Consider the following 56,510-nt stretch of genomic DNA (forward strand, 5'->3'; position numbering starts at 1 on the left):
CGCCCACCCCCGCCATGCCGTAGAACGACAGCCAATGAGTGAGCGGTATGTTTTTATAGCCATTGACCATCAAGCGCTGGCTGTCCACTTCAAGACGGTTGACGTTGGCATTGAAAGGCGACCAGAAGGAGTCGAAGGTCGAGTTGCCGGAGCGGGTGTATTCCCCTTCTGCGCGCCAGCCATCGGTGAAGGCATAACCTACCGAGTAGGATCCGGTGAATGTTTTAGTGCTATCAGGCGCCTCCACTCGTTCGGTGACGCGCGGGCTGGTCAACAGTGCGCTGGATAGATTCTGGCGTGCACTGTTGAACTTTGCCGAGCCGTACCAGGCATCTGCCTGTGCATAAGGCGTTGCAATAGCGGTGAGGAACACAAAGGAAGAGAGTTTTCGCATGGTTATCGATTCATTCACTGAGGGAAGGTTGGAATCGATAGCTTGTCGTCGGTGGAGAGCAGTGAAGTAGAGGATTTCTCCTGTTCAATCGTCAACTCAACAGTCTTTGCTGTAGGAAGAAAAGTGGCACAAAAAAGCCGCTCCCAGGGAGCGGCTGTTTTAACCGGCGGTTTTACTCGGCGGCGATAGCGTTTTTCGCCAGGATAGCGTTGGCCAGCTCCATATCCGTGGCCTGCAGGCCAGGGTTGTCGGCGCGGACTTTCTGCATGGCGGCTTCCAGGTACGGGCCGCGGATACCGCCGTCGCTGGCAACGAAGCTGCCTGCGTCGTCTTGTGCGGCAACCACCAGCTTGTGGTCCTTGAAGGTCAGGTAGGTCGAGCCGGTAGTGGCGCCCGACGAGATGACATTGCGCCAGAAACTGTCGGCCATGGCTGAACCGACAGGGAGGGAAAGCACGGCGAGGGTAGCGACAGCATATTTAAGACGCATGATGGGTGACTCCGGGTGGGTGATCTGTACCGTTTGATTGTAGTTAGCCCAACCGAGTTCCATCACTGACTAAACAGTTTCTACCTTCAAGATCACGCCATCCAGGCCCACCACACGCACTTGAGCGCCTACAGGGCTGTCAGGACCGGACACCATCCAGACGCCATCACCGACTTTTACCTTGCCCCGACCCTCCACAATCGCCTGATGCACCACGAACACGCGACCGACCAGCTCCGAGCCACGCTCGTTGAGGCCCGGCTGGTCACTGGCTTTGGCGCTGCTGCGCTGGCGTTTCCACCAGTACACCGCAGTCAATATCGACAGCACAGCGAACAGCAACAGTTGCCACTCCAGCCCGAGCGGCGGCACCAGAAACTTGATCACGCCCACGGCTGCCGCAGCTATGCCCATCCACAGCAGGTAGCCACCGGCGCCGAAGACCTCAAGAATCAATAGCACCGTACCCAGTGCGAGCCAATCCCAGAACGAAAGATGCTGCAGGAAATCCCACATGGCGATCGCCTCAGGCTTTCTTGTTATCGAAGGTTGCCTTGACGATTTCGCCGATGCCGCCGACAGCGCCGATCACCTGGCTGGCTTCCAGTGGCATCAGGATCACTTTGCTGTTATTGGCCGACGCCAATTTGCCAAGGGCATCGATGTATTTCTGCGCGACGAAGTAGTTGATGGCCTGCACGTTACCGGTGGCGATTGCTTCGGACACGACCTGGGTCGCGCGGGCCTCTGCCTCTGCCTGACGCTCACGGGCTTCAGACTCCAGGAATGCGGCCTGGCGTCCACCTTCGGCTTCAAGAATCTGTGCCTGCTTCTTGCCTTCGGCCGTCAGGATCGCCGATGCCCGCAGGCCTTCGGCTTCCAGGATCTGTGCGCGCTTGATCCGTTCGGCTTTCATCTGCCCGGACATGGCGGCCATCAGGTCGGCGGGCGGGCTGATGTCCTTGATTTCGATCCGGGTGATCTTGATGCCCCACGGCGCCGTGGCTTCATCGACGGTGCGCAGCAGTTTTTCGTTGATGCCGTCGCGCTGGCTGAGCATGGCATCCAGCTCCATGGAGCCGAGCACGGTACGGATATTGGTTTGCAGCAGGTTGCGGATAGCGTGTTCGAGGTTGTTGACCTCGTAGGCGGCCTGGGCGGTATTGACCACCTGGAAGAAGCACACGGCGTCGATCTGCACGGTGGCGTTGTCGGCGGTGATGACTTCCTGGGGCGGGATATCCAGCACGCTTTCCATCACGTTGATCTTGCGGCCGATGCGGTCCATGACCGGGATGATGATGTTCAGGCCCGGCTTGAGGGTGTTGGTGTACCGGCCGAAGCGCTCGACGGTCCACTGATAGCCCTGGGGTACCACCTTGAAGCCCATGAACAGGATGGCGATAGCCAAACCCACGAAAAGAAGCAGTACGGTTCCGATCTGCATAGCGATTCCCTATCTGATGGTGTCAGTTAAACGACGTTCGGCCGATTGTAACGGTCTTGTCACCGATAAGAACGGTTTCAGCACGGTGTAATCAACGCATCTGTTACCGAATCCCCTGGCGTCACTCGCAATACCTCGGCCATCGTGGTCAGCCCCGCCTTGACTTTACCCACGCCGGCCATGCGCAGGCCGCACATGCCTTGCGCCACCGCCTCCCTGCGCAGGGACTGCGCGTCGGCGCCTGGCGTGATCAGCGCCTTGAGCGAATCATTCAGCACCATGAGCTCGTAGACCCCGGCGCGCCCGCGAAACCCGCTGTTTCGACATTCCGCACACCCTACCGCTTCGTGAGCATCGCCCGCCACCCGCTTGCAATGAGGGCACAGCAAGCGCACCAAGCGCTGCGCCATTACGCCCAATAACGTGGCCTTGATCAAATAATGAGCAATGCCCAGTTCCTGCAAGCGGCTGATGGCGCTGGGCGCATCATTGGTGTGCAGCGTCGAGAGCACCAAGTGCCCGGTCAATGCGGCCTGGATCGCCATCTCGGCGGTTTCCCGGTCGCGGATCTCGCCGATCATGATGATGTCCGGGTCCTGGCGGAGCAGGGCTCGGATGCCGCTGGCGAAGGTCAGGTCGATATTGGGCTGTACCTGCATTTGGTTAAACGCCGGCTCGACCATCTCGATAGGGTCTTCCACGGTGCAAAGATTGACCTCTCGGGTCGCCAAGTGTTTGAGCGTGGTGTAGAGGGTGCTGGTCTTGCCTGAACCGGTAGGCCCCGTGACCAGGATGATGCCGTTGGTGTGGCGCGTCATGTCGTGCCATCGCTGCTGGTCCTCGGCCGACAAGCCCAGCTCGTCAAAGTCCTTGAGCAGCACCTGCGGATCGAAAATCCGCATCACCAGCTTTTCGCCAAAGGCGGTGGGCAGGGTCGACAGCCGCAACTCGACTTCTGTGCCGGCAGGGCTTTTGGTCTTGACCCGACCGTCCTGGGGTTTGCGTTTTTCCGCCACGTTCATCCGCCCGAGGCTTTTCAGGCGGCTGACCACTGCCATCGTCACCTGGGGAGGAAATTGATAGACGTCGTGCAACAGGCCATCAATGCGAAAGCGCACGCGGCCTTGTTCACGGCACGGCTCGATATGAATATCACTGGCCCGCTGGGCGAACGCGTATTGCAACAGCCAGTCGACGATATTGACGATATGCGCGTCGTTGGCGTCCGGCTCCTGGTCGCTGGCGCCGAGGTTGAGCAACTCGACGTTGCCAGGCCCCGCCACCTTTTGATCCGCACCGCTGACGGACTTCGCCAGCCGGTAAAATTCGCTGATACAACGCTGAATGTCCTGGGGGTTGGCAACCACGCGCCTGATCGAGCGCTGGAGCACTTGTGCCAGTCCCGATTCCCAGCTGGTGACATGGGGCTGGGCGCTGGCAACGGTGACGGTCTGCGCGTCCACGGCTACCGCGAGGATGGCGTGGCGTTGGGCAAACGCGTGGGACATCAGCGGCACCACCGTTGCGACATCGATCTTCAGCGGGTCGATACGCCAATAAGGTTGCCCCACATGTTGGGCAAGCCACTGGGTCAGGGTTTCCAGGGAAGGCCCAAGGGCGGCGATGCACTCCAACGGGTGCTGGGCGTTGCCGGCGGGCAGCGCCGATAAGCGCTGCGCGATGTCGGGAGCAATCAGCCCTCCCTCGACCAGCGCCGGGAGCAACTGATGCAGTTCCAATCGGTGATCAGCAGGCATGAAGGTGTTCCTGGGTAGCCTCGGAAGAAATTTCAGGCTAGCCAGCCGCCGAATATCTTCCTCCCAACGTATGTTGCAGGCCTTTACCGAGCTGCTGCCGCCACGGCCGCAGGCCCCACGGAATCAGCGCGCCACACGTGCAGCGTGCACACGCTGATCAGGTTTCGAATCTTTTCGGCGATCACTTGGGCGCGATGCCAGCTCAGGCTATCCATCACGATATCGATGTTCAGCAGGTCTTCCTGGCGGCTCACGTTGACCTGGCTCGGTGTCAGGAACTGCAACGCAAAATAGTTGAGTACCCGACACAACACATCGGGCTCCGCCTCGGCGACGATCCGGTAATGCGCCTGGCAATGGGCGCTGCTGGCAGCCCACGCATCGACGCGGGTCATGGGGTGGGTGGTTTCGACGGCATGCATGCTGACTCTCCAGATTCGACTGGAGAAATTTTTACATTCGCTTCGGGAGATTTCTTATCTAAGATGAGCCTGATATGCGATTAATTGAATCGGTCAATTCAGAAAAGACAGCCTTCAAGGTATTTTTATGCACAGTGAATTGGACGCCTACGACCGCCGCATCCTGGCCCTGCTGCAAGAGGACGCCTCGCTGTCCAGCGCGCAGATCGCCGAACAGGTCGGCCTGTCTCAGTCGCCGTGCTGGCGACGCATCCAGCGGCTCAAGGAGGAAGGAGTGATTCGCGGCCAGGTCACTCTGCTGGATCGCAAGAAGATCGGCCTGAATACGCAGATCTTTGCCGAGGTCAAACTCAACGCCCACGGCCGATCCAACTTCACCGAGTTCACCGACGCGATTCGTGGGTTTCCGGAAGTGCTGGAGTGCTATGTGCTGATGGGGGCGGTGGATTTTCTGCTGCGCATCGTGACGTCGGACATTGAGGCGTACGAGCGGTTTTTCTTCGAGAAGTTATCGATGGTGCCGGGGATTCAGGAGGTCAACTCGATCGTGGCGCTGTCCGAGATCAAGTCGACCACCAGCCTGCCAGTATTGCGCTGACAGGATCGGCCTCATCGGGGGCTAGGCCCCCGATGGCGATATTACAGGCGCAGCAGGGTCTTCCAGGCACGGTTCTGATACACCGCAATCGCCTGATGCATGCGCGCATCCAGCGACTCGTCGGTGATCGGCTGGTTGGCCAGTTGCGCCAGCTTGTTCAACTCGCCGTACAAGCGATCCAGTTCCGCAATGTCCACCACGTTACGCCCGTGGTGCAGCCAGGCCTGGATGCGTTCGATGCGCGGCAGTTGCTCGGCCAGGTCTTCCGGTTGCTGCTGGTAGCGCGGCAGTTGCAGGGCGACGGCATCGTCGGCCAGCAGGCGCGGCAGCCAGTTGGTGATTTGCGCGGCGCCCTGGCGGTTGCCGCGCACGTTGCGGTCGGCAGTCCAGGTGCGGGCCATCAGCCAGCGTGACATGTTCAGCGAGAACAAGCCCCAGCGCACGTCGTCCAATTCTTCGGCAAACTGCTCGGGTGCGGCTTTGCGGATGTCTTCGTCGTCGTCACCGGCCTGGACCAGCGGGCGCCAGTCTTCCAGCAGTGCATCGAGTGCGCTGCGCAGTTCGCTGGTGGATTGACGCGGTGCGGCCTGGCCGAGGCTGCCGATCAGGGCGCGCAGTTCGCCGAGGTTGTCGACCCAGTCCTGCAGCAGACGCCAGTGGCCATTGAAGCGGTATTGTTCGGCCAGGCGCTGGCTGCTGCCGAGCAGGTGCCACATGATTGCGGCGAAGGCGTCGTCCAGCGGCATTTCGGCGTGGATCTGCGGCGCCGGCAGGCTCAGGGAGTAGCTGCTGGCGTCGTACAGGCGGTAGCCGCGCTCGGCCTTGCTGATGTCACACGGCATCAGCGCGAGGGTGGCGGCCAGTTCGGCGGCCAACTCCAGCAGGGCAGCCGGTTCGCCTTCGCGCAGTTCGAGTTCCAGCTCGCAAATTTCCTCTTTCTGCTTACCCACGACCACATGGCCCAGGTCCAGGGCGGCTTCGATCACCACCTTGGCCTTGCCACGGCCCCAGGCGATTTCGGCGCGCTCGCGCACGAAGTCGGTGGTGAAGATCGGCTTGAGGGTCTTTTTGTCCAGCTCGGCCAGTTGCTCGGGCCAGCAATCGCCGTCGAGTTTCTTCACGTCGAGCTTGGCCTTGGGCAGGTCCCAGTTGTACTCATTGCGTTCCGACAGGCCGGCGACGCTTTGGCCACGGGTCTTGAGGGTCTGGATAATCTCGTCACCGTCCTTGCGCAGGCGCAGGGCGACTTTGGCCTGGGCCAGGTCACGCTCGGGGGTGTCGAAGTACTGGTTCATCAACTCACGGCGTTCCCAGCCACTTTTGTTGCGTTTTTTCAGTAGCGGGTGCTCACGCAGCGCGGCGAGTGTTTCGCGGCTGACGCGGAGCTTGATTTCGGTTTCTTTCTGCATGGCCGGAAAATCCAGGATCGGGAGCGCAGCCGGGGAAACGAGTGGCTGCCAAGGTCGTGCAGTGTACAGGACTGAGCCCGGCAACGCGCCGCAACGGTTTATTGTCTCGTGCAGATGCCTCTATAGTGGGGCTCATCCGGGAAGTAGGGAGACCGCGTATGCCGTTACCGTCCATGAAAGAGCAGTTCGCCGCGCTGATTGCCGCGCCTTCGGTGAGTTGCACCCAGGCGTCTCTCGACCAGACCAACCGCCCGGTGATCGATTTGCTCGCCGGTTGGTTGGGTGACCTGGGGTTCTCCATCGACATCCAGCCGGTCAGCCCCGGCAAATTCAACCTGCTGGCCAGCTTTGGCACCGGCCCCGGTGGCCTGGTATTGGCCGGCCATAGCGACACCGTTCCTTATGACGCTGCGTTGTGGAAGACCGATCCGCTCAAGCTGACGGAAGTCGACGGCCGCTGGGTAGGATTGGGCAGTTGCGACATGAAGGGTTTTTTCGCTCTGGCGATTGAGGCGGTGTTGCCGCTGCTGGACCAACCGTTCAAGCAGCCGTTGCTGATCCTCGCCACCTGCGATGAAGAAAGCTCCATGTCCGGTGCCCGGGCATTGGCCGAAGCCGGGCGCCCGCTGGGCCGCGCGGCGGTGATCGGTGAACCGACCGGCCTCAAGCCGATCCGCCTGCACAAAGGCGTGATGATGGAGCGCATCGACATTCTCGGCCAAAGCGGCCATTCGTCGGACCCAAGCCTGGGCCACAGCGCCCTGGAAGCCATGCATGACGCCATCGGCGAGCTGCGCGGCCTGCGCCTGGCCTGGCAGCGCGAGTACCGCAACCCGCAATTCAGCGTGCCGCAACCGACCATGAACTTCGGCTGTATCCATGGTGGCGACAACCCCAACCGCATCTGCGGCCAGTGCTCCCTGGAATTCGACCTGCGGCCCTTGCCGGGCATGGATCCCGAAGTGTTGCGTGCGGCTATCCGGCAAAAGCTCGAACCGCTGGCCGAGCGCCATAAAGTCAAGATCGACTACGCGCCGTTATTCCCCGCAGTGCCGCCGTTCGAACAGGCCGAAGACGCCGAGTTGGTGCGGGTCGCGGAACGATTGACCGGGCATCGTGCTGAAGCAGTAGCGTTCGGCACCGAAGCGCCTTATCTTCAGCGCCTTGGTTGTGAAACCCTGGTGCTTGGCCCTGGCGACATCGCCTGTGCCCATCAACCGGGCGAGTACCTCGAAATGTCACGCTTGACGCCTACAGTGCGTCTATTGCGGGAACTGATCGAACATTACTGCCTGAAACCTGCGTAAATTAACCCCTGTCCATTCGTACATAAGGAGAGCGAGCGTGTCGCCAAGCCTGTTCCGACGATAACCATCAGCCCGCTGTGCGTTTTCACGACTCATCCTTTTTCGGCTGCTTCTTATTACAGGCCCAGGTTCCATGCCCGACTACGTTAATTGGCTTCGTCACGCTTCGCCCTACATCAATGCCCACCGCGACTGCACCTTTGTGGTCATGTTGCCCGGCGACGGTGTGGATCATCCGAACTTCGGCAATATCGTCCACGACCTGGTGCTGCTTCACAGCCTGGGCGTGCGTCTGGTGCTGGTGCACGGTTCGCGCCCACAGATCGAAGCGCGCCTTGAAGCGCGCGGCCTGGTCCCGACTTACCATGAAGGCATGCGCATCACCGATGCCGCGACGCTGGAGTGTGTGATCGACGCGGTCGGCCACCTGCGTATCGCCATCGAAGCGCGCCTGTCGATGGACATGGCCTCGTCGCCGATGCAGGGCTCGCGCCTGCGGGTGGCCAGCGGCAACCTGGTGACGGCGCGGCCTATCGGCGTGCTTGAAGGCGTGGATTACCACCACACCGGCGAAGTGCGTCGGGTCGACCGCAAGGGCATCAATCGCCTGCTGGATGAGCGCTCCATTGTGCTGCTGTCGCCCCTGGGCTATTCGCCGACGGGGGAGATCTTCAACCTGGCCTGCGAAGACGTCGCCACCCGCGCCGCCATCGACCTGGGGGCGGACAAGCTGCTGCTGTTCGGCGCTGATCTCGGCCTGATCGATGAAAATGGCCGCCTGGTCCGCGAATTGCGCCCGCAACAAGTACCGGCACACCTGCAACGCCTGGGCAGCAGCAACTACCAGTCCGAATTGCTTGATGCAGCGGCCGAGGCTTGCCGGGGCGGGGTAGGGCGCAGCCACATCGTCAGCTACGCCGAAGACGGTGCCTTGCTCACCGAACTGTTCACCCGCGATGGCGGCGGCACGCTGGTGGCCCAGGAGCAATTCGAACGGGTGCGCGAGGCGGCGATTGAAGACGTCGGCGGCTTGCTCGACCTGATCAGCCCCCTGGAAGAACAGGGCATCCTGGTGCGCCGTTCGCGGGAAGTGCTCGAACGTGAGATCGAGCAGTTCAGCGTGGTGGAGCGCGAAGGCATGATCATCGCCTGTGCGGCGTTGTATCAGATCGCCGATTCGGACGCGGGTGAGCTGGCATGCCTGGCGGTGAACCCGGAGTACCGCCACGGCGGGCGGGGTGACGAGCTGCTGGAGCGTATCGAAACCCGTGCCCGGGCCCAGGGGTTGAAGACGCTGTTCGTGCTTACCACGCGGACTGCCCACTGGTTCCGTGAGCGCGGCTTTGTGCCGAGCAGCGTGGATCGCCTGCCATCGGCACGGGCCTCGCTGTACAACTACCAGCGTAACTCGAAGATTTTCGAGAAGGCCTTGTAGAACCCTACCCCCAAGTCACCGGGCAGGCTCGTGCAAGAGCCTGCCGTCACGCACGACTAAAGTTTAAGCATTCTTGATCTGACGCCGATAACAGGTGGGCGGCTATGGATAGAGTGTGGAAGCTCGCTAATAGCTGAATCGTCGAATGGGCGGCTTGGACAGCAAAAGAAACGATTAGTGACACAAAAACTGTAACAAATTGACGGGAGGATGTGCCTTTGGCCATGATGGCGTCGCCTTTTTGATCGTGGGTGACGTATGCAACAGCGCGGCCACACTAATCGATCTAAAAAAGCGCTAACAAATACCCTTTAGGAATTAGCTTATGTGGCGGGTGGTCTATGCTGGCCTGTCCGCGTCACGGAAAGTCTTATTCCCGAATCGTATGAAAAAGAATGAAATAATTCTTTTTGGGTGTATGAAAAACTCATTACCCTGCAGGGACCAAATCAACGGTGGTTAGACGAAGGTAGTAGACACACAAGGTTACGATTGACTTGTCAGTCACTATCCGGTGCTAATCGCGCATCTGTGGATCGAGGGCGTCAGACCCGAGACCAAAGAAATACAAAAATTAGAAACGAGAGGAGCGGTACATGAAGAAGTCCACCTTGGCACTGTCTGTAGCTTTGGGCGTAATCGCTCAGCAAGCAGGCGCTGCCGGTTTCATCGAAGACAGCAAGGCCACACTGGGTCTGCGTAACTTCTACATCAATACTGATAACCGTGACGACGCTACTAAAGCGGCCGGCGCGCAGAACAAGTCGGAAGAGTGGGGCCAAGCTTTCGACCTGCGCTTCATCTCCGGTTACACCCAAGGCACCGTAGGCTTTGGTCTTGACGCTATCGGCCTGCTGGGCGTGCGTCTGGATTCGGGCGGTGGCACCAACGGCGCTACCGCTGCATCGGCTGGCAACGCCGGCTCTTACGGCGGCACGGTTTTCCCGAGCAAGTCCAATGGCGAAGCCGTTGATAACTTCTCCAGCCTGGGCCTGACGGCTAAAGCCAAAATCTCCCAGACCGAACTGAAGCTGGGTACTTTGCAGCCTAAGCTGCCGGTAATCATTACCAACGATGGTCGTCTGTTACCGCAGACTTTCCAGGGTGGTCAGATTACTACTAACGACATCAAGGACCTGACGCTGGTTGCCGGCCAGATCGAAAAGGCCAAGGGTCGTAACTCCAGCAACGTCGAGAACCTGTCTCTCGCGGGTGCCAACGGCCGTACCGCCGCTGGTCGCGACAGCAACAAGTTTATCTACGCCGGTGGCGACTACAAGATCACCAAAGACCTGACTGCCCAGTACTACTACGGCAATCTGGATCAGTTCTACAAACAGCACTTCCTGGGCTTGCTGCACAACTGGGCGATCGGTCCTGGTGTGTTGAAAACCGACCTGCGCTACTTCAACAGCCGCGCTGATGGTGCCAACAGCAACGACGCGAACTACTACACCAGTGGTGACTACGGTACTAACGCCGCTGGCGCGAATATCGTCAAAGGTAAAGTTGACAATAATCTGTACAGCGGCTTGTTCCTGTACACCGTTGCGGGTCACACCTTCGGTGGTGGTTACCAAGTCAGCAACGGCGACAGTGACTTCCCATGGTTGAACCAAGGCGACGGTTCGTCGGCCTACCTGACCACTGACTCGCAGATTGCCAAGTTTGCCCGCGCCGGCGAACGTACATGGCAAGCTCGCTACGCATATGACTTCGCCAAGATTGGCGTACCTGGCTTGACCGCTGGTGTGGTTTACCTGCGTGGCGACAATATCGATACCCGCGGCCGAGTTGGTGTTGCTCAGGTCCAAACAAACTCCAACGGCGCGAACGAGTGGGAACGTGACATCACTGTTGCCTACGTCGTACCAGAAGGCCCGCTGAAGAACGTTGGCGTGGCTTGGAAAAACGCCATGTGGCGCAACGACATCGCTGGCCAGCGTAATCAGGACGAAAACCGCCTGATCGTCAGCTACTCGCTGCCACTGTTCTAGTCGCGTGAAGCTGTTGTAAGACCGTAAAACCTTGCCCGGCGCACGCCGGGCAAGGTGTCTTGCCTTTCAAGTCGGGCTAAACCCCCGCAAGCCCTTCCTGAACTCCTCTTTGTACAGCGTCTCAAGGCCTTCTCGAACCTTGGAAACGATGTTGCGCTTCGCCCTTTCCCGCGTCCAATGAACAGATTTTTAATATTCCTTTATCGTCTAGATAAATCGATATTTATTCTTTTTAAATAATCCGTAATCCATGCACAGTGGGCTCCATAAGCACTCACCAGGAGCCACACCATGAGCCTAAGACTGGGCGATATCGCCCCCGACTTCGAACAGGATTCCAGCGCCGGCAAGATTCGTTTCCACGAATGGCTGGGCGACAGCTGGGGTGTGTTGTTTTCCCACCCGGCGGACTTCACCCCGGTGTGCACCACGGAGCTGGGCTTCACCGCCAAGCTCAAAAACGAGTTCGCCAAGCGCGGCGTCAAGGCCATTGCCCTGTCGGTGGACCCGGTGGACTCGCACCACAAGTGGATCGAAGACATCAACGAAACCCAGGCCACCGTCGTCAACTTCCCGATCCTGGCTGACGCCGACCGCAAGGTTTCGGACCTCTACGACCTGATCCACCCGAATGCCAGTGACACCCTCACCGTGCGTTCCTTGTTCGTGATCGACCCGAACAAGAAGATTCGCCTGACCATCACCTACCCGGCCAGCACCGGCCGTAACTTCCACGAAATCCTGCGGGTCATCGACTCGCTGCAACTGACCGACAACTACAAAGTCGCCACCCCCGCCAACTGGCAGGACGGTGATGAAGTGGTGATCGTGCCGTCGCTCAAGGATGAGGAAGAGATCAAGAAGCGCTTTCCGAAGGGTTATCGGGCGGTGAAGCCCTACCTGCGGCTTACTCCACAACCCAATCGTTGAAACTGAATCACAGCAGGGGTTTTCAGGCCGTTTCTACGGCCTTTTTTTTCGCCTGGCGACCTACAAACCTCATATGCATTTAAAGAATAAACAAATGAAAAAATAAGATTTATAGATATATGAATCTGCTGATAAGGTCTGTTCCATCTTGGCGCCATCGCCACACAGCGAACCGCCGGCACTTGCTCAAGGAATTCCTGCATGTTGGTCGTAACACTTGGAGGCAGTCCCAGCCAGCGTTCCCGCTCCGGGGTCTTGCTGGAAAAAACCCGTCAGTGGTTGCAAGACAAAGGCGTTGAAGTGGTGAGTTACCAGATACGGGACTTCCCGGCCGAAGACTTGCTGCATGCGCGCTTCGACAGCCCCAAGGTCATCGACCTGCTGCAACAGGTGGCTAACGCGGATGGCCTGGTGATCGCCACGCCGGTGTACAAGGCGTCGTTCTCCGGTGCGTTGAAAACCGTGCTCGACCTGCTCCCCGAGCGCGCCCTGGCCCACAAGGTTGTGTTGCCGATGGCGACCGGCGGCAGCATCGCCCACATGCTGGCGGTGGATTACGCCCTGAAGCCGGTATTGTCGGCCCTCAAAGCCCAGGAGCTGCTCCACGGCATTTTTGCCGAAGACAGCCAGATCGCCTACGGCGAAGGCAGTGCCCAGGCACAACTGGTACCGGTCCTCGAACACCGTTTGCACGAGGCCCTGGAGACGCTTTACGGCGCCATGGCCCGTCGTCCGAAACCGCTGGACCCGCATGTGTTGAATGAACGTTTGTTGAGTGCTCGCTGGAGCATTTAAGTCAGCCTCACCGTTATAGAGATGTACTCACCTTACTCAGCCGCCAACGGCCAAGCAGGTGCAGCCAACCCCCTCATCGCATTATTTGGAGAGAGCGCCATGCGCACTGTCATCTTGCGTCGTGGTCTGGTCGCACTGTTTGCTGCGGCTGTGTCCTTCGGCGCCATTGTTCAGGCCCAAGCCGCCGAGACCCTGCGGATCGGTTACCAGAAATACGGCACCCTGGTGCTGCTCAAGGCCAAGGGCACCCTGGAAAAACGCCTGGCGGCCCAAGGCGTCAACGTCCAATGGACCGAGTTTCCCGGCGGTCCGCAACTGCTCGAAGGCCTGAACGTGGGCTCCATCGACTTCGGTGTCACCGGCGAAACCCCGCCGGTCTTCGCCCAGGCCGCCGGTGCCGACCTGCTCTACGTGGCCTACGAGCCGCCAGCGCCCACCAGTGAAGCGATCCTGGTGCCGAAAGACTCGACGATCAAATCGGTGGCCGAGCTCAAGGGCAAGAAAGTCGTGCTCAACAAAGGCTCCAACGTGCACTACCTGCTGGTGCGTGCCCTGGAAGACGCCGGCCTGAAATACACCGACGTGCAGACCGTGTTCCTGCCGCCCGCCGATGCCCGTGCCGCCTTCGAGCGTGGCAGTGTGGATGCGTGGGTGATCTGGGATCCGTACCAGGCCGCCGCCGAGAAACAACTGCAAGCGCGCACCCTGCGTGACGGCACCGGCATTGCCGACAACCACCAGTTCTACCTGGCCACCAAGCCGTACGCCGAAAAGCATCCGGAAGTGGTCAAGGCGCTGATCGAAGAGGTGCGCGCGGTGGGCGAGTGGTCCAAGGCCAACCCCCAGGAAGTGACCGAACAAGTCGCGCCGCTGCTGGGCCTGCCGGCAGACATCACCCTGACCTCGGTGAAACGCCAGGGCTACGGCGCGCTGTTCCTGACCCCGGAAGTGGTGGCGGCCCAGCAGAAAATCGCCGACAGCTTCTACCAACTCAAATTGATCCCCAAGCCCTTGAGCATCAAGGACGTGATCTGGACGCCACCGGCTGCCGTGGCTAAAGCGCCGTAATCCGATTTCTTCAGGAGACAACTCCATGAGCCTCACTATTTTCTGGTTTCTGCCTACCCACGGCGACGGCCATTACCTTGGCACCGCCGAAGGCGCTCGCGCCGTTGATCACGGTTATCTGCAGCAAGTGGCCCAGGCCGCTGACCGCCTGGGATTCGGCGGGGTGCTGATCCCCACCGGTCGCTCCTGCGAAGACTCGTGGCTGGTGGCCGCCTCGCTGATCCCGGTGACCCAGCGTTTGAAATTCCTTGTCGCGCTGCGTCCCGGGATCATTTCCCCGACGGTGGCGGCGCGCCAGGCCGCGACCCTGGACCGCCTGTCCGGCGGCCGTGCGTTGTTCAACCTGGTAACCGGTGGTGACCCGGAAGAGCTGGCAGGCGATGGCTTGTTCCTCAGTCACGAAGAGCGCTACCAGGCTTCGGTGGAGTTCACCCGCATCTGGCGCCGCGTGCTGGAAGGCGAAACCGTGGATTACGACGGCGAGCACATCAGCGTCAAAGGCGCCAAGTTGCTCTACCCGCCGATCCAGCAACCGCGCCCGCCGCTGTACTTCGGCGGATCCTCCGAAGCGGCCCAGGACCTCGCCGCCGAACAGGTGGAGATGGTGCTGACCTGGGGCGAGCCACCGGCCGCCGTCGCCGAGAAGATCGAGCAGGTGCGGGCCAAGGCGGCGAAACTCGGGCGCACCGTGCGCTTCGGCATTCGTCTGCATGTGATCGTGCGCGAAACCAACGAGGAGGCCTGGAAAGCCGCCGACAAACTGATCTCCCATCTCGACGACGACACCATCGCCCGTGCCCAGGCTTCCCTGGCGCGCTTCGATTCTGTCGGCCAGCAGCGCATGGCGGCCTTGCATGGCGGCAACCGCGACAACCTGGAAGTCAGCCCCAACCTGTGGGCCGGCGTCGGCCTGGTGCGTGGCGGTGCGGGCACCGCGCTGGTGGGCGATGGCCCGACGGTTGCGGAGCGGGTCAAGGAGTACGCAGCGCTGGGCATCGACACCTTTATCTTCTCCGGTTATCCACACCTGGAAGAATCGTATCGGGTCGCCGAGCTGCTGTTCCCGCACCTGGATATCGAACGTCCCGAGCTGCCGAAAAGCGCCGGTTACGTAAGCCCGTTCGGCGAAATGGTCGCCAACGACATCCTTCCCAAAGCTGCGTCACAGAGCTGAGGCGGCGCCATGAACCTGGAAAAATTGAGCCATCGCGTGGCGCCCTGGGTGCTGCCGATTCTATTGCTGGCGGTGTGGCAGTTGTCAGTGTCGGCGGGTTGGTTGTCGACACGCATCCTGCCGGCGCCCAGCGCGGTGATTGAGGCTGGGGTCAACCTGGTGCGCAGCGGCGAAATCTGGACGCACCTGGCCATCAGTGGCTGGCGTGCCGGCCTGGGCTTTGTAATCGGTGGCAGCATCGGCCTGGCGCTGGGGTTTATCACCGGCCTGTCGACGTGGGGCGAACGCCTGCTGGACAGCTCGGTGCAGATGATCCGCAACGTGCCGCACCTGGCGCTGATTCCGCTGGTGATCCTGTGGTTCGGCATCGACGAGACCGCGAAGATTTTCCTCGTGGCCCTCGGCACGCTGTTCCCGATCTACCTGAACACCTACCACGGCATCCGCAACGTCGACCCGGCGCTGGTGGAAATGTCGCGCAGCTACGGTTTGTCCGGTTTCAGCCTGTTCTGGCAAGTGATCCTGCCGGGTGCACTGCCGTCGATCCTGGTGGGTGTGCGCTTTGCCCTGGGCTTTATGTGGCTGACGCTGATCGTGGCGGAAACCATCTCTGCCAGCTCCGGCATTGGTTATCTGGCGATGAACGCCCGCGAATTCCTGCAAACCGACGTGGTGGTGTTGGCCATCGTGATGTACGCCATCCTCGGCAAGCTGGCCGACCTGGCCGCTCGCGGTCTGGAGCGTGTATGGCTGCGCTGGCACCCGGCTTACCAAGTCAATAAAGGAGGTGCGGCATGACGGCTCAACAACCTCCGCGCCTGCTGAAGGGGATTCCCCTGGCGGTGCGCAAATTGCGCAAGGCCTTCGGCGCGCGGGAAGTGCTCAAGGAAATCGACCTGCACATTCCGGCGGGACAGTTCGTGGCCGTGGTCGGTCGCAGTGGCTGCGGCAAAAGTACCTTGCTGCGCCTGTTGGCCGGCCTCGATAAAGCCAGCGGCGGCGAGCTGCTGGCCGGTTCGGCGCCGCTGAGCGAGGCGATTGAAGACACGCGCTTGATGTTCCAGGAAGCGCGCCTGCTGCCGTGGAAAAAGATCATCGACAACGTCGGTTTAGGCCTCAAAGGCAACTGGCGCCCTAAAGCCTTGGAAGCCCTGGAAGCGGTAGGCCTGGCCGAGCGCGCCAATGAGTGGCCGGCGGCCTTGTCCGGTGGCCAGAAGCAGCGTGTGGCCTTGGCTCGCGCCTTGATCCACCAGCCGCGCCTGCTGCTGCTCGACGAACCGCTGGGCGCCCTGGACGCCCTGACCCGTATCGAGATGCAGCAACTGATCGAAAACCTCTGGCAAAAACACGGCTTCACCGTGTTGCTGGTAACTCATGACGTCAGCGAAGCCGTGGCCATTGCCGACCGGGTGATCCTGATCGAAGACGGTGAAATTGGCCTCGACCTGATCGTCGATCTGCCGCGCCCACGGGCCCGAGGCTCACATCGCCTGGCCGCACTGGAAGCGCAAGTACTTAACCGTGTGCTGTCGTTGCCCGGCACGCCGCCGGAACCCGAACCTGTTTCACCGCTGCCTACGCAATTGCGTTGGGCTCAATAACTCACTTGTCCTACGAAGGAAGTACACCATGACTATTAAAGCCATCAACGTGCGTAACCAGTTCAAAGGCACCATCAAGGAAATCGTCGTCGGCGACGTGCTGTCGGAAATCGACGTGCAGACCGCGTCCGGTATCGTCACTTCCGTGATCACCACCCGCTCGGTCAAAGAGCTGGAGCTGGTGATTGGCAGCGAAGTGATTGCCTTTGTGAAGTCGACTGAGGTGTCGATCGCCAAGTTGTGATTTGCGTCGTTCTTGAGGCCGTCATCGGGGGCTTGCCCCCGATGAGGCCAGTCCGGCCAGCACAAAACTCAGCGCTTAGGCAGATACGCCGGCAAATACAGCCCCACATACGCATCAAACACCCGCATCCCTTCCTCCGCCATACGCGGCGTAATCAGCCCATGCTGATGCACCGAACGCGCATACACGCGATCACTCAATTCCAACGCCAGCGCAAACACATCCACATCGGTTGGCAAGCTCGGCACTTCAAAGTGGCGGTCGAACACTTCCAGCATCAAATCCCCCAGCTCCAGATCATGCTGACGGTCCGCCTGGGTCACTTCGGTCAGCCCGTGCTGGGCCAGGATCAACTGGCGCGCGGCGGCGTCGTTGCTGTAGATGGTCAGCATGCGCTGTTCGACGATGTAGGACAGGTCGCGCCAATGCTTGAGTGAATCATGCTCGATGGGGGCCTGGATGGCGCAGCGGAAGGCTGCATGTATATCGGCGGTCAGTGCCTCCAGCAGCGCCGGCACACTGGCGAAAAAGTGATACACCGACGACGGCGGGATCTGCGCGCGCTCGGCCACGCTGTAGATCGACAAACTCGCCACGCCTTCGGCGGCCAGCAAGGTGCGGGCGGCATCGAGAATCGCGTCGATCCGTGCCTGGCTGCGGGCGCGGGGTTTGCGAGGGGCGGCGGGGCGGGTGGGCATGGAAGTCTCCTACAAGGCAGCGGGCATTGTACGCAGAGCCTGAGGATGATCCATACCGCTTGTTGTGGTGAGCGGGCTTGCCCCGCGCTGGGCTGCGAAGCGGCCCCCATAAAAAACGCCGAGTTCCTTCAGAAAGAACTCGGCGTCTGTGTTTGGGGCTGCTACGCAGCCCAGCGCGGGGCAAGCCCGCTCACCACAGTCAATGCAGCCGTCGTTTAGACGGTATGCAGGTACCAGTTGTACTCAAGGTCGGAGATGGAGTGTTCGAACTCTTCCAGCTCACTTTCCTTACAGGCCACGAAGATATCGATGTATTTAGGATCGATGTACTTGGCCATCACCTCGCTGTCGTCCAACTCGCGCAGGGCATCGCGCAGGTTGTTCGGCAGGCTCTGTTCGTTCTGCTCGTAGCTGTTGCCTTCCACGGGTGCGCCCGGCTCGATCTTGTTGGTCAGGCCGTGGTGCACGCCTGCCAGGACCGAAGCCATCAGCAGGTAAGGGTTGGCGTCGGCACCGGCCACACGGTGTTCGATACGTACGGCGTCGGACGAGCCGGTCGGTACGCGAATCGCCACGGTGCGGTTGTCCAGGCCCCAGCACGGCGAGTTCGGCACGTAGAACTGTGCGCCGAAACGACGGTAGGAGTTGACGTTAGGGCACAGGAACGCCATTTGGGCGGGTAGGGTCTCGAGCACACCGCCGATCGCGTGACGCAATGCGGCGTTCTGCTCGGGATCCTCGCTGGCAAAGATGTTCTTGCCGTCCTTGTCCAGGATCGAGATGTGTACGTGCAAACCGTTGCCTGCCTGGCCTGGGTAAGGCTTGGCCATGAAGGTGGTGTCCATCTCATGGTCGTAGGCGATGTTCTTGATCAGGCGCTTGAGCAGCACTGCGTAGTCGCAGGCCTTGATCGGGTCGGCCACGTGGTGCAGGTTCACTTCGAACTGCGCCGGGGCACTTTCCTTGACGATGGCGTCGGCCGGGATGCCTTGCTCTTTGGCACCTTCCAGGATGTCCTGGAGGCAATCGACGTATTCGTCGAGGTCGTCGATCAGGTAGACCTGTGTCGAGTGCGGGCGTTTGCCGGAGATCGGCGAGCGGGGCGGTTGTGGGCGGCCGTTCACGTTCTCCTGGTCGATCAGGTAGAACTCAAGCTCGAAGGCGGCGCAGATGGTCAGACCGAGGTCGTCAAACTTGCTTACAACTTGGCGGAGCACTTCGCGCGGATCGGCGAAGAAAGGTTCACCTTCAAGTTCGTGCATGGTCATCAGCAATTGCGCGGTAGGGCGCTTTTGCCAGGGTTCATTGCACAGGGTGTCAGGGATCGGATAACAGATTCGGTCAGCATCACCGATGTCCAGGCCCAGGCCGGTGCTTTCCACCGTCGAGCCATTGATATCCAGGGCAAATAAAGAGGCAGGCAGGTTAATGCCCTTCTCGTAAACCTTGTGGAGGCTGGTGCGTTCGATGCGCTTACCGCGCACCACACCATTCATATCCGCAATTAGAAGGTCTACGTACAGAACCTCAGGATGATCCTTAAGGAACGCGTTCGCTTCGTTAAGCTGAACGGCACGCGGGGGTACCGACATGATGCAACACCTTTGTTGTTAAAAATATCAATCATTGATCTTTTCTGGTTTCAGTCAACCCGAACGGCATGCCGAAGTCAAGCGAGGCCTTTTTTGCCCTAAAAAAGCGCCGTGACCGCACTTTTGGGGCTTTTTGGGGCGGTTTTTTCGGTTTGACCGGCTTGGGACTCGCAGGCTTGAGCGGGCCGTGTTGTATTTTTTACGGGGGTGTTGTGTAAAAAAATGAACAAGGCTAAGCTCGATTCAAACCCATAACAGCAATAATACCGGGGTGCTTCATGTCTCGCCTGCCGCCAATCGGCGTCTCAGCCTGCTTCAGCCAGGCTTTGTCCGCAGTCCGTTCGTCCCGCGTGAATGCCCACGCACCGGCCAATATTCTTGACGGCCCATCCGCTCTCTTTTTTGCCTCCTCGACTGCCGCTGACCGGCTGCCATCCGCGCGGCCGCTCATGATTCTGCACGACTTTGGCTTGAGGAATGCAACGCTGCAGCAAATGGCAGGTAAGCTCCTACCCTGAACGAAAAAACGACGCGGATGCTGCGTCAACCAACGCCTGGCCTTTAATGGATGCCAGGAAACCCAGCCCAGAGGCATTTATGAGTAACAACCTCGACCAGCTCACCGATTGGTTGAAAGACCACAAGATCACAGAAGTCGAATGCATGATTGGCGACCTGACCGGTATCACCCGGGGCAAGATCTCGCCGACCAACAAGTTCATCGCCGAAAAAGGCATGCGCCTGCCCGAGAGCGTTCTGTTGCAGACCGTGACCGGCGACTATGTCGAAGACGACATCTATTACGAATTGCTCGACCCGGCAGACATCGACATGATCTGCCGCCCCGACCAGAACGCGGTGTTCCTGGTGCCCTGGGCCATCGAGCCGACCGCCCAGGTGATCCACGACACCTACGACAAGCAAGGCAACCCGATCGAGCTGTCGCCGCGCAACGTACTCAAGAAAGTCCTCAAGCTCTACGCCGACAAAGGCTGGCAGCCCATCGTGGCACCGGAGATGGAGTTCTACCTGACCAAACGCTGCGAAGACCCGGACTTCCCGCTGCAACCGCCGATCGGTCGGTCCGGGCGCCCGGAGACCGGCCGCCAATCCTTCTCTATAGAAGCCGCCAACGAATTCGACCCGCTGTTCGAAGACGTCTACGACTGGTGCGAGTTGCAGGAGCTGGACCTCGACACCCTGATCCATGAAGACGGCACGGCCCAGATGGAAATCAACTTCCGTCACGGCGATGCCCTGTCCCTGGCGGACCAGATCCTGGTGTTCAAGCGCACCATGCGTGAAGCCGCGCTCAAGCACGACGTGGCGGCCACCTTCATGGCCAAGCCGATGACCGGCGAGCCCGGCAGCGCCATGCACCTGCACCAGAGCATCATCGACATCGCCACCGGCAAGAACGTCTTCTCCAATGAAGACGGGACCATGAGCCAACTGTTCCTCAACCACATTGGCGGCCTGCAGAAGTTCATCCCTGAATTGCTGCCGCTGTTTGCCCCCAACGTGAACTCGTTCCGCCGCTTCCTGCCCGACACCTCGGCGCCGGTGAACGTGGAGTGGGGCGAAGAAAACCGCACCGTCGGCCTGCGCGTGCCGGATGCCGGCCCGCAGAACCGTCGCGTCGAAAACCGCCTGCCGGGCGCCGACGCCAACCCGTACCTGGCGATTGCCGCCAGCCTGCTGTGTGGCTACATCGGCATGGTCGAAGGCCATAACCCCAGCGCCCCGGTGGTGGGGCGTGGTTACGAGCGCCGCAACCTGCGCCTGCCGTTGACCATCGAAGACGCCCTGGAACGCATGGAAAACAGCAAGACCATCGAGAAATACCTGGGTCAGAAATTCATCACAGGCTACGTCGCGGTCAAGCGGGCCGAGCATGAAAACTTCAAGCGCGTGATCAGTTCGTGGGAGCGGGAATTCCTGCTCTTCGCCGTCTGATGCGCCGGGCGCGCCCGTCACACGGTGCGCCCCTCACTGAAAAGTCTAGGAGATTGGTATGTCCAGCAACAACCCGCAAACCCGCGAATGGCAAGCCTTGAGCAGTGATCACCACCTGGCGCCGTTCAGCGACTTCAAGCAATTGAAAGAGAAAGGCCCACGGATCATCACCAAAGCCCACGGCGTGTACCTGTGGGACAGCGAAGGCAACAAGATCCTCGACGGCATGGCCGGCCTGTGGTGCGTGGCGATCGGTTACGGTCGCGATGAACTGGCCGACGCCGCCGCCAGGCAGATGAAAGAACTGCCGTACTACAACCTGTTCTTCCAGACCGCTCACCCGCCGGTGCTGGAGCTGGCCAAGGCGATTTCCGACATCGCACCTGCCGGCATGAACCACGTGTTCTTCACCGGCTCCGGCTCCGAAGGCAACGACACCATGTTGCGCATGGTCCGCCACTACTGGGCGATCAAAGGCCAGCCGAACAAGAAAACCATCATCAGCCGCAAGAATGGCTACCACGGCTCCACCGTGGCTGGCGCCAGCCTGGGCGGCATGACCTATATGCATGAACAGGGCGACTTGCCGATCCCGGGCATCGTCCATATCGCCCAGCCGTACTGGTTCGGCGAAGGCGGCGACATGAGCCCCGAAGAGTTCGGGATCTGGGCCGCCAACCAACTGGAAGAGAAGATCCTCGAGCTGGGCGTGGACAATGTCGGTGCTTTTATTGCCGAGCCGATCCAGGGCGCCGGTGGCGTGATCGTGCCGCCGGACAGCTACTGGCCGCGCATCAAGGAAATCCTCGCCAAGTACGACATCCTGTTTGTGGCCGACGAAGTGATTTGCGGTTTCGGCCGTACCGGTGAGTGGTTCGGTAGCGATTTCTACGACCTCAAGCCCCACATGATGACCATCGCCAAGGGCCTGACCTCGGGCTACATCCCCATGGGCGGCCTGATCGTGCGCGACGACGTGGTGGCCGTGCTCAACGAAGGCGGTGATTTCAACCACGGTTTCACCTACTCCGGTCACCCGGTGGCGGCGGCCGTGGCCCTGGAAAACATCCGCATCATGCGCGATGAAACAATCGTTAACCGCGTCCACGACGAAACGGCACCGTATTTGCAGAAACGTCTGCGGGAGCTGGCGGATCACCCGTTGGTGGGTGAAGTGCGCGGTGTCGGCATGCTTGGTGCAATTGAGCTGGTTCAGGACAAGGCGACGCGCAAGCGTTACGAGGGCCGGGGCGTAGGCATGATCTGCCGAACCTTCTGCTTCGAGAATGGCCTGATCATGCGCGCCGTGGGCGACACCATGATCATTTCGCCGCCTCTGGTGATCAGCAAGGCTGAAATCGACGAGCTGGTGACCAAGGCTCGTCAGTGCCTGGACCTGACTTTGGCGGCATTGCAGGGCTAAGTGCTAGGCTCAGTGCGCAGCGCACCGGGCAGTTATAAATGCAGGGGGCTTTGGTTGAAAGCCGGCCCCTGAACTTGCCAGACTGTCGCCCTGTTTTGCTGCCCTCTGGAAGGGTCGCTGAACATAAAAGAACGTGGCCCAAAAAAGAAAAATTGGAGCATCACCAAATGAAGGCATTAGGTTTGAAGAACGCTGGCAAGACCCTCCTCGCCTTGTCCCTGATGGGCGCAATGGCGGGCGCGGTCCAGGCCGACGATAAAGTGCTGCACGTCTACAACTGGTCCGACTACATTGCACCGGACACCATCGCCAACTTTGAAAAAGAGTCAGGCATTAAAGTGGTGTACGACGTTTTTGACAGCAACGAGACACTCGAAGCCAAGTTGCTGGCAGGCAAGTCCGGCTACGACATCGTCGTACCGTCGAACAACTTCCTCGCCAAGCAGATCAAGGCCGGTGTCTACCAGGAGCTGGACAAGTCCAAGCTGCCCAACTACGGCAACCTGAACACCTCCCTGCTTAAAGCCGTGTCGGTCAGCGACCCGGACAACAAGCACGCTTTCCCGTACATGTGGGGTTCGATCGGCATCGGCTACAACCCGGACAAGGTCAAGGCCGCGCTGGGCGTGGACAAGATCGATTCGTGGGACGTGCTGCTCAAGCCGGAAAACATCGCCAAGCTCAAAAGCTGCGGCGTGAGCTTCCTCGACTCGCCGACCGAAATGCTGCCGGTCGCGCTGCATTACCTGGGCCTGCCAACCGACAGCCAGAAGAAGGCCGACCTCAAGCAAGCCGAAGACCTGTTCCTGAAAATCCGTCCTTCGATTGGCTACTTCCACTCGTCCAAGTACATCTCCGACCTGGCCAACGGCAACATCTGCGTAGCCGTGGGTTACTCGGGTGACATCCAGCAGGCCAAGTCCCGTGCGGCTGAAGCCGGTGGCAAGGTCAAGGTGGCCTACGACATTCCGAAAGAAGGTGCCGGTAGCTTCTTCGACATGGTCGCCATCCCTAAAGATGCCGAAAACGTCGACGCCGCCTATAAGTTCATGAACTACCTGCTCAAGCCGGAAGTCATGGCTTCGATCACCAACAGCGTGCGTTTCCCGAACGGTAACGAGAAGGCCACCGCACTGGTCGACAAAGACATCACCAGCGACCCGGGCATCTACCCACCAGCGGATGTGCAAGCCAAGCTCTACGCCATTGCGGACTTGCCGGCTGCGACCCAGCGTGAAATGACACGCAGCTGGACCAAGATCAAATCCGGTAAATAAACCGGCCTTCGTTAACCACCGCGCGCCCCGCGGTGGTTAATGAAACAAATAAATGACAGAAAGTTTTGCCGGATCGGTTTATCGAGGGTAAGTTGCGCGCCGGTTTTGTTGCCGGGCAACAACTTTGGGCCCAACTATTTAAGAGGACCTCCACTTGCCAATTTCTTTGTTTCGCCAAGCCTTGCTGGTAGGTGCAGGTCTCACGCTGGCTGTCAGCGTTCAGGCCGCACCGACTGTGCATATTTATAACTGGTCGGATTACATCGGTCCCGACACCCTGGCCAACTTCGAAAAGGCCACCGGCATCAAACCCGTGTATGACGTGTTTGATTCCAACGAAACCCTGGAAGGCAAGTTACTGGCCGGGCGTACCGGCTATGACGTGGTAGTGCCGTCCAACCACTTCCTTGGCAAGCAGATCAAGGCCGGGGCGTTCCAGAAACTCGATAAGTCGCTGCTGACTCATTACGCCAACCTGGACCCTGTGCTGCTCAAGCGCCTGGAGAAGAACGACCCGGGCAACCAGTACGCCGTGCCGTACCTGTGGGGTACCAACGGCATCGGTTATAACGTCGACAAAGTGAAGGAAGTGCTGGGTGTCGACAAGATCGACTCCTGGGCCGTGCTGTTCGAACCGGAAAACATGAAGAAGCTGGCTACCTGCGGTGTGTCGTTCATGGACTCGGCGGATGAAATGCTGCCGGCGGTGCTCAACTACATGGGCCTGGACCCTAACAGCACCAACCCTGAAGACTACAAGAAGGCCGAGGAAAAGCTGCTCAAAGTGCGGCCCTACGTGACCTACTTCCATTCTTCCAAATACATCTCCGACCTGGCCAACGGCAACATCTGCGTGGCCGCCGGGTTCTCCGGCGATGTGTTCCAGGCCAAGGCCCGTGCGGCCGAGGCTGGCAAAGGCGTGAACATCGCCTACGCGATTCCGAAAGAAGGCGGCAACCTGTGGTTTGACGTGCTGGCGATCCCCAAGGATGCCACCAACGTCAAGGAAGCCCACGCTTACATCAACTATTTGCTGCAACCTGAGGTGATCGCCCAGGTCAGTGATTACGTCGGCTACGCCAACCCTAACCCAGGGGCGGACAAACTGATGAAGCAATCGATACGCACCGACGAAGCGGTTTACCCACCGCAGGCGGTTCTCGACAGGACATTCGTCAACTTCGAGCTACCCCCGAAAGTGCAGCGTTTAATGACCCGTAGCTGGACCAAGGTCAAGACGGGCAAGTAAGGCTCAAACTATCCAAGGTTCGCCCGCCTCGGGCGAACTGCACTCTTTTTTTGGGAGTTTCGTAAATGGCAGTTGCCTCCGGCGCCTATAAGAAAGCCCTCGAGGGCGACCAGACACCGAAAAAGGTGCTGGTCAAAATCGACCGGGTCACGAAGAAGTTCGACGAGACGATTGCCGTGGACGATGTGTCCCTGGAAATCAAGAAAGGCGAGATATTCGCCTTGCTCGGCGGTTCGGGTTCGGGCAAGTCCACCCTGCTGCGCATGCTCGCAGGCTTCGAGCGCCCGACAGAAGGTCGGATTTACCTCGACGGCGTGGACATCACCGACATGCCGCCCTACGAGCGGCCGATCAACATGATGTTCCAGTCCTACGCCTTGTTCCCCCACATGACCGTGGCGCAGAACATCGCGTTCGGCCTGCAACAGGACAAGATCCCCAAGGCCGAGGTCGATGCCCGCGTGGCTGAAATGCTCAAGCTGGTCCAGATGAGCCAGTACGCCAAACGCAAGCCGCACCAGTTGTCCGGTGGCCAGCGTCAGCGGGTGGCGTTGGCCCGCTCACTGGCCAAGCGCCCGAAACTGCTGCTGCTCGATGAGCCCATGGGCGCCCTCGACAAGAAGCTGCGCTCGCAGATGCAGCTGGAACTGGTGGAGATCATCGAGCGCGTCGGCGTGACCTGCGTGATGGTGACGCACGATCAGGAAGAGGCCATGACCATGGCCGAGCGCATCGCGATCATGCACCTGGGCTGGATCGCCCAGATCGGCAGCCCGATCGACATCTACGAGACGCCGACCAGCCGCCTGGTGTGCGAATTCATCGGTAACGTCAACATCTTCGACACCCAGGTGGTGGATGACGCCGAAGGTCACGCGGTGCTCAAGTGCCCGGACCTGGACCGCGACATCTACGTGGGCTACGGCATCGCCACCTCGGTGGAAGACAAGTCGGTGACCTACGCCATCCGCCCGGAAAAACTGCTGGTCACCACCGAAATGCCGACCTGCGAGCACAACTGGTCCAGCGGCAAGGTGCACGACATCGCCTACCTGGGCGGCCACTCGGTGTTCTACGTCGAGCTGCCAAGCGGCAAGCTGGTGCAGTCCTTCGTCGCCAACGCCGAACGCCGTGGCCAGCGCCCAACCTGGGGTGACCAGGTGTACGTGTGGTGGGAAGACGACAGTGGCGTGGTACTGCGCACATGAACATGAAGAAGCTCAAGCGGCGCTTGCACCGCATCGTCCCCAGTGGCAAGCAGGTGGTCATCGGGATTCCGTTCCTGTGGCTGTTCCTGTTTTTCGCCCTGCCGTTTTTCATCGTCCTGAAAATCAGCTTCGCCGAAGCCGACGTAGCGATTCCGCCGTACACCGAGATCTACACCTACGTTGAGCAAAAGCTGCAGGTGGTGCTGAACCTGGCCAACTACAGTTTGCTGGCAGGTGATGAGCTGTACATCGCGGCGTACCTGGGCTCGCTGAAGATGGCGTTCTTCAGCACGCTGCTGTGCCTGCTGATCGGCTACCCGATGGCTTATGCCATTGCCACCGCACGCAAAGAGATGCAGACCGTGCTGGTGCTGCTGATCATGATGCCGACCTGGACCGCGATCCTGATCCGCGTGTATGCGTGGATGGGCATCCTCAGCAACAACGGCCTGCTCAATGGCTTCCTGATGTCCATGGGGTTGATCAACGAACCGCTGCAGATCCTCAACACCAACATCGCGGTGTATATCGGCGTGGTCTATTCGTACCTGCCGTTCATGATCCTGCCGCTGTACGCCAACCTGGTGAAGCATGACCAGAGCCTGCTGGAAGCCGCATCGGACCTGGGTTCGAGCACCTTCAACAGCTTCTGGAAAATCACCGTGCCGCTGTCCAAGAACGGCATCATCGCCGGCTGCATGCTGGTGTTTATCCCGGTGGTGGGCGAGTTCGTGATCCCGGAACTGCTCGGCGGCCCGGAAACCCTGATGATCGGTAAAGTGTTGTGGCAAGAATTCTTCAACAACCGTGACTGGCCGGTGGCGTCTGCCCTGGCGGTGGTGATGCTGGCGATCCTGATCGTGCCCATCATTCTGTTTAACCGCAGCCAAGCCAAAGAGATGGAGGGCAAGATATGAAGCGCGTCAGTTTCTCAAGCTTCATGCTGGTGGCGGGGTTGTTGTTCATCTACCTGCCGATGCTGATCCTGGTGATCTACTCGTTCAACGAATCCAAGCTGGTGACGGTGTGGGGCGGTTGGTCGATCAAGTGGTACGTGGGCCTGTTGGACAACACCCAGTTGATGGGCTCGGTGGCACGTTCCCTGGAAATCGCCTGCTACACGGCGGTGGCCGCCGTGGCGTTGGGTACGTTGGCGGCGTTTGTGCTGACGCGCATCAGCCAGTTCAAGGGCCGCACGCTGTTCGGCGGCCTGGTGACCGCGCCGTTGGTGATGCCGGAAGTGATCACCGGTCTGTCGCTGCTGCTGCTGTTCGTGGCCATGGCGCAGATGATCGGCTGGCCCCAGGAGCGTGGCATCGTCACCATCTGGATCGCCCACACCACGTTCTGTGCCGCTTATGTGGCGGTGGTGGTATCGGCGCGCCTGCGTGAGCTGGACCTGTCGATCGAAGAAGCGGCGATGGACCTGGGGGCGCGGCCGTGGAAGGTGTTCTTCCTGATCACCATCCCGATGATCGCGCCATCGTTGGCGGCGGGCGGCATGATGTCGTTCGCACTGTCCCTGGATGACCTGGTACTGGCCAGCTTCGTCTCGGGGCCGGGTTCGACGACGTTGCCGATGGAAGTGTTCTCGGCCGTGCGCCTTGGGGTTAAACCCGAGATCAACGCCGTGGCCAGCCTGATTCTGCTGGCGGTGTCGCTGGTGACCTTCCTGGTGTGGTTCTTCAGCCGACGTGCCGAAGAGATGCGCAAGAAAGCGATCCAGCAGGCGATTGAAGAAGCCGCCGCCGATGGCTGGCAGCAGCCGGACAAGCGTCGGGCTCCAGCGCCGGTCTAAAGGCCTGCGCGGTCCAAATGTGGGAGGGGGCTTGCTCCCGATGGCGGTGGGTCAGTCAATAAATGCAGTGACTGACACTCAGCAATCGGGGGCAAGCCCACTCCCACAGTTTTGACCGCATTCCAGATTGGCTATGCAGCCCACGGCGACTTGCGAATCACCTCGACAAAATTCATCGGCTTGAACCCCGGTTCCTGATCCACCAGCACATCGGTCTTCACGTTGCCGAACGTGGTCTGTGGGCGATGGCGCAAGCCGTCGGCAAACGCGCAGATGATGCACTCCTTGAACCCTTCCCCGCGTGGATGCGCATGCACCACGGCTTCGCGCTGCACGTTGCTGAACGCGGCGTAGTCCATGCCCAGCACGTCCATTTCCACACCGGCGGTCACCAATGCCACGGTCGGGCGCAGGTGCTGCGGCACGCCCGGCGTGGTGTGCAGGGCGATAGACAGCCACACCTGTTCGATATCGTCGTCGCTCAGCCCGTAAGGCTTGAGGAAGGCTGCGGCGGCGTTGGCGCCGTCCACTTCGAAGCGCTGGTCATCACTGCGATGGCCTGCCACCAGGCCCAGGTCATGGAACATGGCGCCGACGTAGAGCAGTTCCGGGTTGTAGGTCAGTTGCTTGCGCTCACCGCTCAATGCGCCGAACAGGAACACCCGGCGGGAGTGGTGGTAGAGCAGGTCGGATTCGATGTCGCGGATGTATTCGGTGGTGGCCCTGGCCAGGGCGCTGTCCGGAATCTTGATACCGGCGATGGTGGTGGTCATGGTGGTTCTCCTCTGGAAAGCAGTCAGTTTGGTCGCTGGTCGGTGCAGCGACCATCGCGGTGAGGGCGCGATCCCGGCCAATGTGCCGACACATCGTGCCAAGCAGAAATCGACTAGGGTGTAGCGGGCGATATCACTCTGGAAGCCTGCGAAAATCCCAGTGTGGGAGGGGGCTTGCTCCCGATTGCTGAGTACCAGGCACTGCATCTGCTGACTGATACAGCGCCATCGGGAGCAAGCCCCCTCCCACAGGGTTTGCATTTTATTCCGCTAGAAAAAGGTGTCTGTGAGCATGCACAAGACCGTCGCGATCCTGATCTTCCCCGGCGTCCAGTCACTGGATGTGACCGGTCCCATGGACGTGTTCTACGAGGCCAACCGCTTTCTGGTGCCCGAAGATCATTACCAGTTGGAAGTGATAGGTTTAGGTCACGGCACGATGGCGGCTTCCAATGGCCTGTCACTCCAGGCCCATAATCATTACAGCGAAGCCCTGCAGGCCTATGACCTGCTGCTGGTCGCGGGCGGCCCGCAGTTACCGTTCGAGGACTTCGGCGCTCCGTTCGATGATTGGCTGCGTGGCGCCACCGCCCGGGCGCGACGGTTTGGCTCAATCTGCAACGGGGCCTTCATGCTGGCGCGCGCCGGATTGCTGGACGGAAAAACCGTCACCACCCATTGGAACGACGCCGCCGACCTGGCGCGTCTGTGCCCCTCGGCCCAGATCGAAGCCGACCGCCTCTACGTACAGGATGGCAATCTCTACACCTCGGCGGGCGTCACCGCAGGCATCGACCTGTCGCTGTACCTGCTGGCCCAGGACCACGGCCCGGAAGTGGCGTTGAGCGTGGCCAAGCGCCTGGTGGTGTTCACCCAGCGCTCCGGCGGGCAGTCGCAGTTCAGCCCGTTCCTCACACCCCACACCGAAACCACCTCGGCGGTGGCGTTGGTGCAGTTATACGTATTGGCGAACCTGACGGGTGACCTGACCATCGCCGACCTGGCCAAGGCCGCCAACATGAGCGCGCGCAACTTCTCCCGGGTGTTTGCCCGTGAGGCGCGGATTACGCCAGCGGAGTTTGTCGAACGGGCGCGGGTGGATGCGGCGCGGGTGATGCTCGAAAGCACACATGCGCCGCTGAAGACCGTGGCCTATCAATGCGGGTTTCGCGATGCCCAGCACATGCGCAGCGTGTTCAACCGCCGGCTGGGCGTGACGCCGCAACAGTTCCGGCTAAACTTTGCGGTGCAGGTGCAGGCTCGCGCAACGAGCACACTGTAGGAGCGAGCTTGCTCGCGAGAAACCCATGGGCACCGCGTTCATTCTGGCTTTACGCGTTATCGTTAACGACCTTCGCGAGCAAGCTCGCTCCTACAGAAAGGGTTAGCGCAGAGTACGTGCTGGCAACAGCTTCAGCGTGCCGCGGGTATTGGCCGTGACTTCCTCATCACTGAAATGCGCCTGCTCGTAACCCCCTTCGATATAGGTCTCGGCCTGGTCGCCATAGTGCTTGTCGAACGGCACGCCGCTTTGCCCCACCGGATTGATGGTGAGGGCGTGGGCCACGTCGGCAAAGTCGATCAGGCGCCGGGTGGACGGGCCGTACGTCACCGGCCAGGGCGCGGGGCCGATGACGGCCGACTGGTTGTTCGGCACTTCGTGGGTGCCGGGGGCCGGGAACGGGCCGACGTTGACGATCAGGTCCAAAGGTTTCTGCGAACCCAGCGGATGGCCGTGGGTCAGGGTATGGGCCTTGCCCCACTGCCATTGCGTTGGGTCATCGCCGAAGGTGGCCTTGAGGTGCGCGAGGCTGTTGTCCCAGGCCCGCTTGACGGTGTCGGTGCGCTTGCCGTCCCACCAGGGCGAGGCCGGGTCGGCAGCCAGGCGGGGCAGGGCGGCGTCGATCACGCGGGTGGTGAGCAGGGTCTTGAACATGCCGTCACCCAGTTTCGGGTGGAAGGCCGCGTCGGCGAGGTTGAACAGGAACTGGTTGAACAGCGTGGCGCTGGTGGAGTCCAGCGGGTAGTCACCCTTCCAGCTGGCAAGTTGTTCCACCAGCTTCAACTGCGCCGGGTCCGTGACCACCTCGCGCAGCACCGGCAACAGCGGCGCCAGCAGGCGCGGGCCGAAGGCGGTGGTGGTGCCCAGTTGCAGGGCCTGGCTGTTGGTCACATCCCACTTCACGCTCTTGTCGCTCAACTGCGCGTTCAACTGCTGGCCCCGGTCGGCGAGGTTGTAATAACCGGGGATTTGCATGCCGGTGGGCGACCCCGGCTGGGCATTGGCCGAGACCACATAGCCACGCGCCGGGTTTTCTTCCTGGGGGTTGGCGCTGAAGGGGTAGAAGCCCAGCTTGTCGGCCTCGGCGGTGCTGCCGTCGAGGATAAACCCTGGGTTGGCACCTGCCGGGCGAATCGGCAACTGGGCCGCCGCCCACCAGCCGATATCGCCCCTGGCATTGGCCCACACGATATTCAGCCCCGGTGCGGACACCTTTGACGCCGCCGTACGGGCCTTGGCCAACGTGTCGGCGCGGTTGAGCTGGTAGAAACCTTCGAGGATCGGGTTCTGGGTGTCGAGGAACGCCCACCACATGGCAATCGGCGTTTTGCCGCCGTTGTCGCCGAGCACGTCATTGACGATCGGGCCGTGGGGCGATTGGCGCAGGGTGAGGCTGACCGGTGCCTGGCCTTTGACGGCGATCTGTTGCTCGCTGCGGGTCATGTCGACCCACTGGCCGTGGTACCAGACCTGGTTGGGGTTGTCCGGGTTGACCTTTTCGGCGATCAGGTCGAGGTCGTCGTTCTGGAACATGGTCAGGCTCCAGCCGAAATCCAGGTTGTGCCCCAGGAACGCCACGGGTACCAGCGCGTTGTGATAGCCATACAGCTCGAAGCCCGGCGCCGACAGCTGCGCCTCGTACCACACCGACGGCACCGAGAAGCGAATATGCGGGTCACCCGCCAGCAGCGGTTTGCCGCTCTTGGTGCGACTGCCACTGATGGCCCAGGCGTTGCTGCCCTCGAACTGCGGCAAGCCGTTGTCGGCCAGGGCCTGCTCACTCAGCGCGGCGAGGGCGCCGAGGGTTTTCCAGTCACTGTCGGCGAGGTTGAGGGCGCCCTTGGGTTGCCAGTCGAGGTCGAAGACGTTCAGGTAGTCGCTGCCCAGTTGGTCGCGGACGTAAGTCAGCAAGGGCTCGGTACGAAACGCAGCGGCAAAGCTGTAGGCCATGTACCCGGCGACACTGATGGTGTCCTCGGCGGTAAACGCGCGCCTGGGGATGCCCAGCACGTCGAACTCCATCGGGCGGGCGTGGCTGTCCTGATACTGGTTGATCCCGTCCAGATAGGCTTGCAGGGCCTTCCAGTGCGCCGACTCATGGTCCTGCTGCGCCACGTAGGTGGCGGCGCGGTCGCGAATGCGCAGGCTGCGGAACAACTTGTCGGTCTCCAGCAGCTTCGGCCCGAGTACCTCGGCCAACTCGCCACGGGCCAGGCGGCGCATGATCTCCATCTGGAACAGGCGGTCCTGGGCATGCACGTAGCCCAGGGCGCGATACAGGTCGGTCTCGTTCTCGGCGCGAATATGCGGCACGCCACGGTCGTCGTAGCGCACGGTGACCGAGCCTTGCAGGTTGGCCAGTTCAACCGTGCCCTGGCGGGTGGGTTGCTTGCTGTAGACGTACCAGCCCGCACCGAGGCCGATCAGTACCAGCAGAACCGCAATAACCTGCAGGACGCGCTTCATGAACATTCCTTACCAAGAGTGGGGTGGCGGGCTACTCATCTTTCGACCACGAACAATAGCAGCCCACCGCCAGGGTGTGCGTGGCGTTCACGTCTCGGCCGGCTTCAAGGGCTTTCAGGATCGGCTCGATAAAACTGTTACTGGCGTTACACGTCAGCCCTTCGCTGTAGGGCCCGAAATACGCGAGCTTGCCGGTGCGGTCCCAGATGCCCACGGCGGGGCTGGCCGGCACCTGGTCGGCGCCGGGCAGGGCGGTGAGGGTTTTCATCTTGCGCAGGTTATCGGGCAACTGGCCGTGGCTGCCGGCTTTTTGCAGGGCATAGAACTCGACGCCCTGAGGCGCGTATTGCTCGATCAACTCGCCCAGGTGCTGCTGGTTGCCGACATTGCACGGGCACGCCGGATCCCAGAAATGCACCAGGCGGATCGGACCGGGGCCGCTGAGTTCGGCGGGCAGGCGCAGAGGGTCGCCGGAGAATACCGCGGTGTGTTCGCTGAAGGCGCGCAGGTAGCGGCCCTGGAACCAGTCATACGCTGTCCACAGCACGCCGGCGCAGATGATCAGGATCAGGCTGGCGAACAGGGCGTTACGGTAAGGCTGTCGCATTCGGATCTATCCTCGCAGGTCGCGTAGCTTGCCATGCTTGTCCTGACAGATGAATATCGCAGCTCGATATTCATCTTCGCCGCAAGTCTGGAAGCCTTTATGCCTGTGACCTTTGACCCTGATCACCTTCGCGAAAGCCTGCGGCCCCTGGTGGACGCGCAACCGCTTTCAGCCGAAGCGCGGGTCTACCAGCGTTTCTACGGACTGGACCTGAGTGCACGCAACGTGCCGACAGTGAGTCGGCTGGGGCGTTTCGAGGTGGCTGGGTTCGAGGTGGTCGCCCAGGTGTGGTGGCCGCCCGTGCCGGTGGCGACGATGTTTATGTTCCACGGCTTCTACGACCATATGGGCCTGTATCGCCACGTGGTGGACTGGGCCCTGGACCAGGGCTTTGTGGTAATCGCCTGCGATTTGCCGGGCCATGGCTTGTCCAGCGGCGCGCGCGCCAGCATCGATGATTTTGCCGTGTACCAGGAAGTGGTGCAGGCGCTGTTCGTCCAGGCCCAAGCGCTGCAATTGCCGCAGCCCTGGCACTTGTTCGGGCAAAGCACCGGCGGCGCGGTGGTGGTGGATCACTTGCTCAACCATGGTGCTACCAGTCCGGCACAAGGCAAGACCCTCCTGCTCTCACCGCTGGTGCGGCCGCGTGCGTGGGGGTGGTCGCAGCTCAGCTATTACCTGTTGCGCCCGTTCGTCAAAGGCATCGCCCGGCGTTTCAGCGAGAACACTCACGACCCGGCGTTCAAGCCGTTCCTGGAAGCCGACCCGCTGCAACCCCGGCAACTGCCCACCGCCTGGGTAGGCGCCCTGGCGCGCTGGATCAAACGCATCGAAGCCGCGCCACGCAGCCCTCGGCGGCCGGTGATTGTGCAGGGTGAGGAAGACATGACGGTGGATTGGCAGCACAACTTGCAGGTGCTGCGGGGCAAGTTCGACCAGCCCGAAGTGTTGATGCTGCCGCGCGGCCGACATCACCTGGCGAATGAGATTCCGCAGATTCGCGAAGAGTACTTCCGGTATTTGACGGACCATCTGAAATAACGCAGTCCAAATGTGGGAGGGGGCAAGCCTCCTCCCACATTTTATTACTGCGCCAGGCTTGAAGTGCTCTGGCCGACTGCCAGACCTGCGCGAATCGCCGCCAGCGCCGCCTGGTAATACGCCTTACCCTCTGGCGACTCCGCAAACGTCGCGAATTCTTCCAGCTCCGGGTCGGACAAATCCCGATAGACGTACAGCAGAGTGTTGTTCAGGTCATTGCCAATCTGTTGCATCAGCCGCTCACGCTGGCCATTCAACATGCCTTGGGCCTGGCCGCCACCCAGCAGGCCGGGGATCATCTGGCTCAAGCTGTCGGCGGCCACGCCGGCGATCGCCAGGCTCACCTCCGCCCCGGCTTCGCGGGCGGGCAGGGCCTGGGCCAGGTGGCCGATGATCAGGCTGCGGGTGGCGTCAGCCTCGATGTGCGGCAGGCCTTGGGCGTTTTTTGCCAACTGGTCACGGCGCGTGGCCAGTAACTCTGCCGCAACGACCTTGCGGCCCAGGGGCGATTGGAAAAACGCCAGGGCCGGCGCTGGGTCCGCCAGGTGCTTGCGTAACTGGGCTTCGGCGCGCTGGTCCATGGCCTGGGCGGCAAAGCGCTTGTTGCTGTTGTCCACCAGCGCCTGGTACACCGCCGGCGGCAGGCTGTTACGGTAGCGTTGCTGGGCAGCACTGAGGGCGTCATTGAAATGCGCACGTTGTTCGGCCCAGCCGGCGACCTTGTACAACTGGTCATGGCCGTCTGCCCAAGCGGGCAAAACGCAGAACATCAGCAAGGAAAAAAACAAACGACGCATATGGACTCCTGTCAGTCGGCCACTATTGTCCGTGTCGGGCGTAGGATTTGTCGAGAAGTCCTATCAGTCAGCTGACTAAAGTGTATTCAGACGCTCGGCGGCTCTGTCGGATTCACAGGCGTATGGATACTATGCGCGCCATGCAAATACCCCTTGATCACCCCCTGCTGCAACGCATCGTCGATGACCTGGCCGAAAAAGGCTGGTCGCAGCAGAACGGCTTCCTGCCCCAGGCTCTGACCCTGGAACTGGCGGCTGAGTGCCGTAAACGTGCGGCCGAGGGTGAACTGGCCCCGGCGGCAGTGGGGCGCGGGCCGGCCCAGGAGATTCGCGAGGGTATTCGCGGCGACCATATCCAGTGGCTGGAGGAGGGCGACGCGGCGGTCTGCGACAGCTATATGGCGTTGATGGACACGCTGCGCCTGGCGATGAACCGTGGTTTGTTCCTCGGCCTTGAGGATTTCGAAAGCCACTTCGCGATGTATCCCCCTGGCGCGTTTTACCTCAGGCACCTGGACCGGTTCCGTGACGATGATCGGCGCATGGTCTCGGCGGTGATCTACTTGAACGACGCCTGGTTGCCCGAGCACGGTGGCCAGTTGCGCATGTACCTCAAGGACGGCGTCGAATACGACGTGGTGCCCAGCGGTGGATGCCTGGTGGTGTTCCTGTCGGGCGAGGTGCCCCACGAAGTCATGCCGGCTACGCGCGAGCGCCTGTCCCTCACCGGCTGGTTTCGTCGGCGCGGTAACGAGCCGTTCTAACCATGCAAAAGATTCTGATCAGCCGCTGCCTGCTTGGCCACAAGGTGCGCTACGACGGTGGGGCCAGCGGGCCGTTCGATCAACTGGCGGCGTGGCAGGCTGAAGGGCGCGTGGTTGCGATCTGCCCGGAAGTGTCGGGCGGTCTGCCGACGCCCAGGCCCTCCGCCGAGATTCCAGGTGGGCAGGGCATCGATGTCTGGGAAGGCCGCGCCCAGGTGCTGACGGCCGAGGGCGAAGACTTCAGCGCCGCCTTCCTCGACGGCGCCCGGCAAGCCTTGGCGTTGGTGCAGCGCCATCACATCCGCATCGCCATTCTCAAGGCCAATAGCCCGTCCTGCGGCAACCTGCTGACCTATGACGGCACTTTCACCGGTGTCAAGGTCAGTGGCGAAGGCGTAACGGCGGCGCTGCTCAAGCGCCATGGCGTGCAGGTGTTCAGTGAGCTGGAGTTGCCTGCGGCGGCACTGGCGTTGGCGCGCCTGTAGGGGCCTGGTCCTCGAACCACTTTTGGGACAGTGCCTTTAATCGGCCATCGTCCTTCACCCGCTTCAACGCCCCATCCAAGCTCGACTTGAAGGCCGGGTTGCCCTTCTGGAACGGGATCGCCAGCTCAGGCTTGTCGTGATAAGCCTCGCTGAAATCGAACTGATCCTTAAGCTCGGCAGTCATAGCGACATGGTTGATGGCCACATCGTATTTGCCGGTTGAGACCCCCGGCAGCATGTCGGCGTCGTCGGCGGTGATAAACGAGGGGCGCACGTCCATTTCCTTTGCCAGCAATTCACCCAGCTCCACTTCAAAGCCGGTGAGTTTGTCGCCTTCCTTGAAATTGTACGGTGGTGTGTTGGCTTCAAGGGCGATGCGGAGTTCGCCGCGATCGTTTACATCGTCGATCAGTTCGGCATGAGCCAGGGGGCTCAGCAGGGGCAGCAACAGTAACAGGCCAGGCGAAAAGCGCATGGTCACTCCTAAAGAATTCGAATGTGCGAGGCGCCGTTCAGCATCGCTTTGCTATGGTGGTGAGTGCCTTGGACAGCAATTTGTCGCGAAGTTGTCAGAACCCTACAGATTTCATGGAAAAACTGGAGAAGCGAATGAAAGCCCTATTGTCCCGTGCAACCATTGCCAGCCTGCTGCTGGGCGCCTCGATGTTGGCGAATGCCGCCGACGGCATCCCGCGCAGTGCTCCACCCGAAGGCGCCAAAGTGTTTATCGTCTCGCCAAAAGACGGTGCCACCGTCGATAAAACCTTCACCGTCAAATTCGGCATGGAAGGCCTGAAGCTGGCCCCGGCCACTGACCAAACCGCAGGCACCGGCCACCACCACCTGCTGGTCGATCAGAAAGCGCTGCCTGACGCCAGTGTACCGATCCCGGCCACCGACACCGTGATTCACTACGGCAAGGCCCAGACCGAGACCGAGCTGACCCTCACCCCAGGCAAACACACCCTGCAACTGGTGGCCGGCGACAAGCTGCACATGCAGTTCGACCCGACTGTAGCCTCGAAAGTCATCACGGTTAATGTGAAATAAAAAAACGGGAGCCCCTGATGGGGCCCCCGTTTTTTATCGGCAAGCTAAAAGCTGCAAGTAGACGCTTTTAGCTTGCCGCTGACCATTCCCGCCGTTTTAGAACAACACGCGGCTACGGATAGTGCCGTTGATGTGCTGCAGCTTCTCTTGCGCCAGGTCCGAGTACTCGGCGTCGACGTCGATCACCACGTAGCCGACCTTCTCGTTGGTCTGCAGGAACTGACCGGAGATGTTGATGCCGTTTTCCGCGAAGACCTTGTTGATCTCCATCATCACGCCCGGGATGTTCTGGTGGATGTGCAGCAGACGGTGCTTGCCAGGGTGAGCCGGCAGGGCCACTTCCGGGAAGTTGACGGACGAGACCGAGGTGCCGTTGTCGCTGTACTTGACCAGCTTCTCCGACACTTCCAGGCCGATGTTGGCCTGGGCTTCAGCGGTGGAGCCGCCGATGTGCGGGGTCAGGATCACGTTGTCCAGGCCACGCAGCGGGCTTTCGAAGATGTCGTCGTTGGAGCGTGGCTCCACCGGGAACACGTCGATTGCGGCGCCGATCAGGTGCTTGTCCTTGATCGCGTCGGCCAGGGCGTCCAGCTCGACCACGGTGCCCCGTGCAGCGTTGATCAGGATGCCGCCTTTCTTGATGGCGCGGATTTCCTTCTCGCCGATCATCCACTGGGTCTCGGCGGTTTCCGGAACGTGCAGGGTGACGATGTCGGACATGCCCAGCAGCTCGGTCAGGCTCGACACCTGGGTGGCGTTGCCCAATGGCAGCTTGGTCAGGGTGTCGTAGAAGAACACCTGCATGCCGAGGCCTTCGGCCAGTACCGACAGTTGCGTGCCGATCGAGCCGTAACCGACGATACCCAGCTTCTTGCCCCGGATTTCGAAGGAGTTGGCCGCGCTCTTGATCCAGCCGCCACGGTGGCAGGAAGCGTTCTTCTCAGGGATACCGCGCAGCAGCAGGATGGCCTCGGCCAGCACCAGCTCCGCCACGGAACGGGTGTTGGAGTACGGGGCGTTGAACACTGCAATGCCGCGCTCGCGCGCTGCGTCGAGGTCGACCTGGTTGGTGCCGATGCAGAAACAGCCGACCGCCACGAGTTTCTTGGCGTGATCGAAGATCTCTTCGGTCAGCTGAGTACGGGAGCGAATGCCGATAAAGTGCGCGTCGGCGATCTTTTCCTTGAGCTGGGCTTCCGGCAGAGAACTGGTGATGTACTCAATGCTGGAGTACCCGGCGGCCTTCAGTACGTCGACGGCCGATGGGTGGACGCCTTCCAGAAGAAGGAACTTGATCTTGCTCTTATCGAGAGAAGTCTTGCTCATCTGCGTAAACCTGTATCCCGGAGAAAAATGGCAGGGAATCGGATCGCTTAAGCTGACCCGGACGGCAGGAAAGCCGTCACCGCAGAAACGCCCTTGGGCTCTGTCCTGCGGGGGCGGTATGCTAGCATACGCGCCCCGCTAAACACCTATTCCTGCGACGTGAAGCGTTCTCAGGATGACCATGAATTGTTCGAGAGTTCTGTCGATGACCCATCCTGCCCTGATTGATGAGCTAAAGACCCTGGTTGAGCCCGGCAAAGTGCTGACCGACGCCGACTCCCTGGAGGCTTACGGCAAGGATTGGACCAAGCACTTCGCGCCCGCGCCGACCGCCATCGTGTTCCCCAAGACCACCGAGCAGGTGCAGGCCATTGTCCGTTGGGCCAATGCGCACAAGGTGGCGCTGGTGCCATCCGGTGGTCGCACCGGCCTCTCGGCTGCTGCCGTGGCGGCCAATGGCGAAGTGGTCGTCTCGTTCGACTATATGAACCAGATCCTCGACGTGAACCTCACCGACCGTACCGCGGTGTGCCAGCCGGGCGTGGTGACCAAGCAATTGCAGAACGTCGCCGAAGAAAATGGCCTGTACTACCCGGTGGACTTCGCATCGTCCGGTTCCAGCCAGATCGGCGGCAATATCGGCACCAATGCCGGCGGGATCAAGGTCATTCGCTACGGTATGACTCGCAACTGGGTGGCCGGCATGAAAGTCGTCACCGGCAAGGGCGATGTGCTGGAGCTGAACCGCGACCTGATCAAGAACGCCACCGGCTACGACATGCGCCAACTGTTTATCGGCGCCGAAGGCACCCTGGGCTTTGTGGTCGAAGCCACCATGCGCCTGGACCGTGCGCCGAAAAACCTCACCGCGATGGTGCTCGGCACCACCGATTTCGACTCGATCATGCCAGTGCTGCACGCCTTCCAGGGCAAGCTGGACCTGACCGCCTTCGAGTTCTTCTCCGACAAGGCCTTGGCCAAAGTCCTCGGCCGTGGCGATGTGCCGGCGCCGTTCGAAACCGAGTGCCCGTTCTACGCGCTGCTGGAATTCGAAGCCACCACCGAAGAAGTTGCCAACCACGCGCTGGAGACCTTCGAGCACTGCGTCGAGCAGGGCTGGGTGCTGGACGGCGTGATGAGCCAGAGCGAAACCCAGTTGCACAACCTGTGGAAACTGCGCGAGTACATCTCCGAGACCATTTCCCACTGGACGCCTTACAAGAACGACATATCGGTCACCGTCTCCAAAGTGCCAGGGTTCTTGAAGGAAATTGATGCGATCGTCGGCGAACACTACCCGGACTTCGAAATCGTCTGGTTTGGCCATATCGGCGACGGCAACCTGCACCTGAACATCCTCAAGCCGGAAAGCCTGAGCAAGGATGAGTTCTTCGCCAAGTGCGCCACGGTGAACAAGTGGGTGTTCGAAACCGTTCAGAAGTACAACGGTTCGATCTCCGCCGAACACGGCGTGGGCATGACCAAGCGCGATTACCTGACCTACAGCCGCTCGCCGGTTGAGATCGAATACATGAAAGCAGTGAAGGCGGTGTTCGACCCGAACGGGATCATGAACCCTGGCAAGATCTTCGCTGTTTAACCGCCCCCGAAGGAGTCGTTTCATGAGCTACCAGCACAAGTATGTCGACGGCACCAATATTCACTTTCCTGTCGGTAAAGTGGTGTGTATTGGGCGTAACTACGCCGAACATGCCAAGGAACTGGACAACCCGGTGCCGACCGAGCCGTTGCTGTTCATCAAGCCGGGCAGTTGCGTCGTCCCGCTGGAAGGCTGTTTCAGCATTCCGACCGAGCGCGGTTCGGTGCACTACGAGGCGGAAATCGCGGTGCTGATCGGCAAGCCGCTGTCGAACAAGCCCAGCCGTGAAGAAGTGCTGGACGCCATCTCCGGCTTCGCCCCGGCCCTGGATCTGACCCTGCGCGACAAGCAATCCGAGCTGAAGGCCAAGGGCCTGCCGTGGGAAATCGCCAAGTCCTTCGACGGCGCGGCGGTGATTGCGCCGTTCGTGGTCGGCAGCACCTTCGCGGACGTGACCGATATTGGCATTCGCCTGACCATCAATGGCGAAGTGCGCCAGGACGGCAACAGCGCGAGCATGCTCAACCCGATCGTGCCGATGATCCAGTACATGGCCGGCTGCTTCTCGCTGCAGGCTGGCGATGTGATCCTCACCGGCACCCCAGCCGGCGTGGGCCCGTTGAATGTGGGTGATGACCTGGTGTTGGAATTGACCGGCGTGAATCGTTTCGAAAGCAGCGTTCGATAAGCACCTGATGTGGGAGGGGGCTTGCCCCCTTCCACATTGGGTCCGAGTCCATTTAATGCATGGGCTTTTGCATTTTTTTCACACCCCATCCGGATAATCCTCAGCCTCCTGCGCGCGGGTCCATTGATCCTGTGCTATCACCTACCGCTGACTTTCCGGAAAAGCACCCAATGGCCGTGTCCCTGCCTTCCGCCACACCCAAACCGCGCTCTCGCTTTGCCTTGCGCTGGTATTCCTGGCTATTTCTGGCGGGTGCCATCGTGTATGGCATTTCCTGGGCCATGCATTGGGACGATCGCGGCGTGCTGTGGCTGTTGGAGGGCTTTGAAACGCCCGCCGAGCGCAGCGAAAGTGTGTGGTTGCCTGACTATCACGTTGTCATCGACGCCAAGGTTTTGCCGGGCATGGAGAAAGACGAAGCCTCGGACGTCTCCTATAACCCGCAGACCAAAACCCTGTTTTCCGTCATGGGTAAAAACCCGTTCCTTGTCGAGCTGAGCCTGCAAGGCGATGTATTGCGCAAGATGCCGCTCAATGGCTGGGACAACCCGGAAGGCGTGACCGTGATGGAAAATGGCCTGATGGCCGTGGTCGACGAACGCCAGCACAACCTGACCATCGTCAAGATCGACGCTGCCACCCAGCAATTGAACAAGGCCGACTTCCCGAGCTATGACCTGGGCCCGTCCAAGGACCAGAACAAAGCGTTCGAGGGGCTTACCTGGGACAAGCGCAATCAGCAATTTGTGCTGGGTGAAGAGCGGCCGCCAGCGTTGTTCACCTGGAAAAGCGACGGCAGCCAGACCCTGGTCGGCGATAAACAGAAACTGGCCAGCAAAGAGCTGGACATGCGCAACCTTTCGGCCCTGGCCATCGATCCGCGCACCGGCCATCTGCTGGTGTTATCGGCCGACTCCCATTTGTTGCTGGAGTTGGATGAGAAGGGTGAACAAGTCAGCTTCATGACCCTGCTTGGTGGCTTCAACGGCCTCAAGAACACCATCCCCCGCGCAGAAGGGGTCACCATGGATGAGGACGGCACGCTCTATATGGTCAGTGAGCCAAACCTGTTCTATCGTTTCGAAAAGCAGAAATAACAGACGAATCACGTCGGATATTTCTCTATTAGCGGCATTCGCCAGACACCAGGGTGCGTTTAAGTTTAAATTCAGACAGGCGTGATATTCATTCGCCACTTTTGACTTTGAGCACCGCCCGATGCGTCGATTTGCCCGCCCCAAACCCATTCTCTTGATGCTCGCGTTGATCGCCCTGGTCAGCGCCGGGGCTGTTGCGCAGCACTTTCGCCTGTTCGAGCGCGCCTGGTTCAACTGGCAGGCCTGGCGTCAGCCGGCGGACGAGCGCTCCATCGGCCTGGCGGATTACCGAGTGACCCTTGAGGCCCAGGTTATCGAGGGTCTCGACGACGATGTCTCGGCCCTCACCTACGATCCGGTACGCAAGAGCCTGTTTACCGTCACCAATAAAAACGCCGAGCTGATCGAGCTGTCCCTTGAGGGCAAGATCCTGCGACGCATCCCGTTGGTGGGGTTTGGTGATGCCGAGGCGGTGGAATTTATCAGCGACAACATCTATGTCATCACCGACGAGCGCCAGCAGCGGCTGATCAAGGTGCATGTGGACGACGATACCCAATTCCTCGACGCCGCCGATGCGGAACAGATGACCCTGGGCCTGCATGTCGGGGGCAACAAGGGGTTTGAGGGGTTGGCCTATGACTCGGTGGGCAAGCGCCTGTTCGTGGCCAAGGAACGCGACCCGATGCTGATCTACGAGGTCCACGGTTTTCCCCATTTCAAACCGGAAAAAACCTACTCGGTGCACGTGATCAACAACCCCAAGCGCGATGCCGGGTTGTTTGTACGCGACCTGTCGAGCCTGCAATACGACGAGCGCAGCGGCCATCTGCTGGCGCTGTCGGATGAGTCGTTCCTGGTGTTGGAGCTGGACATCGACGGTCGCCCATTGAGCAGCCTGTCTCTGCTCAATGGGCGCCATGGCCTGAAAAAACGGGTGCCCCAGGCCGAAGGAATCGCCATGGATGACGAGGGTACGTTGTACCTGGTCAGCGAGCCGAACCTGTTCTACGTGTTCAAGAAACCCAATCCCTGAGACACATTGGGTTTTGCATCAGGCTTTAAGGGTTTTCACGCCTTCGGAAGTGCCCAGCAGCAGCACATCCGCCGGACGCGCCGCGAACAGGCCGTTGGTGACCACGCCGACGATGGCGTTGATCTGGGTCTCAAGCTCCACTGGGTTGGTGATCTGCATATTGAACACGTCGAGGATGATGTTGCCGTTGTCGGTCAACACGCCTTCGCGGTACACCGGATCGCCACCCAGCTTCACCAGCTCACGAGCCACGTGGCTGCGGGCCATCGGGATGACCTCCACCGGCAGCGGGAACGCGCCGAGCACCGGTACCAGCTTGCTGGCGTCGGCGATGCAGATAAAGGTCTTGGCCACGGCCGCGACGATCTTCTCGCGGGTCAGGGCTGCACCGCCGCCCTTGATCAGGTTCAGGTGTTCGTCGCTTTCATCGGCGCCGTCGACGTAGAACTCCAGGTCGCTCACGGTGTTGAGCTCGTACACCGGAATGCCATGGCCCTTGAGGCGCGCGGCGGTGGCTTCGGAACTGGCCACGGCGCCGTCGAACGCGCCTTTGTGCTGGGCCAGCGCATCGATAAAGCAGTTGGCGGTGGAGCCGGTGCCGACACCGACGATGCTCTTGTCGTCGAGTTTAGGAAGGATTAAATCGACGGCGGCCTGGGCCACTGCCTGTTTGAGTTGATCCTGGGTCATGCGGGCTCCGGAACGGGCGGGGAGTAAAGAGGGGCGCGAGTATAACCCAACAAAACCTCCGGATTCGTGTGGTCGCCCGGCCAAACGCTGGGTTAGACTCCTTGGCCCTGCCCAACCCGCCCAGTGATTTCCGCCGATGCTTGAACAGTACGTCAAAAAGATCCTCACCTCGCGCGTCTATGACGTTGCCGTAGAAACCCCGCTGCAGACCGCCCGCCAGCTCTCCGAGCGGCTGGGCAACAAGGTCTGGCTCAAGCGTGAAGACTTGCAGCCGGTGTTCTCGTTCAAGATTCGCGGCGCGTATAACAAGCTGACTCAATTGACCACTGAAGAGCGTGCACGCGGCGTGGTCACGGCCTCGGCGGGCAACCATGCCCAGGGCCTGGCCCTGGCGGCCAAGGTGCTGGGGGTCAAGGCCACGATCGTGATGCCCAAGACCACCCCGGAGATCAAGGTCGAAGGCGTGCGCTCCCGTGGCGGCAAAGTGGTGCTGCATGGCGATTCCTTCCCGGAAGCCCTGGCCTACTCGCTCAAGCTGGTCGACGAAAAAGGCTACGTCTACATTCACCCCTACGACGATCCGCACACCATTGCCGGGCAGGGCACCGTGGCGATGGAGATCCTGCGCCAGCACCCGGGGCCCCTGGACGCGATTTTCGTACCGGTGGGCGGCGGCGGGCTGATCGCCGGCATTGCGGCGTACGTGAAATACCTGCGCCCGGAGATCAAAATCATCGGCGTCGAACCGGACGACTCCAACTGCCTGCAAGCTGCCATGGCTGCCGGCGAGCGTGTGGTGCTGCCCACCGTGGGCATTTTTGCCGATGGCGTGGCGGTGGCGCAGATCGGCCAGCACACCTTCGACATCTGCAAGGACTATGTGGATGAAGTGATCACCGTCAGCACCGATGAGATCTGCGCGGCGATCAAGGACATCTACGACGACACCCGCTCCATCACCGAGCCGGCCGGCGCGCTGGGTGTGGCGGGGATCAAGAAATACGTGGAGACCCGTGGCATCAGCGGGCAAACCCTGGTGGCCATCGACTCCGGCGCCAACGTCAACTTCGACCGCCTGCGCCATGTGGCCGAGCGCGCCGAGCTGGGTGAAGGCCGCGAAGCCATCATCGCCGTGACCATCCCCGAGAAGCCGGGCAGCTTCAAGGCGTTCTGCGAGGCGGTGGGCAAGCGCCAGATCACCGAATTCAACTACCGCTACCACTCCGGCAGCGAAGCGCACATCTTTGTCGGCGTGCAGACCCACCCGGAAAACGACCCGCGCAGTGCGCTGATCGCCAGCCTCACCGGCCAGGGTTTCCCGGTGCTGGACCTGACCGAGAACGAACTGGCCAAGTTGCACATCCGCCATATGGTCGGCGGGCATGCGGCCAAGGTCAGTGATGAAGTGGTGTTCCGTTTCGAATTCCCGGAACGTCCGGGGGCGCTGTTCAACTTTCTTAACAAATTGGGCGGGCGCTGGAACATCTCGATGTTCCACTATCGCAACCACGGTGCCGCTGACGGCCGTGTGGTTGCTGGCCTGCAAGTGCCGGCGAGCGAGCGTCACCTGGTCCCGGCAGCCCTAGAGGCCATTGGCTACCCGTATTGGGATGAAAGCGATAACCCGGCCTACAAACTGTTTCTCGGTTGAGCGACTACGCTGATTGGGGCGGCCTTTAAGGAAAACGACATATGGAAACCCTGACCACCCTCAAAGTTATCCACATCGCCGCCACGGTGTTGCTGCTGCTCAGCGGCCTCGGCCTGGCACTGCTGGCCTGGCGCAAGCGCAGCGCCGGCCCGGCCGTGACCGTGCAGCGCCCGTGGGCGTTCGTGTGGTTGCTGATGGGCGTTTGCATGGTCAGCATGCCGTTTACCGGCTGGTGGCTGGTGCACCTGGTCGGCTGGCCGCTGGGGCAGACCTGGATCCTCGGTTCCAGCATCCTCTATACCGTGGCCGCGCTGGCCTGGTTCTGGCTGGTGGCACGGCTTAACCGGCTGCGCAAAGGCGAGGGCGGCAGCCTGAATTTCACCCTGGTGCTGGCGGTGGTAAGCCTGGTGGGGTTTGTGGCGATTGCCGGGCTCATGGGCGCCAAGCCGGTGTAACGCGGTGAGGGCTTCTGTGGTGAGCGGGCTTGCCCCGCGCTGGGCTGCGAAGCAGCCCTGACAAAGGCCCGCATTTTTCCTGATGAGACCGGTTGGCAGGTTTTGGGGCTGCTTCGCAGCCCAGCGCGGGGCAAGCCCGCTCACCACCGTTACTCGCTACGCAGGGTAATCACCGGCCAACCCCGCTTCTCGGCTTCAGCACGCAGATTCGGATCCGGATCCACCGCCACCGGGTGCGTCACCTGCTCCAACAGCGGCAGGTCATTCATCGAGTCGCTGTAGAAGTAACTGTCTTCCAGGCTGTACCCCGTCTCTTCCAACCACCGATTCAAGCGCGTCACCTTGCCTTCACGAAAGCACGGCACATCCGTGCTGCGCCCGGTGTAGCGGCCATTTTCCATCTCGCACTCGGTGGCGATCAGCGTCTCGACGCCCAGGCGTGCGGCAATTGGCGCGGTGACGAAACGGTTGGTGGCGGTGATGATCACCAGCTTGTCGCCAGCGGCGCGGTGCTTGGCCAGCAGCTCAGCGGCCAGGGGCAGCATGATCGGCTCGATGCAGTCGCGCATATAGTCGTTATGCCATTCGTCCAACTGGGCCATCTCGGTGCGGCCGAGGATTTCCAGGCAGAAGTTCAGGTAGGCGGCGTTGTCCAGCTTGCCGGCCAGGTAGTCCTGGTAGAACTCGTCGTTGCGGGCTTTGTAGGCGACCGCGTCGAGAATCCCCCGCTCGCAGAGGTAATCGCCCCAGGCGTGGTCGCTGTCACCGCCGAGAAGGGTGTTGTCCAAGTCGAATAAAGCCAGGCGCATTGCAGTTACTCGCTGAAAAGTCTGTAAAAAGGCGTCCAGAATACGGTCTTTTCACAAGAGTGCACATAAGGTAAGAAGCCTCGTTGCCGCTGGAACAACCTTTGTGGAACAATGCGGCGACATGCGTTTGCGAGGTTGTTGCCGTGATCGACCCCGATGGTTTCCGTCCTAATGTCGGGATTATTCTTACGAATGATGCCGGACAGGTGCTATGGGCTCGCCGAATCAACCAAGATGCCTGGCAGTTTCCTCAAGGCGGAATCAACCCCGACGAAACCCCTGAAGACGCCTTGTACCGTGAGTTGAATGAAGAAGTCGGCCTTGAGCGTGAAGATGTGCAGATTTTGGCCTGTACCCGGGGCTGGTTGCGCTATCGTTTGCCGCAACGCCTGGTGCGTACCCACAGCCAACCGCTGTGCATCGGCCAGAAGCAGAAATGGTTTCTCCTGCGCCTGATCTCCAACGAGCAGCGGGTGCGGATGGATTTGACCGGTAAACCGGAGTTCGATGGCTGGCGTTGGGTCAGTTATTGGTACCCGTTGGGCCAGGTGGTGACATTCAAGCGCGAGGTTTATCGTCGCGCTCTCAAAGAGCTTGCCCCGCGCCTTTTAGCGCGCGACTGACGACGGAGTTCGACCCCGAGCCATGCTCAATACGCTGCGCAAGATCGTCCAGGAAGTTAACTCCGCCAAGGATCTCAAGGCGGCGTTGGGGATTATTGTGTTGCGCGTCAAGGAAGCCATGGGCAGCCAGGTCTGCTCGGTTTACCTGCTGGACCCAGAGACCAACCGTTTTGTGCTGATGGCCACCGAGGGCTTGAACAAGCGCTCCATCGGCAAGGTCAGCATGGCGCCCAATGAAGGTCTGGTGGGCTTGGTGGGGACGCGTGAAGAACCCCTGAACCTTGAAAACGCGGCCGATCACCCGCGTTATCGCTACTTTGCCGAAACCGGCGAAGAGCGCTACGCCTCGTTCCTCGGCGCACCAATCATTCACCATCGCCGCGTCGTCGGCGTATTGGTCATCCAGCAAAAAGAACGTCGCCAGTTCGACGAGGGCGAAGAAGCCTTCCTCGTGACCATGAGCGCGCAGCTCGCCGGGGTTATCGCCCACGCCGAAGCCACCGGCTCGATTCGCGGCCTGGGGCGCCAGGGCAAGGGGATCCAGGAAGCCAAGTTCGTCGGCGTACCGGGTTCGCCGGGTGCGGCGGTCGGTACTGCCGTGGTCATGTTGCCGCCGGCCGACCTCGATGTGGTGCCGGACAAGCACGTCGACGACATCGACGCTGAAATCAAACTGTTCAAGACGGCCCTGGAAGGCGTGCGCGCCGACATGCGCAACCTGTCGACCAAGCTGGCCACCCAGCTGCGCCCCGAAGAGCGCGCGTTGTTCGACGTGTACCAGATGATGCTCGACGACGCGTCCCTCGGGAACGAAGTCAAGACCGTGATCAAGACCGGCCAGTGGGCCCAGGGCGCGCTGCGCCAGGTGGTCACCGATCACGTCAACCGTTTCGAATTGATGGACGACGCCTACCTGCGCGAACGGGCCTCGGATGTGCGTGACCTCGGTCGCCGTCTGCTGGCCTATCTGCAGGAAGACCGCACCACCAACCTGGTCTACCCCGACAACACCATCCTGATCAGTGAAGAACTGACCGCCACCATGCTCGGCGAAGTGCCCGAAGGCAAGTTGGTGGGCCTGGTCTCGGTCCTCGGTTCGGGTAACTCCCACGTCGCGATCCTGGCCCGGGCCATGGGCATTCCGACGGTGATGGGGCTGGTGGACCTGCCGTACTCCAAGGTCGACGGTATCGACATGATCGTCGATGGGCATCGCGGCGAGGTGTTTACCAACCCCAGCGAAGTCCTGCGCAAGCAATACGCCGAGGTGGTGGAAGAAGAGAAGCAACTGGCGCTCGGGCTCGATTCCTTGCGCGAACTGCCGTGCGTGACCCTCGACGGTCACCGTGTACCGCTGCTGGTCAACACCGGCCTGCTGGCCGATGTGGCCCGCGCGCAACAGCGCGGCGCCGAAGGGGTGGGGCTGTACCGCACCGAAGTGCCGTTCATGATCAACCAGCGTTTCCCGAGTGAGAAGGAGCAGCTGGCGATTTATCGCGAGCAACTGTCCGCCTTCCACCCGTTGCCGGTGACCATGCGCAGCCTGGACATCGGCGGCGACAAGTCCCTGTCGTATTTCCCGATCAAGGAAGACAACCCCTTCCTCGGCTGGCGTGGTATTCGCGTCACCCTCGACCACCCTGAAATCTTCCTGGTGCAGACCCGTGCCATGCTCAAGGCCAGCGAAGGCCTGAACAACCTGCGCATCCTGCTGCCGATGATCTCCGGCACCCATGAGCTGGAAGAGGCCTTGCACCTGATCCACCGCGCCTGGGGCGAAGTGCGCGACGAAGGCGCCGACGTACCGATGCCGCCGATTGGCGTGATGATTGAAATCCCGGCGGCGGTGTACCAAGCCAAGGAACTGGCGCGGCAGGTGGACTTCCTGTCCGTGGGCTCCAACGACCTGACCCAGTACCTGCTGGCCGTGGACCGTAACAACCCACGGGTGGCCGACCTCTACGACTACCTGCACCCGGCGGTGCTGCAAGCCTTGCAACACGTGGTGCGCGACGCCCATGCCGAGGGCAAGCCGGTGAGCATCTGCGGTGAAATGGCCGGTGACCCGGCGGCGGCGGTGCTGTTGATGGCGATGGGCTTTGACAGCCTGTCGATGAACGCCACCAACCTGCCGAAGGTAAAGTGGATGCTGCGCCAGGTTGAACTGAGCATGGCCAAGGATCTGCTGGCGGAGTTGATGACCATCGACAACCCGCAGGTTATCCACAGCTCGCTGCAATTGGCGCTGAAGAACCTGGGGCTGACGCGGATGATCAACCCGGCGTCTGCCAAGACCCTTTAATGGCGATACGCAGCCCCGCCCGTAGCAGCTGTCGAGCGCAAGCGAGGCTGCGTAGGGCGCGCTGCTGGGTAAGACGGCATCAGCGTCAGAACTTGAGTTCTACCTCTCCGAGCCGCCCACCATGCGGTCCAAAGCTGCGCTCCACCATCCGCCGCGTGCCATCGGCATTCACAATCAACGCCGTGCTCGCCCGTGTCCCATAACTGGGGCTGGCGATAAAGACACTCGACAGCAAACTCTCGGTCGCCAACCCCACGCCGGTATCCGGCAGTTCGGCAAACGGTGCAATCTGCGGATCGCTCAGAATCTCCAGTAGCGCTTCGGGCTGGGGATCGTTCAGCAACTCACTCAGCGCGGCTTTGGCCTTCAGCAGTTTTGGCCAAGGTGTATCCAGCCCTGCATTGGATAACCCATACACGCCCGCTTTCAACTGCGTCGGCTCGGTGTGATTGGCGTTGTAATGCCACAACTCTTCCCGCGTCCCCACCAGCAGGTTAAACCCGGCATATTCAATCGATCGGCCGTTAACGTCGGCCAAATACTGGTCAATCGGCAGCGAACCACTGAGAAACCGTGCCACCAGTTCCCCGCGGGACTTGCGTGCCGGCGGCTGGTGCGGATCACGGATATTGGTCAGGGCCGCAAACCGCCCATCGGCATTCACGCCCAGCCAGGTGCCGCCCGCTTCCTGATCGCGGCCGGCGTAGACTTCGGGCGCATCCGGCCACTGGGCCAGCGGCAGGCTGGGGCGGGCGTAGAACTCATCACGGTTGGCCGCGACGATCAGCGGCTGGGCATGGCCCGGCCGCCAGGCAAAAACAATCAGGCACATCAGGCGATTCCCGTTTGTGTTTTTTGCCACTCTACCCACACCGGCAGCGGCGTTCCATCGTATCCAGTTGGGTCGCATGCCTTCCATCCGTTAACATGCCGGACCTGGTTTGGGGGCTCCCATGGAATTTCTGCTGTATTTGCTGCTGGGCGCGTGCGCGGGCGTGCTCGCCGGGCTGTTTGGCGTGGGCGGCGGGATCATCATCGTGCCGGTGCTGGTGTTCAGCTTCACCCTGCAGGGCTTCGACCCGCAGGTGCTGACCCACCTGGCCGTGGGCACCTCCCTGGCGACGATCATCTTTACCTCGGTCAATGCCGTGCGTGAGCACCACCGACGTGGCGCGGTGCGTTGGCCGATCTTTGTCTGGATGACCGTGGGCATCCTGCTCGGCGCCGGCTTTGGTGCACTGACCGCCGAGGCGATTTCCGGCCCCCACTTGCAGAAGATCATCGGCGTATTCGCCCTGATCATCGCCGTGCAACTGGCCCTGGAGGTCAAGCCCAAGGCCAGTCGCACGGTGCCGGGCAAGCTCGGCCTGACGTTAGCCGGTACCGTGATCGGCTGGGCTTCGGCGATTTTCGGCATCGGCGGCGGCTCGCTGACCGTGCCGTTTTTGACCTGGCGCAGCGTGCCGATGCAACAGGCGGTGGCCACCTCGTCCGCCTGTGGCTTGCCGATTGCCCTGGCCAGTGCGTTAAGTTTCATGATTCTGGGCTGGCATGACCCGCTGTTGCCCGCTCATAGTCTAGGGTTCGTGTATTTGCCGGCGCTGCTGGGCATTGCCCTGACCAGCATGGTGTTTGCCCGTTTCGGCGCACGCCTGGCGCACCGGTTGTCGCCGCGCTTGCTCAAGCGGTTGTTCGCCGGCTTGCTGTTTTGTGTCGGTTTGAATTTTTTGCTGTAACGCAGGCTTAATCGCGTCCGGGCATGGTCCGGTCGCCATAACGAATGATTTAACGAGGAGTCGCAATGCTGCCTTACCCGCAGATCGACCCGGTGGCCCTGGCCATCGGTCCGCTGAAAATCCACTGGTACGGGTTGATGTACCTGATCGGCATCGGCGGTGCATGGCTGCTGGCCTCCCGGCGCCTGAACCGTTTCGACCCGACCTGGACCAAGGAGAAGCTCTCCGACATGGTGTTCTGGTTGTCGATGGGGGTGATCGTCGGCGGGCGCCTGGGGTATGTGCTGTTTTACGATCTCTCGGCCTACATCGCCAACCCGACGCTGATCTTCGAAGTGTGGAAAGGCGGCATGGCATTCCACGGTGGCTTTATCGGCGTAATGATCGCGGCCTGGTGGTTTGGCCGGCGCAACGGCAAGTCGTTCTTCCAACTGATGGACTTCGTCGCGCCGCTGGTACCGATCGGCCTGGGCGCCGGGCGTATCGGCAACTTCATCAACGCCGAGTTGTGGGGCAAGCCGACCGACGTGCCGTGGGCCATGGTGTTCCCGCCGTTCAGCGACCCGGCGCAACTGCCGCGCCATCCGTCGCAGCTGTACCAGTTCGCGTTGGAAGGCGTGGCACTGTTCCTTATCCTGTACCTCTTTTCGCGCAAACCGCGCCCGACCATGGCCGTTTCCGGCATGTTCGCGCTGTTCTACGGGATCTTCCGTTTCATCGTCGAGTTCGTGCGCGTGCCGGATGCCCAGCTGGGGTACCTGGCGTGGGGCTGGCTGACCATGGGACAAGTACTCAGCCTTCCGATGATCCTGGTCGGCCTGGGCCTGCTGTGGTGGGCGTACAATCGCCCGCAACCGCTGAAGCACACCGCGCTTTAAATTCGAATGCCGAGGCCCGCGAGGTCTCGGCTTCAACGATACGGGTAATGACATGAAGCAATATCTCGAACTACTGAACGACGTCGTGACCAATGGCCTGACCAAGGGCGACCGTACCGGCACCGGCACCAAGGCCGTGTTCGCCCGTCAGTATCGGCATAACTTGGCCGACGGCTTCCCGCTGCTGACCACCAAGAAGCTTCACTTCAAAAGCATCGCCAACGAACTGATCTGGATGTTGAGCGGCAACACCAACATCAAGTGGCTGAACGAAAACGGTGTGAAAATCTGGGACGAGTGGGCCACCGAAGACGGTGACCTGGGCCCGGTGTATGGTGAGCAGTGGACTGCATGGCCGACCAAGGATGGCGGCACGATCAACCAGATCGACTACATGGTGCACACGCTCAAGACCAACCCCAATAGCCGTCGCATCCTGTTCCACGGCTGGAACGTCGAATACCTGCCGGACGAAACCAAAAGCCCCCAGGAAAACGCGCGCAACGGCAAGCAAGCCCTGCCACCTTGCCACCTGCTGTACCAGGCGTTCGTGCATGACGGCCATCTGTCGATGCAGTTGTACATCCGCAGCTCCGACGTATTCCTCGGCCTGCCGTACAACACCGCCGCCCTGGCGCTGCTGACCCATATGCTGGCCCAGCAATGCGACCTGATCCCCCACGAGATAATCGTCACCACCGGCGACACCCATGCCTACAGCAACCACATGGAGCAGATCCGCACCCAGCTGGCGCGCACGCCGAAGAAGCTGCCGGAACTGGTGATCAAGCGTAAGCCCGAATCGATCTACGACTATAAATTCGAAGACTTCGAAATCGTAGGCTACGAGGCCGATCCAAGCATTAAAGCCGACGTCGCCATTTAAAAGGACTGTCTCGGTCAAAATGTGGGAGGGGGCTTGCCCCCGATAGCGGTGGATCAGTTAAGTGAAGAATGACTGACACACCGCCATCGGGGGCAAGCCCCCTCCCACATTTTGATTCGGTTACCAGGCTGAATTAATGCCCGTGGCTTCTGCCTACGTGTGAGGGCTCGGCCTCGCTGGCGGCCACACCGCCGTTGACTTCCAGCCGTTGCAAAATCCCGCAGTGGTCCCCGCCGCCACAGCGTTGGCGCAGGTCCAGCAACTGCTCCTGCAACGCCAGCAGCCCGTCAATCCGCGCTTTCACATGGTGGATATGCTCGTCGATCAACGCATTCACGTTTTCACACTGGTCCTGGGGGCTGTCCCGTAGCCCGAGCAGGCTGCGGATCTCTTCCAGGGTCATGTCGAGGCTGCGGCAGTTGCGGATGAAGATCAGCCGCTCGGTGTGCGCCTGGGTGTACACGCGGTAGTTGGCCTCGGTGCGTGCCGGGGGTGGCAGCAGGCCTTCCTTCTCGTAATAACGGATGGTTTCCACCGGACAGTCGGTCAGTTTGGCCAGTTCGCCGATCTTCATTGCAGCAATCTCCAAATGGGTGCTTGACCCTATAGTGGCTACAGGGTCTTTACTTGGCAACAGGCACCTTACGGACGCGACCTGATGAGCGACTCCATTCACACCCCGCACAAACACGACCACGACCATGATCATGGGCCGAAGAAACTCACCCCCGTGCACGATCACGGCCATGGCGGTTCCTGCTGTTCCGGCACGCCCGCGCCTGTGCTGGTGCAGTTGAGCGAGGCGCCCACCGCCGGCTCGCGCCTGAGTACCTTCCGCATCGAAGCCATGGACTGCCCCACCGAGCAGACGCTGATCCAGAACAAACTGGGCAAGCTGGCCGGCGTGCAGCAGCTGGAATTCAACCTGATCAACCGCATCCTCGGCGTCACCCATGACCTGCCGAGTACCGCGCCGATCATCGATGCGATCAAATCCCTGGGTATGCAGGCCGATCCGATCGTGGAGGGCACCCCGGCCGCCGAGCCGCCCGCCAAGAAGCATTGGTGGCCGCTGGCGTTGTCCGGTGTGGGGGCGTTGGGCGCCGAAGTACTGCACTTCACCAATGCCGCGCCCACTTGGGTGATTGCGCTGGTAGCGCTGGTGTCGATCCTCAGCGGCGGCCTCACCACTTACAAGAAGGGCTGGATCGCCCTGAAAAACCTCAACCTGAACATCAACGCCTTGATGAGCATCGCGGTCACTGGCGCGGTCCTGATCGGCCAGTGGCCGGAAGCGGCCATGGTGATGTTCCTGTTTACCGTGGCCGAGCTGATCGAAGCCAAGTCCCTGGACCGTGCGCGCAATGCCATCAGTGGCTTGATGCAGATGACACCGGAACAGGCCACGGTTCGGCAGGCTGATGGAAGCTGGGTCGAAATGGAGGTCAAAAGCATTGAGCTGGACGCAATCGTGCGGGTAAAACCCGGCGAGCGTATCGGCCTTGACGGCGAAGTCACCGCCGGCCAGTCCACCATCGACCAGGCGCCGATCACCGGTGAAAGCCTGCCGATTGAAAAGACCGTGGGCGATAAAGTCTTCGCCGGCACCATCAACCAGGCCGGTTCCCTGGAGTACAAGGTCACGGCGGCTGCCAACAACTCCACCCTGGCCCGCATCATCCACGCGGTGGAGCAGGCCCAGGGCGCGCGGGCACCGACCCAGCGGTTCGTCGACAGCTTCTCGAAAATCTACACCCCGGCCGTATTCCTGTTCGCCCTGGGTGTGGCGCTGATCCCGCCGCTGTTCATGGCCGGCGCCTGGTTCGACTGGATCTACCGCGCCCTGGTGCTGCTGGTAGTGGCGTGCCCGTGCGCGCTGGTGATCTCCACCCCGGTGACCATTGTCAGCGGCCTGGCGGCTGCGGCGCGCAAAGGCATCCTGATCAAGGGCGGTGTGTACCTGGAGGGCGGTTACAAGCTTGACTACCTGGCCCTCGACAAGACCGGCACGATTACCCACGGCAAGCCGGTGCAAACCGATTACCTGGCACTGTTCCCCACTGTCGAAGACAGCGCCCCGGCCCTGGCCGCCAGTTTGGCCGGGCGCTCCGATCATCCGGTGTCCCTGGCGATTGCCAATGCGGCTGTGGATAAAAACCTGCCGGTGCACGTTGTGGATAACTTCGAAGCCCTGGCCGGTCGCGGTGTGCGCGGCGACATCAATGGCCAGACCTACCACTTGGGCAACCACCGCCTGGTGGAAGACCTTGGCCTGTGTTCGCCGGAGCTGGAGGAAAAACTGTTCGCCCTGGAAAAACAGGGCAAGTCCGTGGTGCTGTTGCTCGACAAGTCCGGCCCGCTGGCGCTGTTCGCCGTGGCCGACACGGTCAAGGACAGCAGCCGCGAAGCCATCCAGCAACTGCATGAGCTGGGCATCAAGACCTTGATGCTCACCGGCGACAACACCCACACCGCCCAGGCGATTGCGGCCCAGGTCGGCATCGATCAGGCCCAGGGCGACCTGTTGCCCACCGACAAGCTGCACGCCATCGAAACCCTCTACGGCCAAGGCCACCGGGTGGGCATGGTCGGCGACGGCATCAACGACGCCCCGGCCCTGGCGCGCGCCGAGATTGGCTTTGCCATGGCCGCGGCAGGCACCGACACCGCTATCGAGACGGCCGACGTGGCCTTGATGGACGATGATTTGCGCAAGATTCCGGCATTCATTCGTTTGTCGCGGCAAACGTCGAGTATCCTCAAGCAGAACATCACCCTGGCCCTGGTGATCAAGGCGATCTTCCTGGTGGTCACGTTCCTGGGCATGGCGACCATGTGGATGGCGGTGTTCGCCGACATGGGCGTGGCCCTGCTGGTGGTGTTCAATGGCCTGCGCCTGTTGCGCAAATAGAGGATGAGAGGGTGGTGTGCTGAGTGCCGAGTTGAAGGCGTTTTTTATGGTCGCCCGCCTGGGCAGTATTACCCAGGCGGCGAAAAAACTCGGCCTGAGCCAGCCCACCGTTACCACCCAGATTCGCAACCTGGAAAGCCAGTACGGCGTTGAGTTGTTCTACCGTGGCGGGCGCCGCCTCACCGTCAGCGACGAGGGCGCGCGCCTGCTGCCGATGGTCAAGACGCTGCTGCAGCAGGAAGCGGACATCGAGTTTTTCCTGCGCAACAGCGGCCAGGTCCAGGGTGC

At 60.9% G+C, this 56,510-nt stretch carries 55 protein-coding genes (1 of these 55 running past the window's edge); 36 read left to right on the forward strand and 19 right to left on the reverse strand.

Annotated features, from left to right (window positions below; all coding sequences use genetic code 11):
• The 6 genes from BB029_RS01965 to BB029_RS01990 all read right to left on the reverse strand — a co-directional run.
• Positions 1-400, reverse strand: a 400-nt coding sequence (locus tag BB029_RS01965) for an outer membrane beta-barrel protein (RefSeq protein WP_371914610.1), incomplete at its 3' end; no start/stop codon positions are given.
• 166 nt (positions 401-566) lie between these two features.
• Entirely contained in the window at positions 567-884 is a 318-nt protein-coding gene (locus tag BB029_RS01970; RefSeq protein WP_027608386.1) for a DUF2388 domain-containing protein, read from the reverse strand.
• A 69-nt stretch (positions 885-953) separates the two neighbouring features.
• A complete protein-coding gene (locus BB029_RS01975) occupies positions 954-1,400 on the reverse strand; it encodes an NfeD family protein (RefSeq protein ID WP_065938059.1) in 447 nt (148 codons plus the stop codon).
• Positions 1,401-1,410: 10 nt separating this feature from the next.
• Complete coding sequence (locus BB029_RS01980) at positions 1,411-2,331, reverse strand: SPFH domain-containing protein (protein WP_027608388.1); 921 nt, start codon at positions 2,329-2,331, stop codon at positions 1,411-1,413.
• A 77-nt stretch (positions 2,332-2,408) separates the two neighbouring features.
• The gene (locus tag BB029_RS01985; RefSeq protein WP_065938060.1) at positions 2,409-4,088 is read right to left on the reverse strand and encodes a GspE/PulE family protein; all 1,680 of its coding nucleotides are present in this window, start codon (positions 4,086-4,088) and stop codon (positions 2,409-2,411) included.
• An 83-nt stretch (positions 4,089-4,171) separates the two neighbouring features.
• Entirely contained in the window at positions 4,172-4,510 is a 339-nt protein-coding gene (locus tag BB029_RS01990) for a hypothetical protein (RefSeq protein WP_065938061.1), read from the reverse strand.
• 127 nt (positions 4,511-4,637) lie between these two features.
• Between BB029_RS01990 and BB029_RS01995 the strand changes: the two genes are divergently transcribed.
• Complete coding sequence (locus tag BB029_RS01995) at positions 4,638-5,108, forward strand: Lrp/AsnC family transcriptional regulator (RefSeq protein ID WP_010207358.1); 471 nt, start codon at positions 4,638-4,640, stop codon at positions 5,106-5,108.
• Between the two features lie 41 nt (positions 5,109-5,149).
• Here BB029_RS01995 and BB029_RS02000 read toward each other — a convergent pair whose 3' ends face one another.
• Positions 5,150-6,517, reverse strand: coding sequence for an inorganic triphosphatase (locus tag BB029_RS02000; protein ID WP_065938062.1), 1,368 nt, complete (start codon positions 6,515-6,517; stop codon positions 5,150-5,152).
• Positions 6,518-6,675: 158 nt separating this feature from the next.
• Here BB029_RS02000 and argE point away from each other — a divergent pair, with 158 nt between their 5' ends.
• From argE to BB029_RS02050, 10 genes are all read left to right on the forward strand, one after another.
• Complete coding sequence (gene argE, locus BB029_RS02005) at positions 6,676-7,824, forward strand: acetylornithine deacetylase (RefSeq protein WP_065938063.1); 1,149 nt, start codon at positions 6,676-6,678, stop codon at positions 7,822-7,824.
• Between the two features lie 133 nt (positions 7,825-7,957).
• Complete coding sequence (gene argA, locus BB029_RS02010) at positions 7,958-9,259, forward strand: amino-acid N-acetyltransferase (RefSeq protein WP_027608393.1); 1,302 nt, start codon at positions 7,958-7,960, stop codon at positions 9,257-9,259.
• Between the two features lie 596 nt (positions 9,260-9,855).
• Positions 9,856-11,256, forward strand: a complete 1,401-nt coding sequence (locus BB029_RS02015) for an OprD family porin (protein WP_065938064.1) — start codon at positions 9,856-9,858, stop codon at positions 11,254-11,256.
• Positions 11,257-11,547: 291 nt separating this feature from the next.
• Positions 11,548-12,186, forward strand: coding sequence for a peroxiredoxin (locus tag BB029_RS02020; RefSeq protein WP_065938065.1), 639 nt, complete (start codon positions 11,548-11,550; stop codon positions 12,184-12,186).
• A gap of 201 nt (positions 12,187-12,387) precedes the next feature.
• Complete coding sequence (gene ssuE / locus BB029_RS02025; RefSeq protein WP_027608396.1) at positions 12,388-12,981, forward strand: NADPH-dependent FMN reductase; 594 nt, start codon at positions 12,388-12,390, stop codon at positions 12,979-12,981.
• A 99-nt stretch (positions 12,982-13,080) separates the two neighbouring features.
• Complete coding sequence (locus tag BB029_RS02030) at positions 13,081-14,049, forward strand: sulfonate ABC transporter substrate-binding protein (protein ID WP_053127861.1); 969 nt, start codon at positions 13,081-13,083, stop codon at positions 14,047-14,049.
• A gap of 25 nt (positions 14,050-14,074) precedes the next feature.
• Complete coding sequence (ssuD, locus tag BB029_RS02035; protein WP_027608398.1) at positions 14,075-15,223, forward strand: FMNH2-dependent alkanesulfonate monooxygenase; 1,149 nt, start codon at positions 14,075-14,077, stop codon at positions 15,221-15,223.
• A 9-nt stretch (positions 15,224-15,232) separates the two neighbouring features.
• Entirely contained in the window at positions 15,233-16,021 is a 789-nt protein-coding gene (gene ssuC / locus BB029_RS02040; protein ID WP_027608399.1) for an aliphatic sulfonate ABC transporter permease SsuC, read from the forward strand.
• Positions 16,018-16,824, forward strand: a complete 807-nt coding sequence (gene ssuB / locus BB029_RS02045; protein WP_027608400.1) for an aliphatic sulfonates ABC transporter ATP-binding protein — start codon at positions 16,018-16,020, stop codon at positions 16,822-16,824. The genes ssuC and ssuB overlap by 4 nt, the downstream gene beginning before the upstream one ends.
• 28 nt (positions 16,825-16,852) lie before the next feature.
• Positions 16,853-17,068 (forward strand): molybdopterin-binding protein, encoded by a 216-nt coding sequence (locus BB029_RS02050; protein WP_003176783.1) that lies wholly within the window; start codon positions 16,853-16,855, stop codon positions 17,066-17,068.
• Positions 17,069-17,136: 68 nt separating this feature from the next.
• On the opposite strand, the gene BB029_RS02055 is transcribed toward BB029_RS02050, so the two are convergent.
• Complete coding sequence (locus BB029_RS02055) at positions 17,137-17,766, reverse strand: TetR/AcrR family transcriptional regulator (protein ID WP_065924363.1); 630 nt, start codon at positions 17,764-17,766, stop codon at positions 17,137-17,139.
• A gap of 215 nt (positions 17,767-17,981) precedes the next feature.
• Positions 17,982-19,358, reverse strand: coding sequence for a glutamine synthetase family protein (locus tag BB029_RS02060; RefSeq protein WP_003213894.1), 1,377 nt, complete (start codon positions 19,356-19,358; stop codon positions 17,982-17,984).
• A gap of 597 nt (positions 19,359-19,955) precedes the next feature.
• Here BB029_RS02060 and BB029_RS02065 point away from each other — a divergent pair.
• From BB029_RS02065 to BB029_RS02095, 7 genes are all read left to right on the forward strand, one after another.
• Positions 19,956-21,314: a glutamine synthetase family protein gene (locus BB029_RS02065; protein WP_003176780.1), complete on the forward strand. Its 1,359-nt coding sequence runs from the start codon at positions 19,956-19,958 to the stop codon at positions 21,312-21,314.
• Positions 21,315-21,372: 58 nt separating this feature from the next.
• Entirely contained in the window at positions 21,373-22,737 is a 1,365-nt protein-coding gene (locus BB029_RS02070) for an aspartate aminotransferase family protein (RefSeq protein WP_065938066.1), read from the forward strand.
• A 182-nt stretch (positions 22,738-22,919) separates the two neighbouring features.
• Positions 22,920-24,014: a polyamine ABC transporter substrate-binding protein gene (locus BB029_RS02075; protein WP_065938252.1), complete on the forward strand. Its 1,095-nt coding sequence runs from the start codon at positions 22,920-22,922 to the stop codon at positions 24,012-24,014.
• Between the two features lie 154 nt (positions 24,015-24,168).
• Entirely contained in the window at positions 24,169-25,263 is a 1,095-nt protein-coding gene (locus tag BB029_RS02080) for a polyamine ABC transporter substrate-binding protein (protein ID WP_065938067.1), read from the forward strand.
• A 65-nt stretch (positions 25,264-25,328) separates the two neighbouring features.
• Positions 25,329-26,471: an ABC transporter ATP-binding protein gene (locus BB029_RS02085; protein WP_027608405.1), complete on the forward strand. Its 1,143-nt coding sequence runs from the start codon at positions 25,329-25,331 to the stop codon at positions 26,469-26,471.
• The gene (locus BB029_RS02090) at positions 26,468-27,388 is read left to right on the forward strand and encodes an ABC transporter permease subunit (protein WP_027608406.1); all 921 of its coding nucleotides are present in this window, start codon (positions 26,468-26,470) and stop codon (positions 27,386-27,388) included. Before BB029_RS02085 ends, BB029_RS02090 begins: the two co-directional genes overlap by 4 nt.
• Positions 27,385-28,269 (forward strand): ABC transporter permease subunit, encoded by an 885-nt coding sequence (locus BB029_RS02095; RefSeq protein ID WP_015886412.1) that lies wholly within the window; start codon positions 27,385-27,387, stop codon positions 28,267-28,269. Before BB029_RS02090 ends, BB029_RS02095 begins: the two co-directional genes overlap by 4 nt.
• Before the next feature lie 131 nt (positions 28,270-28,400).
• Here BB029_RS02095 and BB029_RS02100 read toward each other — a convergent pair whose 3' ends face one another.
• Positions 28,401-29,042 carry an HD domain-containing protein gene (locus BB029_RS02100; RefSeq protein WP_065938068.1) on the reverse strand — a complete coding sequence of 214 codons (642 nt, stop codon included), beginning with the start codon at positions 29,040-29,042 and terminating at the stop codon, positions 28,401-28,403.
• Positions 29,043-29,334: 292 nt separating this feature from the next.
• Here BB029_RS02100 and BB029_RS02105 point away from each other — a divergent pair, with 292 nt between their 5' ends.
• The gene (locus BB029_RS02105) at positions 29,335-30,324 is read left to right on the forward strand and encodes a GlxA family transcriptional regulator (RefSeq protein WP_065938069.1); all 990 of its coding nucleotides are present in this window, start codon (positions 29,335-29,337) and stop codon (positions 30,322-30,324) included.
• A 102-nt stretch (positions 30,325-30,426) separates the two neighbouring features.
• On the opposite strand, the gene BB029_RS02110 is transcribed toward BB029_RS02105, so the two are convergent.
• Together BB029_RS02110 and BB029_RS02115 are read right to left on the reverse strand one after the other, a co-directional pair.
• Complete coding sequence (locus tag BB029_RS02110; protein ID WP_065938070.1) at positions 30,427-32,790, reverse strand: penicillin acylase family protein; 2,364 nt, start codon at positions 32,788-32,790, stop codon at positions 30,427-30,429.
• 31 nt (positions 32,791-32,821) lie between these two features.
• On the reverse strand, positions 32,822-33,397 hold the full coding sequence (locus BB029_RS02115) for a DUF6436 domain-containing protein (protein ID WP_065938071.1): 576 nt from the start codon (positions 33,395-33,397) through the stop codon (positions 32,822-32,824).
• A 99-nt stretch (positions 33,398-33,496) separates the two neighbouring features.
• On the opposite strand from BB029_RS02115, the gene BB029_RS02120 reads away from it, so the two are divergent.
• The gene (locus BB029_RS02120; protein WP_065938072.1) at positions 33,497-34,438 is read left to right on the forward strand and encodes an alpha/beta hydrolase; all 942 of its coding nucleotides are present in this window, start codon (positions 33,497-33,499) and stop codon (positions 34,436-34,438) included.
• 44 nt (positions 34,439-34,482) lie between these two features.
• On the opposite strand, the gene BB029_RS02125 is transcribed toward BB029_RS02120, so the two are convergent.
• Positions 34,483-35,235 (reverse strand): DUF2059 domain-containing protein, encoded by a 753-nt coding sequence (locus BB029_RS02125; RefSeq protein ID WP_065938073.1) that lies wholly within the window; start codon positions 35,233-35,235, stop codon positions 34,483-34,485.
• 131 nt (positions 35,236-35,366) lie between these two features.
• Here BB029_RS02125 and BB029_RS02130 point away from each other — a divergent pair, with 131 nt between their 5' ends.
• Together BB029_RS02130 and BB029_RS02135 are read left to right on the forward strand one after the other, a co-directional pair.
• On the forward strand, positions 35,367-35,999 hold the full coding sequence (locus BB029_RS02130; protein ID WP_065924356.1) for a 2OG-Fe(II) oxygenase: 633 nt from the start codon (positions 35,367-35,369) through the stop codon (positions 35,997-35,999).
• Between the two features lie 2 nt (positions 36,000-36,001).
• Entirely contained in the window at positions 36,002-36,484 is a 483-nt protein-coding gene (locus BB029_RS02135; RefSeq protein WP_027608414.1) for a DUF523 domain-containing protein, read from the forward strand.
• On the opposite strand, the gene BB029_RS02140 is transcribed toward BB029_RS02135, so the two are convergent.
• Positions 36,435-36,959 (reverse strand): transporter substrate-binding domain-containing protein, encoded by a 525-nt coding sequence (locus BB029_RS02140; protein ID WP_065938074.1) that lies wholly within the window; start codon positions 36,957-36,959, stop codon positions 36,435-36,437. The genes BB029_RS02135 and BB029_RS02140 overlap by 50 nt on opposite strands.
• Before the next feature lie 134 nt (positions 36,960-37,093).
• Here BB029_RS02140 and BB029_RS02145 point away from each other — a divergent pair, with 134 nt between their 5' ends.
• The gene (locus tag BB029_RS02145) at positions 37,094-37,534 is read left to right on the forward strand and encodes a DUF4399 domain-containing protein (protein ID WP_065938075.1); all 441 of its coding nucleotides are present in this window, start codon (positions 37,094-37,096) and stop codon (positions 37,532-37,534) included.
• A gap of 96 nt (positions 37,535-37,630) precedes the next feature.
• Here the strand turns inward: BB029_RS02145 and serA are convergent, their stop codons facing one another.
• Positions 37,631-38,860 carry a phosphoglycerate dehydrogenase gene (serA, locus tag BB029_RS02150; protein ID WP_027608416.1) on the reverse strand — a complete coding sequence of 410 codons (1,230 nt, stop codon included), beginning with the start codon at positions 38,858-38,860 and terminating at the stop codon, positions 37,631-37,633.
• Between the two features lie 205 nt (positions 38,861-39,065).
• Between serA and BB029_RS02155 the strand changes: the two genes are divergently transcribed.
• The 4 genes from BB029_RS02155 (at position 39,066) to BB029_RS02170 (ending at position 43,281) form a co-directional block, all read left to right on the forward strand.
• Positions 39,066-40,460, forward strand: a complete 1,395-nt coding sequence (locus tag BB029_RS02155; RefSeq protein WP_065938076.1) for an FAD-binding oxidoreductase — start codon at positions 39,066-39,068, stop codon at positions 40,458-40,460.
• A gap of 22 nt (positions 40,461-40,482) precedes the next feature.
• Positions 40,483-41,148 carry a fumarylacetoacetate hydrolase family protein gene (locus BB029_RS02160; RefSeq protein ID WP_065938077.1) on the forward strand — a complete coding sequence of 222 codons (666 nt, stop codon included), beginning with the start codon at positions 40,483-40,485 and terminating at the stop codon, positions 41,146-41,148.
• A 170-nt stretch (positions 41,149-41,318) separates the two neighbouring features.
• Positions 41,319-42,245 (forward strand): SdiA-regulated domain-containing protein, encoded by a 927-nt coding sequence (locus tag BB029_RS02165; protein ID WP_065938078.1) that lies wholly within the window; start codon positions 41,319-41,321, stop codon positions 42,243-42,245.
• A gap of 121 nt (positions 42,246-42,366) precedes the next feature.
• Complete coding sequence (locus BB029_RS02170; RefSeq protein WP_065938079.1) at positions 42,367-43,281, forward strand: SdiA-regulated domain-containing protein; 915 nt, start codon at positions 42,367-42,369, stop codon at positions 43,279-43,281.
• A gap of 18 nt (positions 43,282-43,299) precedes the next feature.
• Here BB029_RS02170 and rpiA read toward each other — a convergent pair whose 3' ends face one another.
• A complete protein-coding gene (gene rpiA / locus BB029_RS02175) occupies positions 43,300-43,971 on the reverse strand; it encodes a ribose-5-phosphate isomerase RpiA (RefSeq protein WP_053127902.1) in 672 nt (223 codons plus the stop codon).
• Between the two features lie 136 nt (positions 43,972-44,107).
• Here rpiA and ilvA point away from each other — a divergent pair, with 136 nt between their 5' ends.
• Positions 44,108-45,622 (forward strand): threonine ammonia-lyase, biosynthetic, encoded by a 1,515-nt coding sequence (gene ilvA, locus BB029_RS02180; protein ID WP_065938080.1) that lies wholly within the window; start codon positions 44,108-44,110, stop codon positions 45,620-45,622.
• Between the two features lie 41 nt (positions 45,623-45,663).
• A complete protein-coding gene (locus BB029_RS02185; RefSeq protein ID WP_065938081.1) occupies positions 45,664-46,077 on the forward strand; it encodes a DUF2269 family protein in 414 nt (137 codons plus the stop codon).
• 149 nt (positions 46,078-46,226) lie between these two features.
• On the opposite strand, the gene BB029_RS02190 is transcribed toward BB029_RS02185, so the two are convergent.
• The gene (locus tag BB029_RS02190; RefSeq protein WP_065938082.1) at positions 46,227-46,886 is read right to left on the reverse strand and encodes an HAD family phosphatase; all 660 of its coding nucleotides are present in this window, start codon (positions 46,884-46,886) and stop codon (positions 46,227-46,229) included.
• 143 nt (positions 46,887-47,029) lie between these two features.
• On the opposite strand from BB029_RS02190, the gene BB029_RS02195 reads away from it, so the two are divergent.
• Entirely contained in the window at positions 47,030-47,509 is a 480-nt protein-coding gene (locus BB029_RS02195) for an RNA pyrophosphohydrolase (RefSeq protein ID WP_003176750.1), read from the forward strand.
• Positions 47,510-47,531: 22 nt separating this feature from the next.
• Complete coding sequence (ptsP, locus tag BB029_RS02200; RefSeq protein ID WP_065938083.1) at positions 47,532-49,811, forward strand: phosphoenolpyruvate--protein phosphotransferase; 2,280 nt, start codon at positions 47,532-47,534, stop codon at positions 49,809-49,811.
• Between the two features lie 85 nt (positions 49,812-49,896).
• Here ptsP and BB029_RS02205 read toward each other — a convergent pair whose 3' ends face one another.
• On the reverse strand, positions 49,897-50,643 hold the full coding sequence (locus BB029_RS02205) for an NRDE family protein (RefSeq protein WP_065938084.1): 747 nt from the start codon (positions 50,641-50,643) through the stop codon (positions 49,897-49,899).
• A gap of 121 nt (positions 50,644-50,764) precedes the next feature.
• Between BB029_RS02205 and BB029_RS02210 the strand changes: the two genes are divergently transcribed.
• The 3 genes from BB029_RS02210 to BB029_RS02220 all read left to right on the forward strand — a co-directional run bounded on the left by BB029_RS02210 (position 50,765) and on the right by BB029_RS02220 (position 53,311).
• Positions 50,765-51,547: a sulfite exporter TauE/SafE family protein gene (locus BB029_RS02210; RefSeq protein ID WP_065938085.1), complete on the forward strand. Its 783-nt coding sequence runs from the start codon at positions 50,765-50,767 to the stop codon at positions 51,545-51,547.
• A gap of 65 nt (positions 51,548-51,612) precedes the next feature.
• Positions 51,613-52,425 carry a prolipoprotein diacylglyceryl transferase gene (gene lgt, locus BB029_RS02215; RefSeq protein ID WP_027608428.1) on the forward strand — a complete coding sequence of 271 codons (813 nt, stop codon included), beginning with the start codon at positions 51,613-51,615 and terminating at the stop codon, positions 52,423-52,425.
• A gap of 52 nt (positions 52,426-52,477) precedes the next feature.
• Complete coding sequence (locus tag BB029_RS02220) at positions 52,478-53,311, forward strand: thymidylate synthase (RefSeq protein WP_027608429.1); 834 nt, start codon at positions 52,478-52,480, stop codon at positions 53,309-53,311.
• A gap of 133 nt (positions 53,312-53,444) precedes the next feature.
• On the opposite strand, the gene cadR is transcribed toward BB029_RS02220, so the two are convergent.
• The gene (gene cadR / locus BB029_RS02225; RefSeq protein WP_027606134.1) at positions 53,445-53,885 is read right to left on the reverse strand and encodes a Cd(II)/Pb(II)-responsive transcriptional regulator; all 441 of its coding nucleotides are present in this window, start codon (positions 53,883-53,885) and stop codon (positions 53,445-53,447) included.
• A gap of 84 nt (positions 53,886-53,969) precedes the next feature.
• Here cadR and BB029_RS02230 point away from each other — a divergent pair, with 84 nt between their 5' ends.
• Complete coding sequence (locus BB029_RS02230) at positions 53,970-56,222, forward strand: heavy metal translocating P-type ATPase (RefSeq protein WP_065938086.1); 2,253 nt, start codon at positions 53,970-53,972, stop codon at positions 56,220-56,222.
• Between the two features lie 16 nt (positions 56,223-56,238).
• Positions 56,239-56,510 carry the beginning of a LysR family transcriptional regulator gene (locus tag BB029_RS02235; protein ID WP_065938087.1) on the forward strand. The gene runs 592 nt beyond the window's last position, so the window shows 272 of its 864 coding nt (coding positions 1-272); the start codon lies at positions 56,239-56,241; the stop codon falls past the right edge of the window.

This window comes from Pseudomonas sp. S3E12 (assembly GCF_001702295.1).
GTDB lineage: Bacteria > Pseudomonadota > Gammaproteobacteria > Pseudomonadales > Pseudomonadaceae > Aquipseudomonas > Aquipseudomonas marginalis.

Bases quoted from the DNA above. Each gene is read 5' to 3' on its own strand.
- BB029_RS01970 (WP_027608386.1), bottom strand. From the start codon at position 884: ATGCGTCTTAAATATGCTGTCGCTACCCTCGCCGTGCTTTCCCTCCCT.
- BB029_RS01975 (WP_065938059.1), bottom strand. From the start codon at position 1,400: ATGTGGGATTTCCTGCAGCATCTTTCGTTCTGGGATTGGCTCGCACTG.
- BB029_RS01980 (WP_027608388.1), bottom strand. From the start codon at position 2,331: ATGCAGATCGGAACCGTACTGCTTCTTTTCGTGGGTTTGGCTATCGCC.
- BB029_RS01985 (WP_065938060.1), bottom strand. From the start codon at position 4,088: ATGCCTGCTGATCACCGATTGGAACTGCATCAGTTGCTCCCGGCGCTG.
- BB029_RS01990 (WP_065938061.1), bottom strand. From the start codon at position 4,510: ATGCATGCCGTCGAAACCACCCACCCCATGACCCGCGTCGATGCGTGG.
- BB029_RS01995 (WP_010207358.1), top strand. From the start codon at position 4,638: ATGCACAGTGAATTGGACGCCTACGACCGCCGCATCCTGGCCCTGCTG.
- BB029_RS02000 (WP_065938062.1), bottom strand. From the start codon at position 6,517: ATGCAGAAAGAAACCGAAATCAAGCTCCGCGTCAGCCGCGAAACACTC.
- argE (WP_065938063.1), top strand. From the start codon at position 6,676: ATGCCGTTACCGTCCATGAAAGAGCAGTTCGCCGCGCTGATTGCCGCG.
- argA (WP_027608393.1), top strand. From the start codon at position 7,958: ATGCCCGACTACGTTAATTGGCTTCGTCACGCTTCGCCCTACATCAAT.
- BB029_RS02015 (WP_065938064.1), top strand. From the start codon at position 9,856: ATGAAGAAGTCCACCTTGGCACTGTCTGTAGCTTTGGGCGTAATCGCT.
- BB029_RS02020 (WP_065938065.1), top strand. From the start codon at position 11,548: ATGAGCCTAAGACTGGGCGATATCGCCCCCGACTTCGAACAGGATTCC.
- ssuE (WP_027608396.1), top strand. From the start codon at position 12,388: ATGTTGGTCGTAACACTTGGAGGCAGTCCCAGCCAGCGTTCCCGCTCC.
- BB029_RS02030 (WP_053127861.1), top strand. From the start codon at position 13,081: ATGCGCACTGTCATCTTGCGTCGTGGTCTGGTCGCACTGTTTGCTGCG.
- ssuD (WP_027608398.1), top strand. From the start codon at position 14,075: ATGAGCCTCACTATTTTCTGGTTTCTGCCTACCCACGGCGACGGCCAT.
- ssuC (WP_027608399.1), top strand. From the start codon at position 15,233: ATGAACCTGGAAAAATTGAGCCATCGCGTGGCGCCCTGGGTGCTGCCG.
- ssuB (WP_027608400.1), top strand. From the start codon at position 16,018: ATGACGGCTCAACAACCTCCGCGCCTGCTGAAGGGGATTCCCCTGGCG.
- BB029_RS02050 (WP_003176783.1), top strand. From the start codon at position 16,853: ATGACTATTAAAGCCATCAACGTGCGTAACCAGTTCAAAGGCACCATC.
- BB029_RS02055 (WP_065924363.1), bottom strand. From the start codon at position 17,766: ATGCCCACCCGCCCCGCCGCCCCTCGCAAACCCCGCGCCCGCAGCCAG.
- BB029_RS02060 (WP_003213894.1), bottom strand. From the start codon at position 19,358: ATGTCGGTACCCCCGCGTGCCGTTCAGCTTAACGAAGCGAACGCGTTC.
- BB029_RS02065 (WP_003176780.1), top strand. From the start codon at position 19,956: ATGAGTAACAACCTCGACCAGCTCACCGATTGGTTGAAAGACCACAAG.
- BB029_RS02070 (WP_065938066.1), top strand. From the start codon at position 21,373: ATGTCCAGCAACAACCCGCAAACCCGCGAATGGCAAGCCTTGAGCAGT.
- BB029_RS02085 (WP_027608405.1), top strand. From the start codon at position 25,329: ATGGCAGTTGCCTCCGGCGCCTATAAGAAAGCCCTCGAGGGCGACCAG.
- BB029_RS02090 (WP_027608406.1), top strand. From the start codon at position 26,468: ATGAACATGAAGAAGCTCAAGCGGCGCTTGCACCGCATCGTCCCCAGT.
- BB029_RS02095 (WP_015886412.1), top strand. From the start codon at position 27,385: ATGAAGCGCGTCAGTTTCTCAAGCTTCATGCTGGTGGCGGGGTTGTTG.
- BB029_RS02100 (WP_065938068.1), bottom strand. From the start codon at position 29,042: ATGACCACCACCATCGCCGGTATCAAGATTCCGGACAGCGCCCTGGCC.
- BB029_RS02105 (WP_065938069.1), top strand. From the start codon at position 29,335: ATGCACAAGACCGTCGCGATCCTGATCTTCCCCGGCGTCCAGTCACTG.
- BB029_RS02110 (WP_065938070.1), bottom strand. From the start codon at position 32,790: ATGAAGCGCGTCCTGCAGGTTATTGCGGTTCTGCTGGTACTGATCGGC.
- BB029_RS02115 (WP_065938071.1), bottom strand. From the start codon at position 33,397: ATGCGACAGCCTTACCGTAACGCCCTGTTCGCCAGCCTGATCCTGATC.
- BB029_RS02120 (WP_065938072.1), top strand. From the start codon at position 33,497: ATGCCTGTGACCTTTGACCCTGATCACCTTCGCGAAAGCCTGCGGCCC.
- BB029_RS02125 (WP_065938073.1), bottom strand. From the start codon at position 35,235: ATGCGTCGTTTGTTTTTTTCCTTGCTGATGTTCTGCGTTTTGCCCGCT.
- BB029_RS02130 (WP_065924356.1), top strand. From the start codon at position 35,367: ATGCGCGCCATGCAAATACCCCTTGATCACCCCCTGCTGCAACGCATC.
- BB029_RS02135 (WP_027608414.1), top strand. From the start codon at position 36,002: ATGCAAAAGATTCTGATCAGCCGCTGCCTGCTTGGCCACAAGGTGCGC.
- BB029_RS02140 (WP_065938074.1), bottom strand. From the start codon at position 36,959: ATGCGCTTTTCGCCTGGCCTGTTACTGTTGCTGCCCCTGCTGAGCCCC.
- BB029_RS02145 (WP_065938075.1), top strand. From the start codon at position 37,094: ATGAAAGCCCTATTGTCCCGTGCAACCATTGCCAGCCTGCTGCTGGGC.
- serA (WP_027608416.1), bottom strand. From the start codon at position 38,860: ATGAGCAAGACTTCTCTCGATAAGAGCAAGATCAAGTTCCTTCTTCTG.
- BB029_RS02155 (WP_065938076.1), top strand. From the start codon at position 39,066: ATGACCCATCCTGCCCTGATTGATGAGCTAAAGACCCTGGTTGAGCCC.
- BB029_RS02160 (WP_065938077.1), top strand. From the start codon at position 40,483: ATGAGCTACCAGCACAAGTATGTCGACGGCACCAATATTCACTTTCCT.
- BB029_RS02165 (WP_065938078.1), top strand. From the start codon at position 41,319: ATGGCCGTGTCCCTGCCTTCCGCCACACCCAAACCGCGCTCTCGCTTT.
- BB029_RS02170 (WP_065938079.1), top strand. From the start codon at position 42,367: ATGCGTCGATTTGCCCGCCCCAAACCCATTCTCTTGATGCTCGCGTTG.
- rpiA (WP_053127902.1), bottom strand. From the start codon at position 43,971: ATGACCCAGGATCAACTCAAACAGGCAGTGGCCCAGGCCGCCGTCGAT.
- ilvA (WP_065938080.1), top strand. From the start codon at position 44,108: ATGCTTGAACAGTACGTCAAAAAGATCCTCACCTCGCGCGTCTATGAC.
- BB029_RS02185 (WP_065938081.1), top strand. From the start codon at position 45,664: ATGGAAACCCTGACCACCCTCAAAGTTATCCACATCGCCGCCACGGTG.
- BB029_RS02190 (WP_065938082.1), bottom strand. From the start codon at position 46,886: ATGCGCCTGGCTTTATTCGACTTGGACAACACCCTTCTCGGCGGTGAC.
- ptsP (WP_065938083.1), top strand. From the start codon at position 47,532: ATGCTCAATACGCTGCGCAAGATCGTCCAGGAAGTTAACTCCGCCAAG.
- BB029_RS02205 (WP_065938084.1), bottom strand. From the start codon at position 50,643: ATGTGCCTGATTGTTTTTGCCTGGCGGCCGGGCCATGCCCAGCCGCTG.
- BB029_RS02210 (WP_065938085.1), top strand. From the start codon at position 50,765: ATGGAATTTCTGCTGTATTTGCTGCTGGGCGCGTGCGCGGGCGTGCTC.
- lgt (WP_027608428.1), top strand. From the start codon at position 51,613: ATGCTGCCTTACCCGCAGATCGACCCGGTGGCCCTGGCCATCGGTCCG.
- BB029_RS02220 (WP_027608429.1), top strand. From the start codon at position 52,478: ATGAAGCAATATCTCGAACTACTGAACGACGTCGTGACCAATGGCCTG.
- cadR (WP_027606134.1), bottom strand. From the start codon at position 53,885: ATGAAGATCGGCGAACTGGCCAAACTGACCGACTGTCCGGTGGAAACC.
- BB029_RS02230 (WP_065938086.1), top strand. From the start codon at position 53,970: ATGAGCGACTCCATTCACACCCCGCACAAACACGACCACGACCATGAT.